This window comes from Burkholderia sp. Bp9015 (assembly GCF_003853505.1).
Taxonomy (GTDB): Bacteria; Pseudomonadota; Gammaproteobacteria; order Burkholderiales; family Burkholderiaceae; genus Burkholderia.
Genome location: NZ_QTPZ01000037.1, coordinates 1 through 56,365 on the forward strand (window position 1 = coordinate 1; position 56,365 = coordinate 56,365).

The following is a 56,365-nucleotide window of genomic DNA, read 5'->3' on the forward strand; positions in this document are numbered from 1 at the left end:
AACGTCGGCTACGGGATCATGAACGGCCAGAAGCCGGCCAACCCGATGATCCTGATCGAGCCGACGCTCGTCACGCGCGACAACGTGAAGGCTTACAAAGGCTGGAGCTCGCACTGACCCGTCCCAACGCATCCCAGGCCTGACACGACCATGACCTCACTGACCCAAACGCGCGCGTGGCGCGCGCTCGCCAGCCATCGGGACGCGTTGTCCGGCGTCTCGATTCGCGCACGATTCGACCGCGACCCGGCACGCGCATCGCGCTTCAGCCTCGAGGCGGCCGGGCTCTTCGTCGACTACTCGAAGAACCCCGTCGACGACGAAACCATCGCCCTGCTGGTCGCCCTCGCCCAGGACGCGGGCGTCGATGCGTATCGCGACGCGATGTTCGCCGGCGAGCGCATCAACCGCACGGAGAATCGCGCGGTGCTGCACGTCGCGTTGCGCGATCGTTCGGGTACGCCGCGTATCGTCGACGACGTCGACGTGTCGCGGCAGGTCAGCGACGTGCTGGCCCGGATGCGGCGCTTCTCCCACGCGGTTCGCTCCGGTGAGTGGCGCGGCCACACGGGCCGCGAGATCACCGACATCGTCAACATCGGCATCGGCGGCTCGGACCTGGGGCCGAAGATGGTGTGCGAGGCGCTCAAGCCTTACGCGCACGAACGGTTGACGATGCATTTCGTGTCGAACGTGGATGCAGCCGACATCGCCGAAGTGCTCAAGCGCGTGAACCCGGAGACGACGCTGTTCATCGTGTCGTCGAAGACGTTCACGACCCGCGAGACGCTCCTGAACGCCCATACCGCCCGCGCCTGGCTGCTCGACAGCGGTGCGCCGGACTCGGCGATCGCCCGCCACTTCGTCGCCGTTTCGACGAATGCCACGGCCGTTGCGGAATTCGGCATCGATACCGGCAACATGTTCGCGTTCTGGGACTGGGTGGGCGGACGCTACTCGTTGTGGTCCGCCATCGGGTTGCCGATCGCGATCATGGCCGGCATGGACGCGTTCGAGCAACTGCTCGACGGCGCGCACGCGATGGACCGTCACTTCGCGCAAGCGCCGCTGGCCCGCAACCTGCCCGTCCTGCTCGCCCTGATCGGCATCTGGCATCAGAACTTCCTCGGTACGACGAGCCAGCTGATCGCGCCATACGACAACTATCTGCACCGGTTGCCCGCATACCTGCAGCAGCTCGACATGGAAAGCAACGGCAAATCGGTGACGCTCGGCGGCGAGCGCGTCGATTACGCCACCGGCCCGGTCATCTGGGGCGAACCGGGTACGAACGGGCAACACGCGTTCTTCCAGCTCCTGCACCAGGGTACCGCGATCATCCCGACCGACTTCATCGTGTGCATGCGGCCGCATCACGCGTTCGATCATCACCATGCCGTCCTCGTCGCAAACTGTTTCGCGCAGTCGGAGGCCTTGATGAACGGATCGCGCTCGACGACCGAACCGCATCGCAATTTCGAAGGCGACCGGCCCACGAACACGATCTGCCTGGACACGCTCGATCCGGCATCCCTCGGCGCGCTGATCGCGTTGTACGAACACAAGGTATTCGTACAAGGCGTGGTATGGCGGATCAATTCGTTCGATCAATGGGGCGTCGAACTCGGCAAAAAGCTCGCGGTTGCGATCGAGGGCGAGTTGCTCACCCCCGCGCAGATTCACTCGCACGACGGCTCGACCAACCAACTGATCAACCGCTTCAAGACGCGGCGCCACGCTGCGGCCTGATCTCCCGAATCCCATCATGAAGCTACCGCGACTGGTCATCTTCGGCGAAGCCCTGACCGATTTCATTCGAGACGACACGAACCGCTGGCACAGCGTTGCCGGCGGCGCATGCTGGAACGTCGCGCGCGTCGGCGCGCGCCTCGGCACGCCGACCGGCTTTGCCGGTGCCGTGAGCGCCGACATATTCGGCGACGAGCTCATGCAAAAGAGCGCCGAAGCCGGCCTCGACATGCGCTTCACGCAGCAGGTCGACCGCCCGCCGCTGCTTGCGATGGTGGTCGAGACGCGGCCGCCGAAATATTTCTTCATCGGCGAGAACAGCGCCGACCTCGCGTTCGATCCCGCCGCGTTGCCTTCGGACTGGCTCGACGCCGCCGAGATCATTCATTTCGGCTGTCTCGGCCTGGTGCGCGAGCCCCTCGCCTCGCGTCTGATCGACATTGCGCTCGCGGCGCGCGCCGCCGGCAAGCGGATTTCGTTCGATCCCAACTTTCGCGCGCCGATGGCCGACCCGTCGTACCGCGACACCTTGCGCACGATGATCGGTCTATCGGACTACATCAAGGTGTCCGACGAGGATCTCGCCGGCCTGTTCCCGGAATTCGACGAGGCAGCCGCACTCGCGCAAATCCGTGCGTGGGCGCCGCAGGCTGCGGTGCTCGTCACGCGCGGCGCGGCCGGCATGGAACTCTTCGCCGGTGATGAAACGCTGGTTCAGCCGGGCTTCAAGGTCACGGTCGCCGACACGGTCGGCTGCGGCGACGCGTGCGTCGGCAGCTGGATGGCGAGCCTGCTGGCGCGCCCGGACGCGCCCGCGACGGAACATCTTCGGTTCGCCGCCGCCTGTGCGGCGCTCGTCGCGTCGCACGCCGGCGCCTATGCGCCGACGGCGGCCGAAGTACATGCGCTGATCGAATCGGCCAACGCAGCCACGAGCGAAACTCCATGAATGCGCACCTCCCGTTCTCCGATACCCAGGCTCCGTTCGAATTCGTGCTGTTCGGCGGCACCGGCGATCTCGCGATGCGCAAGATCCTGCCGGCGCTCTACTCCGCTCACCGCGATGGCCTGCTCGCCCCCGCGGGACGCATCATCGCGGTTGCGCAGAACGAACTCGATACCGCCGGCTACCTCGACTGGGTCGACGTGTCGGTGCGACCGCATCTGACGCAGGCCCGGTTCGATGAAAGCGCGTGGCGCGGCTTCCGCGAGCGGCTCTCGTACGTGGCGCTCGACGCAAGCCAGGCCGGCACGTTCTCGCGTCTGGCCGACGCGCTCTCGCCGGCGTCGTCGCGCCAGATCTTCTATCTGGCAACCGGGCCATCGCTGTTCGTGCCGATTTGCCGCGCGCTCGCGCAGGCAGGGCTCGCCCCGCCGACCTCGCGAATCGTGCTCGAAAAACCGTTGGGCTACGATCTCGCGTCGTCGACGGCGATCAACGATGCGGTCGGCCAGATTTTTTCCGAAGAGCAGATCTACCGGATCGATCATTACCTCGGCAAGGAAGCCGTGCAAAACCTGTTCGCGCTGCGGTTCGCCAACGTGATGTTCGAGCCTCTGTGGCGCCGCGAATGGATCGACAACATTCAGATCACGGTTGCCGAGGAACTCGGCGTCGGCGGGCGCGGCGGCTTTTACGACCAGACCGGCGCGCTGCGCGACATGGTGCAGAACCATCTGCTGCAGTTGCTTGCGATCGTCGCCATGGAACCGCCTCAGTCGATGGAAGCCGACGCCGTGCGCGACGAGAAGCTGCGCGTGCTGCGCGCGCTCAAGCCGCTCACCGAGGAAGCCTTGCATCAGAGCGTCGTGCGCGGACAGTATCGCGCGGGGGTGGTCCGCGGAGAGTCGGTACCGGGTTACCTCGACGAATCCGGGATCCGGGCCGACAGTCCGACCGAGACGTTCGTCGCGCTCAAGGCCGAGGTCGAGAACTGGCGCTGGGCCGGCGTGCCGTTCTTTCTGCGCACCGGCAAGCGGCTGGCGCGACGCGTGGCTGAAATCGTCGTCACGTTCAAGCGCCCGCCGCATTCGACGCTCGGTCCAACGGCGCTGCTGGCAGGCTCGAACCGGTTGACGATTCAGCTGCAACCGGACGAATCGATTCGCCTGAGCACGCTCGCGAAGCGGCCGGGGCTCGGCATGACCTTGCAAGGCGTCTACCTCGATCTCGCGTTCGACCGCTTCTTTCAGCAAGACCGGATGGAGGCGTATCAGCGCCTGTTGCTCGACGTGATCGCCGGCCGGCTCGCGCTGTTCGTGCGTCGCGACGAGCAGGAAGCCGCATGGCGTTGGGTCGCGCCGATTCTCGACCTGAAAACGGCGCCCAAACCCTATTCGGCCGGAAACTGGGGGCCTGCGCAGGCCAGCGCGTTGCTGGCGAGATACGGCACCTGCTGGAGCGAGGAAGAGAACTGATCCGCTCCGGCATGCCTCTTCCTATCGTAGAAGCGTTCTCTCCGACTACACGTGACGAAGCAATGAATACAGTCTGGCATCTCAAATGGGCGCACGGCGCGTTCGATCTCCATGCAGCAGGGGGTATGCTCGGCGGCGTTGCATTACAGCAAGGCGGCCGCACGATCCGTCCGTTTTACGAAGCGCCGTGGATCGGCCAGGCCGAGCCGCAACCCGCCGGGCTGCTGGGCGTCATGCGAAGCGAATTCCCGTGCGTGCCATTCGGTGTTCCCTACTCTCCCGACCGACTGCCCCCCGGCTGGCGGAAAGCCGCCGCAACGCCGATCGTCCCGGATGACGTCGCACTCGACACCAGCGACGACCTTCAGCATGGTTACGGCTGTACCGGCGTGTGGTCACTCGTGAGGCAAACCGCACACGAGATCGAAATTGAAATCGCGTACCCCGAGACATCGTCGATCGCACGACTGACTCGCATCGTGCGCGCCGATCCGGCTCGCGCTGCCTTCGACATCGTTCTCCGTATCGAAGCGCGCAAGTCGGCTCGCTGCCCCATCGGTCTGCACCCGAATCTCGCGCTGCCGACGCTCACCGGCGCATTCCGAATCGAGCCCGGCACGTACCGTTTCGGCATGGTGCACCCGGCAGGTCCGGAACCGCGCGTATCGAGCGCGCTTGCCGGCGCGACGTTCGAAACACTCGAGCGCGTACCGCTTGGCGAGGGCGGCTTCGGTGCATTCGACCAGCTACCGCTCGCGCAGCCCACGGAAGAAATCCTGCAGCTCTGCGGAATCGACGGTTCCGTCACGATGACCGACGCCGTCGCCGGCACACGCTATCGCCTGACCTGGGATGCCGATGCGCTGCCGTCACTGCTGTTGTGGATCAGCAACCGCGGACGTGCGTACGCGCCGTGGAACAGCCGCAACCTCTGCGTGGGCATCGAGCCGGTCGCGAGTGCATTCGAGCTTGGCCGTGCGGCTTCGCTCGCGGCCAATCCGATCAATTCCCGCGGGGTCCGGACGGCACTTGCATTGAACCCTGGCACGCAAACTGAAATCGCTTACCGATTCGAGGTGCTCGCCGCACGTTAGGCGTGCATTGTGGATCGGACTGATCGCGCTCCGGATCGTCGGCAAGGGGCGCCGGCCCAAGCCCGGCTTCATGAGCATCGGACGGTCCAGCATTTCATATATGAATAGTTGTACTACGTTACTCGCCCGTAGTTTCGCCCAACATTAATACCGACCAAGGAGATCTCTTCGTCCAGCTTGCCCGGCTGGACATGCCGCAAGCGAAGAACATTTCACTTTCCCTGTTGATACTCGATCCGTTTTTCACGACAGATAATTTCGTTTTACTTAATTTATTCAATAAAAGAACTGACCGGGTCTGTTGTGCCGCAGTAACACGTTTTTTCTTTCTGACAGGTTTGGAGACAATTATGAAAAAAGCAATACTCACCGCCACGTTGATGTCCGCAGGCATCGTCGCCCACGCACAAAGCAGTGTCACGCTCTACGGCCGCCTCGACGCCGGCATCGAGTACCTGAGCGGCATTGCCAACGGCAATGGCGGCACGACGAGCCGCTGGCGTGCCGAAAGCGGCGACTGGGGCACCAGCCTGTGGGGCTTGAAGGGCTCCGAGGATCTCGGCGGTGGAAACAAGGCGGTCTTCCACCTCGAAGGCTCGTTCAATGCGATGAACGGCAGCCTCGGCGGCACCGGCTCCATCTGGGATCGCTGGGCAACGGTCGGTTTTTCCAACGACGCTTACGGCACGCTACTGCTCGGCCGCGAGCTCTCGATTTCGAACGGGTTGTGGGACTTCGATCCGCTCGGCCAGACATCCTGGTCGTCCGGTTCGCTCGTGCGCGGGCGCAACTGGAACAAGACGAGCAACAACATTTCGTACCAGTCGCCGAGCTTCTACGGTTTCGACGTGTACGGCCAGTATTCGCTGTCGAACGCAACCAGCTGGAATGGTAACGGCACGACCGCACAAGGTCGTGCCGACGGCCTGCAACTGACCTACACGAATTCGTACTTCCAGGTGCGCGGCATCTACGACGAGGCGCGCGACGTCAACGGCAAGTTCTCGGACGTGTTCAACTATTCCCGGGAGTACTTCGCGGGCGTGAACGTATTCCTCGGCCAGTTCAAGCTGCAGGCGGCCTATCAGGCCTCGCACGCGAACGGCGCGCCGACCGCCAACAACGGGATTACGTCGACGCAGCAGGTCTGGGGCGGCGTCACGTGGCAGGCGACACCGGCTGCGGCCTTGACCGGTGCCGTCTATCACGTCAACGCAAACCACGGCGGCGGCAACGCCAACATCTATACGGTGGGCGGCACGTACAACATCTCGAAGCGCACGCTCTTCGACATGCAGATTGCTACCGTTCGCAACAGCAAGAACGCGAACTTCGGTCTGGAGTCGAACGCGGCGGGTGCCGGCGGCCCGATCGCCGGCGGCGGCTACAACGACAATCCGACACCCGGGCATAGCCAGACGGGTGTCTATGCGGGCATCCAGCATTTGTTCTGATTCGATCTCGCACACGGGTTGGAAGCGCCATGCCCTGCCGCTTCTGGCACCGCGTCCGGGTGCGATGCGCCGTCAGGCCATCGCACCGCACGCATCGACAGAATGCCAAGCCTGGAATCGATCCGAATGCGCGCCGGGCCAGCCGACCGGACGCATGACGCCACCCGCCGGGGCGACGCGGAAATCAGCCATGCAAGCGAAACGGAATACACGGGCAGGCTGGAAATGGCATGAAGAGGGAAAGCACGTTCACGACGACGTGGCCGACAGATCGCCCGGCTTGCCGCACACGCCGCTCAGCGAGCGCGCATGGCCGAGCCAGAGCACGAGCGAGCCCGTCGACACGGCGCCCAGCACGACGAATGCGGTCGGATAACCGAAGTGCTGTGCGAGCACGCCGCCCAGCGCCGGACTGAGCGCCGCGCCGATACCCTGCGCGGTCGCGACGGCGCCCTGCCCGACGTTCACGCGGCCGGAACCGTGCAGCAGGCGCACGACGAGCGCCGGCACGACGACGCTTTGCAGGCCGGCACCGATACCGTCGAGCACTTGCACCGGCCAGACGCCCGCCTCGCTCATCAGCATCGCGGCAAGCGCGCCGCGCACCGGCAACACCAGATAGGAGAGCAGCAGCACGCGCCAGTATCATTTCCTTTTTCAGTGGATCGGCCGGCGCCACGATTACTTGATCAACTGCATCCCTGCAACCTTGGAGGCCAGCACGTCGAAAGTAGCCGTGTACTCGCACTCCGCTACATGCCCAGAACGCTCGATCAGGCAGTCAGCGAAATCCGCCTTTGCGGATGCCGCGAAAACGCGAAGTGCCTTTCGTACCGTGTCAGCACTTTCGATAATCAGTTCTTTGGTGCCGATCATCGAGTCGATGATGTCCTTCATCTGCTCTCGTTCGACGCCGTAGCAGCGCCCGAGTACCCACACGACCTCGACCAATGCAACCTGCGAAACGTACCCCGGCCTCTCGGCCGACAGGGACTCCATCAGTAGCGTCGCCTTCTTCGCCTGAACCTCGTCGTCTTGCGCGAAGTAGCGGACCAGCACGTTTGTATCCAGTCCGATCATCGCGCCGACGCCCCCTGCTCAGCGATGGCCCGATTCATGTCATCAATCGACACCGGTTTCGCAGGCTTCTTCACAACGCCCTTGAGCGCTACGAGCGAGCGCGTTGCCGGATAGACCTCATACCGGCCTGTCGCCTCGTTGAAGCTGAATTCGATCCGGTCACCGGCCTCCAGGCCAAGTTGATTTCTTACGTCTACCGGAATTGTGACCTGACCCTTTGACGTGATGGTTGCCGTAGTCATAACGATACCCCCTTATTCCTTACTTTATGGTAAGGAGAGTCGAAAAGCAAGGGAGCCACGGACGCATCGCGCTGCCACGAGAACATCGAGTTCCAACGACACAATCCCGAGCAAATTGTCCGGACTATCGCCAAATACATCCCACTCGATTGTCAATCCAGTGGCTGGAGCCTTGTGGGAGCGGCGTTTCCGCGCAGTCATGCGGCGTCGACACCGTCAGCGATACCGAAAATCCCGCCCAGCACTTAACAGCTTTCGTCGAACAGCACCGGAGAACCCAAGCCCGCTCTTGTTTCAAAAATCACAGACACCGGTGTCTCCGGACGATTCGTTAGCGCGATACCGTCGCTGATACCGTCAGGCTTGTTCGAACGCGGTCCTCGATACCGTCACAACTGTAGTCCGGCGCAAAAAGGTGGAAGCGTCGATCGAGCAGCGCAAACAAGCTCCCTCGCGGCGGCATCTCGAAGCTGGATTTCCACCTGCGGAAACCCGCCCTGCTCAAGCGGGTTCGATTGAGGAGTGAGCCTGCCACTGCCCTATTCGGGCGATAGGCGTTTCATGAATATTCTATATAACTCTCCGTAATTCGGTAGCTCGTTGTGCCGAGATAGCCATTCGTCCGGCAGGCCGGCGATCGCGCGGAACCGCGGATAAAAATCACGCCGTCGATCGGGATCGAGCGTCGCAACCGCGTCTTTGGCTTGTCGAGAGAGGTGCCGCGGTGACCAAATCTCGCCGCGTTCGTTTATGACGACCACCAGCGATCGATGCGTAAAGGCACTGGTGTCCCCACTGCGTCCGCTCGACTTTCCCCACCATCCGGTTGCGCTGTTACATCCGGCGCACAACATTCCCAGGTCAACCAGACGCCTCCTGACGCTTACGCGTCGGGACCGGGCTTTCGCGCTGCGCGTCGAGCCGCGTACCGCGTTTCGGCCCTATCGGGCATCAACCCCAGGCGCAGCTGGCAACTTCGTTAGCTTCTACGCGGCGCCTCATGCCCGGTCACCCGAGGCATGGCATGCACCCGACTCCCAGGTTCCCGCCCTTGACCCGCGACCGTAGCCGATAGCGGGCAGGCATCAAGGGGCGAGGGACCGTGTTGCCCGCACCCCTCCCTCGCCTTTTTCCTTGACGCCTGCCCGCTATCGGCTCCTCCAGTCGCACGGGCGGGAACCCGGGAGCCTGGCGGCAGCAAAGCCAACCCCGAGTTCCACCGGGAGGTGTTCAGCCGCAACGGCAAGTCACATCCCTTCGCCCGGTTCAGGTCTTCAACCTTGACTGTGGAGATTGCCATGCAACTCGCTTCCTCTTTCCATTACGGCTCCCCAATGCTGCGCGCTGACTCACCCCTCTCGGACGATCAGATTCGCCGCGTTGCTCCCTCCATCTTCGCGGACGGCAAGCACGAAAGCCGCTCCGCGCGCTACACCTACATTCCCACCATCGAAGTGCTGCGCGGCCTCCGCAACGAAGGCTTTCAGCCGTTCATGATCTGCCAGACCCGCGTGCGCGATGAGGGTAAGCGCGAATCCACCAAGCACATGCTGCGGCTGCGCCATGCCGATCAGATCACCGGCGAGGAAGCCGATGAAATCGTGCTGTTGAACTCGCACGATGGCACGAGCAGTTATCAGATGCTCGCAGGCACATTCCGGTTTGTGTGCCAAAACGGCATGGTCGCCGGCGACAACATCGCCGATATCCGCGTGCAGCACAAAGGCAACATCGTTCAGAACGTGATCAACGGCGCGTTCGACGTGCTCGACGGCTTCGACTTGATCCGCGAGCAGAAGGACGGCATGCGCGCTGTGACGCTCGATCGCGACGAACAACATGCGTTCGCCCGCTCCGCCCTCGCGCTGCGCTATGACCCGAGTGGCGCCGAGGCACCCGCCCCGATCACCGACAGCCAACTGCTCGCCCCGCGCCGCTTCGAGGATCGCCGAGAAGACCTTTGGACCGTCTTCAACCGCGTGCAGGAAAACCTTACGAAGGGTGGGCTGCACGGACGCTCACGCTCGGGCCGCTCCATGTCCACGCGCCCCATCACCGGCATCGACCAGAACGTGAAGCTCATACGCGCAAGCCGGCAACGGTATCTCGCGGGGTGAGCTATTGGGCGCGCTGATCGAACGGGGAGAGCTGGGCGCCGCCGTCAATGCGTTTTTCGAGCGGCACGATCTCCTCATCTGCCCGGTGTATCCCGACGTGGCCCCCTCACTTACCGAAGTGAGTTTGAACGAAGCGTCGTTTCCGCATTTCACGGCTTGGTGCAATCAGCTGGGACTGCCGGCGGCAAGCCTCTATGCCGGTATGACCGCCACGCGCTTGCCCGTCGGCATCCAGATAGTAGGCAGTCGCCATGCCGATGCATTGGTGTTGTGGGCGAGCCATCTGCTCGAACGCACGTTTGGGCGCCCCCCGTTCGGTGAGCTGACACGCGAGCTCTCCGCCGCTGCGGCCGGAGCAACGCCTGCCTAACGAGCTAGGAGCAGAAGTGGACTGGATCTCACCTGGATGCTTTAGCCAGGGTCACGATCGGAGCTCAGGTCCAACTCCGAATCCAGCACCAGCTTCTGCTGCAGCGCAGCGTGCACTGTGCGCAGCTGCGCATACGCTTCGTCCATGTGCTCGGTCATGAGCTGCGCGACCGCGTCGGCATCCCGGCGTCGCGCGGCGTCCAGTATCGCGCGGTGCGCGGCAACCGTGTGCCGCCCGAATGCCTGATAGTCCTGCTGCGTCACGTTTCCCGCCACGATCACGAGCGTGTGCAGCATCTGATTGATGATCAGGCACAGGCTGCGCAGAAACGCATTCGGATGCGCAGCAGCCAGTACATCGTGGAAATGGATATCCTCGTGTCGCTGGTCGAGCGCCTCGGCGTGACGTGCCTCGAACGGCTCGCAGACGGACACACTGCGCTCGAGCGCATCGAAGTCCGCGTCGCTCAGATGGGGAACCGCACCCGCCGCCACCATAGGTTCCAGCGTGCGGCGTACCGCATAAATGTCCTCGAGCGTGACGCTCTCGAAAAACAGATAGTTCTGCAGCGACTGGAATGCTCGAGCCAGTGGCACGCGCGTAATCGTCGCCCCGCCATCCGGCCCGGTACTCAGGCTCACGAGCCCTTGCATCTCCAGCGCCTTGAGCGCATCGCGCATCGAGCCGCGGCTGACGTTGAACATCTGCTGAAGCTCGGCCTCCTTGTTCAAGCGCTTTCCTGGCCGTGCCTGCCCGTCGTTAATCCAACGCTTGATCTGCTCGGCCACTTGGTCGCCGCGCTTGATTGCGCGCGAGCCTCGCTTATCCGGCTGCGCCGGCGACATCTTCTTTTCGGTTGTCGGTTTTCGCCCTGCCATATCGGTCACGTCCGTCGTTGGCCATTCACTGCTGTATTCCGGCGCCATTATCGGGCATCCGCGCCCGATACGGACAAATTTCCGGTTCCATGCAAGCCTCCCTCCCAAGGTTAGGAGTAGCCGGGATAGTGACCAGGACCTACGCTGCAATCCGAACACCATACGCCGAGTACCCATCAATTCCCTGCATGTCGGTCACTCAATGTCGGTAGCCACCAGGAGAAATCCCTCATGTCACGGTCGGTGAAGTCGTCTCAGATGCAATCCACGCTTGCGACCATCCAGGCCAAGCTCTCGGCCGACGGGCTGGAACTGGATCAGCTTGCTGCACGCATGCGTTTGCACGGCCCGGAAGCCGACCGGACTCGGCAGATTCCAGACGCAGTTTGTCCACCCTCGGACGTACCTGTGCTGAACTTGAATCTCGTTCCGGCCGCGTATGGAGGTTGCGTGGACGTGCAATCCCTGATGTCGCGCACCACACTGATGGAATATCTCGGATATGCAGACGCGGCACTAGCACTCGCGCTGCCCGGCCCCGGCCTCGCAATGCCGCCCGTCCTCGCACTCGGCAGCGGCGAGCAACAGACCCGCTTCTTCGAACGATTTCGCAGCGACACCCCGCGCTGGGGTGCGTTTGCCATTACGGAACCCGACTGCGGCTCGGATGCGACCGCAATGCGGACCACCGCTCGCAAGACGGCGCGCGGCTGGGTGCTGAACGGCACCAAGTGCTTCATCACCAATGGCGCACGCGCGGACGATGTCATCACGTTCGCCACCATCAATCGGCACGCTGGTCGCTTCGGTGTTCGAGCATTCCATGTCGATCGCAATACCCCGGGTTTCTCCGTCGATCGCGTCGAGCAAATGGCGGGGCTGCGCGCCAGTCAACTCGCGGTTCTCTCCTACAACGACTGCGAAGTACCCGACGACGCACTTCTCAGACGCGGTGACGAAAAGCCTCTCAACGACGCGTTTTCGGGCGCACAACACGCATGGGACTACTTCCGCCCTCTACTTTCCGCGGTCATGGTCGGCGCATGTCAACGAGTACGCGACGATCTCGCGGCCTACTTCGACGCAGGCGGACATCCTGTGAATCAACGCCATCGCACTGCCGACGTGAACGACGCTCTGCTCGATATCGATCGGCAAATCACTACAGCCCAGTTGCTCTGCCGACACGCCGCGTGGAAAACAGATCAAGGAATGGCCACTTCGGAGGACGCGTCAATGGCCAAGGCGTACGCGTCACAAGTAGCCGCCCGCATCACCCGAGCTGCAATCGAACTCGCCGGCCTTGATGGTATCGCTGCCTTTCCGTCGCTTGAGCAAAGCTATCGCGATGCAAAGGCCTTCGACATCATGGAAGGTACCGGGGACCTGCAGCGACTCATGATTGCTCGCTCCACACTCCGCTCGGCTTCTCTTCCCTGGGAGGTCATCTCTCCCGCGCCGCACCGCTCTACAGAAGCGCACCCATCCTGAACCCATCCGAAACTTCGCACTGGAGATCGTTCATGGCAACCCATCCCGTTTCCCCCAGCTCCGCCAGCGTGTCCGAGACAGTGAAAGCTTGCTTGCTATCGGTACTTAGCAGCACCCTGAGCACCGAACTCATCGTAGACGACACCAACCTCTTCGATGTCGGTGTGGATTCGATGAATATGACGGACTTGCTGCTGCAACTCGAACAGCGCTTCGGTTTCACGCTGGCCCCCGAGGATCTATCCGCCGATCTGTTCCTGCGCTTCGGCAATCTCGTCTCTTTCGTCGAATCCCATGCGTCCTTCGACTAACTTCACTGGCGCCGAACCGCGCATTGTCGCCACGGCGCGATATATCCCACAGCACGATGTCCCGGCCGATGCACATTCCGAACCATTCATGGTTTCCGGTGGGTCCGCACGAGAGGACGTGATGCAAGCAGTGTATGCCGATACGCTGCGGTGGCGCGACGGTGGTGCCCCATTCGGCGTGGCCGGTATTCCGTTGCCGCAAGCATCACGGGCTACTGAAAACCGGGTCGCTGCGGAATCCGACCAGACATTGTCCGACATGGCACTTGCCACTGCGCGAACGCTGCTTGACTCGTCAGCTCAGGTCGAGGCGCTCACACTCGATCAAATCATCGTATGCACAACGAGCTTCGAGCATGATCTGGCATTGTCGTGCGCCTGCCGTCTCCACAGCGAACTTGGATCAAGCCGAGCACCGCTAGCGGTCGGCCAGCTTCAAGGCGTGTCGTTTCTGATGGCGTTGGAAATTGCCGTGGCGATGATGGCCGCTGACATCCGACTGAATACCGTCGTGATTGTCGCCGCGGAGCGCTGGCGCCGGCCATTCTCACGTCGGATGGGTGCACTGGTCGACATGGGCGACGGGGCCGCTGCCGTCCTGATCGCGAGACACCCCAGCCCCGGATGGCGGGTACGCGGGCTCACGGTACGGACGTCAGGAATCCCCCCCCTGGCAAGCGAGCGCGAACCCATCTACACATCGACCCTCACGGATGTCATTGGCGAGACGTGCGCAAGCGCGGGTTTTCAACCTGGCAATGTCGACTGGGTACTTCCGGCGCCAATCGACACTCATTTGGCTCACGAAATCCACACGCGCTGTGGATTGCGGCCCGAACGTGCCTGCCACATATGCATGGACGCGCCCGGCCATTTCTGCGCAGCCGACACGCCCGCGCGACTCGACGCGCTGCTGCAATCGATCAACCCTAACGAGGGGCAACATGCCCTCGTTTGGTCTGCCGGTTTCCAAGGGCAAGCCGGTTGCGCGCTCCTTGAATTTCGTCGAGGTCGATCATGATTGCGTCGCAACAAGCCGGCTCCCTTTCTCTATCTGGCATCGCGTTCAGCCTGCCAGATCGGACTGTGGATGCGTATCGCTGGGCGGAGCGCTGTGGTCAGCCGTCGACTCGTGCGCGTGCACTGATCGAAAACGGCGTAACGCAGTTCCACGACGCAGTTGGCGAATCGCCCGTGACACTTGCCGTCGACGCTATATCGTCCCTGCTGCGCAACACCAGAACAGCACCCGAAACGATCGATGCGTTCGTGTACACGCACACGATTCAGACCAGCGTTATCGCACCACCCGCGAGTACTACGCAACAGATCCAGTCCCAAATGAATCTGAACCGTGCGCTGGCATTTTCAATAATGCAACAGCACTGCGTCTCACCAATGGCCGCGATCCGTGTGTTGCAGGCACTCGCCTCGCGACAACTCACCATCCGGCGCGCGATTGTGGTCTGCGCCGACGTGATCGGTTCCCACTGCGATCGGCTGCGAGCAATCCAGGATCTTGCGCTCCATAGCGACGGTGCCTGTGCGCTGCTGCTAGAACGAGGCGGTCACCTAAACGCGATCGCGGGCTTGCACTTGTATACGGACGGACGATCCTTCCGCGGTACGGACGAGGATCTGCAGCCGGTTCCCGACGATCGATACTACTGGTCTGCGTTCACGACCATGCGTGCCGCCATTCAGCAAGCGGGCATTACGACACGCGAGATTACGCACGTACTGCCTCACCACGCCAATCTTCCGGGCTGGTCCAGGCTGATGGCAATGCTAGCCATCCCTCGCGAGCGGCTCTTCACGGCGAACTTCGCGCCGATCGGCCACGTCTTTGGCGCCGATCCCTTCATTAACTTCCAGACATGTTCGAACCGGGAACCGGGCGGTTACTCGCTGCTGTTCTCATGTGGCCTAGCAGGGTGCTTTGGTGCAATGGTGGTCCGCCACTGATCAGCCCATCGATTTCCTTTCAACGCTCGACATTCGATCCGGATACCGCCATGAGAAACATACTCGACCTCGTGGAAGCGGCTGCAAGCCGCACACCTGATGTGGAAGCGCTCGTCTGCGGTTCCGCCCGCATAAGCTACCAAGATCTGGCTCTGCGCGCGCGCGGTATGGGCGACGCCCTCCACGCACTTGGGTTCACGGCCGGCGCGCGCATTGCGATTTATCTGGACAAACGTGTCGAGACGGTCGTGTCGATGCTGGGTGCCGCCGCGGCGCAATGCGTGTTCGTTCCCATCAATCCGCTCCTCAAACCCCAGCAGGTCGCTCACATCCTGCTCGACTCCAGTGCCGATTGCCTGATTACCAGCGCGCTGCGCGCGCGGGTCCTTGACGAACATGGTCTTACCGGCGTTTCCTACACGATTATCGTGGACGATGCCGGCTCCGTAAGCCGACACCTCCGAACAACAACGCACGTTCAAAGCTGGCCCGAGTCCGCAAGCGGAGATCGCACGGAACGCGATGGTGACAATCCGCCACAATCACCGGCGTCGGCCAATGTCGACACGGATCTGGCTGCCATTCTCTACACATCAGGCTCGACCGGATTGCCGAAAGGCGTGATGCTGAGCCACCGCAACCTGCTCGAAGGTGCCTGGAGCGTTGCTCACTATCTGAACAACGTCTCATCCGATCGAATCCTCGCCGCCCTGCCGCTCAGTTTCGATGCTGGCCTGAGTCAGCTCACATCGACTTGGGCGTCGGGAGCCACCGCCGTGCTCATCAACTATCTGGCACCGCAAGACGTCATCGATGCCTGCGCGAGCGAACGCATTACGGCGATCACGGGCGTACCGCCCTTGTGGATGCAACTGGTCCGTGCGGCTTGGCCTGAAACGGCACGCCGGACGCTACGCTACTTCGCGAATACTGGCGGCCGACTTCCGGCGCCCGTCTTGCAGCAACTCCGGGCATTGTTTCCGCAGGCCAAACCCTATTTGATGTATGGCCTGACCGAGGCATTTCGGTCCACTTTTCTCGATCCCTCAGAGGTGGACCACCGCCCCGATTCCATTGGGAAAGCCGTACCTAACGCCCGAATTCTGGTCGTGCGCGATGATGGCTCGCCTTGCGGGCCGGACGAAACCGGAGAACTCGTCCATGTCGGAGCCTGCGTCACGCTCGGTTATTGGAATGACGCGACGCGGACAGCCCAGCGCTATCGACCTTCGCCCGAGCTGAAACCCGGTGGCGCGCCGCGGGATCGTGCTGTCTGGTCAGGCGATCTGGTACGGCGCGATGCAGAAGGATTCCTGTACTTCGTCGCACGCAACGACGCCCAAATCAAGAGTTCTGGTTATCGCATCAGCCCGGAAGAGATCGAAGAAGTCGTTCACGACAGTGGCCTTGTCATGGAGGCGGTTGCCTTCGGAATCCCTGACGATGAACTTGGGGAAGCGATCGTCCTGTTGGTTGTGCCGGTCGCCACGTGCTTCGATGCTCAAACGCTTCAGGCCTGGTGTGTGGAACATCTGCCGCGCTACATGGTGCCGCAGCGCATCGTGGTCCGCGAGACAGTTCCGCGCAACCCCAACGGGAAATTCGATCGGGCCGCATTGCGCGCCGCCTTCTCGAGCTCTGACGCCGCCTCCGAAGTGAGGCAGTCGTGAACGGGCTGTTTGGGGAGCACAACGGCGTCCTCACCATCGGCGGCGTCGGGATCAATCGCCTGGCCGATCGTGCAGGGCGTACGCCGTTCTTCGCCTATGATCGCGCAACGCTCGACGAGCGTGTATGCACGCTGCGCGATATGCTGCCAGCCGGTATCGACCTGCATTACTCGATTAAGGCGAACCCGATGCCCGCGGTAGTCCATCACCTTGCGCCACAGATGGATGGGTTCGACGTGGCATCGGCCAATGAGATGGCACTTGCGCTGAATGCCGGCATGCCCGCAGAACTGATCGGCTTCGCCGGGCCTGGCAAGAGCCGCGACGACTTACGTCGCGCCGTCGCAAGCGGTGTCAACATTCACCTCGAATCGACCACGCAGCTGCACCTCGTGACTGCGCTCGGCTGGGAGCTCGGCGTGCAGCCCAAGGTCGCCATTCGAGTCAACCCGGACTTTCGCGTCGATCACAGCGGCATGCGCATGGGTGGGGGGGCCACCCCTTTTGGGCTCGATGCGGGGCAGGTGCCCGAGCTACTGCGCGAGCTCGATGCAAGGGAAGTGGCACTGGCCGGCTTTCATATTTTCTGGGGGTCCCAGTGTCTACATGCCCCGACCGTCATCGAAGCTCAACGCAAGAGCGCGGATCTCGCCGTGAGATTGGCCGGCGGCCTGCCAGTCGCGCCGCAATACGTGAACTTCGGAGGCGGTTTCGGCATCCCCTATTTCGCGGGGGAAACACCACTTGACCTCGCTGCGGTCACCGATGCCATGCACGATTGGCTCGGCGTATTCCGCGGTCGCTTACCGGACACGCGCGCGATCTTGGAATTTGGGCGATATTTGGTCGGGGAAGCCGGCATCTATGTCTGCCGAGTGATCGATCGCAAGGTATCCCGAGACCGAACATTCTTGATCACCGATGGCGGCCTGCACCACCATCTAGCTGCATCGGGAAACTTCGGGCAGATCCTGCGCCGCAATTTTCCGGTCGCCATCGGGAATCGCCAAACACAAGCCCCTACGGAGCGTTGCCACATCGTCGGATGCCTGTGCACGCCGCTCGACCGGATCGCCGACGACGTGCTGCTTCCCGAGGCTCGCATTGGGGACTTTGTGGTCGTCTTCCAATCAGGTGCGTATGGACGCTCGGCCAGCCCTAGGGACTTTCTCGGCCACCCTGATGCGATCGAGATGCTCGTCTGACCACCCTCGTCCTTTGTGGAGGATTGTGATGTTCTCCCCCGACTCCTTCCCGCCAGGGCCCGCTCCGGCACCGTGGGCACTGACCGATGATCAACGCAACCTCTATATCGCGAGCCAACGCTTCGCGCGCAACCGACTGGAGCCTTTGCTTGCCGGTTCACCCAGCGTAGCAGCGTGGCAAGAAACCGTCAGACTCGCTGCCGCCACACTTGATCTTGGAGCAATGGTCCTACCCGAGGAACACGGCGGCCTCGGAATCGACCGTCACGGCCTGGCACTTGTTGTCGAAGCGCTCGCCGCCGGACCGCTTGAGCGTGCGTTGGAGTTGACGCTGACAGCACCCGCGCTCATGGTGCTCCGGACGCACAATGCACTCGGTCCAGTCCTGGCTCGGCCAGTTCAGGCGTATTTCGACGGCACAACAGCGATCGCGTTGTCCGTGCCCGGCATCGACAACGCAACAATATGGCAACTCGGTCCACTGGGCGACGCTGTGACCCTCGCCATGCGGATAGATGACAAGCGGCGCCTCCTCCTCACCGAGCGCCCACGTGATCAGCGACCTTCGAGATCGACAGGCATCGCGACGCTCGGCACCCTCGTTTTGGAGCAATTGCATTCGGACAAAGCCGCGGCCGAAACGCCCCTCGCCGTGATTGCGCGAGCCGACAGCGATAGCGTTCCTCCCGCGCAAACGTACATGACGGAAATCGGCCTCTATCTCGCTGCGCTCTTGACGGGCGCCATGCAACATAGCGTCCGGTTCGCGTTCGATTACGCGACGACTCGGCAAGCGTTCCGAAAGCCGTTAGCAAGCCACCAGCTCGTCGCGGCGCGATTATCCGACATGCTGATCGTCACCCATGGCACTCACCTGTTTTTGCAGGCAGTAAGGACGGCTCGCCCGTCGGCGCCGGTCCCGTTAGTCCGTCAGTTACTGCGACACGTCGCGGCCGAGTCGGTCAACGTCAGTCGTGAATTCGTGCAGCTTTGCGGTGGGCACGGCTATGTTGAAGGTCTCCCGCCGGCAGCCCGCTTCCAGAGCAGCCACTGGGTTGCCCAGCTCCTGCTGCGCATCGACACAGCGCTCGGCTGGCTCGCGGAACCGCGGATCGAAAATGGGGAGGTAGACGTATGAATGGTAACGCCCCTACGGATGGCGCGCTTCAGCCCTCAATGGGCAACGCTGCAACGCATGTAACGTCATCCACGTGCTGGTTACGCAAACCAGGGCCGAATGACATCGACGATATCGTCGCATGGCTCGCTCAGCCGACCATCGGTCGGTGGTTCGACTTCGGGCTCGGCCGCCAAACCCTACCCGCATTGGCGGTGCAAGCAATGGTTCATAGCAGGCAGCATCGAATACGTGTGTTCGGTCCAGCTGGCTATGCAGTGCCGAGCGGTATGGTCGCCGTCAGTGATGTCACGCATCGCTTCGCGACGGGCACATTCTGGATCCTCCGCGACCGGTTGCGGCCAACTTGCGTCAATATGGCTTTCAACGCAGCGACATACCTCCTTCACGAAGCGTTCGTCCGTGATCGGCTGCGGTGCATCACTGCATGGGCTGTCGACTGCAATGTGCCGTCGCAACGTCTGCTCGCGCGCCTGGGTTTTCGTCTGATCGGACTGCAACGAGACTGTCATCTCATCGATAGCACGCGCGTCGGGCGGCTCCTTTATGACCTGCTGCCCGACGACCTCGCGCTACCACGTGCACGATGAATACACCTGTGATCACGGCACTTGCCAGCTATGTGCCGCACACAGTCGCTGTACAGCGTGAGCGCGGAATCGAGCCGACGCTCGGTGCTCCGATGCGGTCCGGTTGGCACGCTTGGGTCGTGTCGTGGCAAGCGGATTACGCCCGTCACCCCACAAAGAAGGCGGCTTCAACCGGAAGCGCTGCAATCAGCGCAGCGCCGGACGAATTTCGTTGTGTCCCTGTTGAGCGCGATACCGATCTATCCGGGCTCGCCGCGAAAATGGCGCAGACAATATGTGCTGCGCGGCCAGCCAATGCAGCGCCGATCGATATTGCAATGTTCTGCCACAGTAGCCTCAACGAGCATGTGTCCACAACGACCGCTGGACGCTTGCGTGCAGTAATCGGCACGCCCTGCTTCCCGTTCTCCATCTCCCAACAGCAGGGGGCCTCCACGTTCACGGCCCTCCAGCTGGCGAGTGATCTGCTGATTGCGGAGCCCGAAATCCACACCATCTTGATCGTCGCTGCAGAAAAGTGGTGTCCGCCGTTCTCGCGATGGACCGACCAAGGAATTGTGCAGGGCGATGCAGCCGGTGCCATCCTCGTGGAACGCTCCAGACCCGCGTCTTGCGGACTGGTGGTGATCGACGCACGCACCAGCCGCCTCCACCGGTTCGCGCCACCCGCCCCGCTCTCAAGCCTAGACATCCGCACCGATTGGGTTCCGGCGCTGCAATCGACGATCGACGCGATACTGCTCCGACACGCGCTTCAGCCGAACGACCTCGGCACCGTCGTAGGAGCAGGAATAGATCCGCAACTTGATGAAGCTATTTGCCGACATCTCAGTCGCCGTGTCGTTGAATTTTCCGACCGCCGCCGCGCCCATCTGGGCGCAGCCGAACCTATCGTGCGGCTCGCCAACACACTCGAATCTCACGACCTGTCAGTGTGCGACCGAATCCTGACGTGGGGCGTCGGCCTGGGCGGTTTCGTCGGTTGCGCACTGTTCGAATCGCATGGCAGACCGCACTTATATTTCAACCCGTCATGAGCGCTTCTATTGGTATCGTCCATACCGCTTACTATCTGCCTGAGCCGGCCGAAGATGTCCGCAGTTGGGCCCAACGAACCAAGCAGTCCGTCGAGACCGTCAAACGCCTCGAAGAAGCGGGAGTGCGCTCGTTCTATGACGCTCGGGGACAGACTGCGCTTTCGCTTGCCGCGAACGCCATCCAATCGCTCGTTCGTGCGACCCATTTTGCTCCCGACACGATCGACTTTCTCGTCTACGTTCATACGCTTCAGGGCAGCGTCGTCCCTCCGCCGCTATCCCTGCCACGCCTGCTATGCGAACACTTTGGTTTCGAGCAGGCAGAGGCATTCTCGTTTGCGCAACAGCATTGCGCCTCATCACTGGGCGCGCTACGGATCATTCGCGCGATGTTTTCCGCCCGTCCAGCTATCAACCGCGGCCTGCTGGTCGGCGCAGACGTCATGCCCCTCGCAAGCGATCGGTCAATAGCCGGGGCGGGATTGCTCAGCGACGGCGCATGTGCGGTGCTCGTCGAACGCGATACCTCGATCAATCGATTGGTCTCGCTGGCGTTTCACGCGAGTGGAGAAGGTTGGCTAGGCACACTGGGAGAAGATGAATCGCGTATCGCAGCTCAGTACTTCTTTGCCGCGCGTCGACTCGCGACGCAAACGAGCGCTGAGGCGAATGTGCCCCAAGCTGAAATTCAGCGCATCTTGCCTTCCCATCTTGATCTGCCAACCTTGCGCCGAACTACCGCATCGCTCGGTCTTCCAGCACGATGCCTGTTTACTGACAACTTTGCTCGCGTCGCGCATGTGACGGTCAGCGATCCATTCATCAATCTCGCCGACTGCGACGATCTGGTTCCCGGTAAGCCTTTCCTGCTATGCGCCCGCGGAGTGGGAGGATTTTCCGCAGCGGCACTCTTCGTTCGTTAACAGGATCGTTGAATTCAGGAAATTTCGCCGACGGTGCGCCACACGATCGCTAAATACGTCGCAATATCGTTCCCGATCCGGGCGGCGACTTTAAGAAAATCGCGTATCAAACTATTACAATCTATTGGATGACGTTCCGATTCAATCCATTAGACTCCACACTAGCTACGCATCCAACGTCCATCTCGACGTAACCTCCGGCGTCGGCCCTAGCATAGCGGGTGCGCGTACATTCAGCGCCCCACTACCATAATTTTTGTCCGAGTTGCTGCCAGAGTGTCGGCGCCTTGCTCCAGAATTTCTCTTGAATGCCACTAGGCAATAAGCGAGGTAGGAGTCATGAGAACGCGATTTCGGCATCGCACAAGCAACAAAGCATCCAAGCCACCACCATGGAATGTCACATTGGCTACCCGAATGGCGCCAATCCTGTCTCTCTTTACCGATGCAAAGGATATTTCTTCGCTTTCTGACTTGCTTGGCAATGCGGTGCTTCCCTTGGGTTTTCCATGTTATGCCGTCACACGAATCTCCCTGACTTGCGTTCGCTCTAGACCCAGCATGTCTATGGAGGCAATCTGCTCGCATTATCCCAACAACTGGGTGCAGCACTATCTACAGCACAACTATGGCTCCGTTGATCCCGTACATCGAGCGGCTTTTACTTCCTCAGGACCTTATCGCTGGGGCGATATTACCGACTTGAACCATGCTGAGCGACATGTGCTCGTGGAAGCATGCGACGCCGGACTCAAAAACGGGTTGAGCATTCCAATTCGTGAGGTCGGGGGCAGTGTTTTGCTCATCAATCTGTCAGGTCCATCATCCCGTATCAATGCAGGGACGAGCCGGCAGCTCGCGAGCGTAATCAGCAATCTATTTCGTTTGGAGCTGGATCGGTTCGCTCCTCCCCATCCAAAGGCGTTCATTCAGCTTTCCCCGCGTCAGCGCCAATGTCTTTCATGGGTCGCGCAAGGTAAAACATCGTCGGATATCTGCATGATTCTCGAAATATCCCGCCATACCGTCGAATATCATATCACTGAAGCAATGAAGGTCCTGAACGTGAATAGCAGGATAGCAGCCGCCGTCATTGCCTCCAATTTCGGCCTACTTGATTAGCTCTCTTATTTTCAGTCGAAGTTTTCCGAATAATTTGTGAGCACGTCGCTGGCATGATTTAACCATGACGCCGCACCTCTCGAATCCCATATATTGAATAACCCGGGATCAGCCAGAGATCTTCAATCTCGCACGGATTATGCACGGCCAATATTCATTTGCGCCTCCTCCCTACCTAACTAGTTCCTGTTGTTGTTTCGACTTGATACGGTGGCGCCCATCGACAAACGATGGAGAACGCAAATGCCACTCATTATCGCGGGTAGGTTGAGCGACTTGCCGCTTGAATTTCGTGATGGACTCGGCGCGTTCCGGTACGACGTGTTCGTGCGCCGCCTCGGCTGGCCGCTACCTGATGTTAAGGAAAATGAAACCATAGAATGGGATCACTTCGATGGCGAAAACACCATTCAGATTGTTGAACTTACTCCCGAAGGGCAGATATGTGGTTGCGCACGCCTGATGCCAACTACCGCCCCATACCTGCTCCAAGAACTACTTCCTCGATCGTCGGACCTCGACTTTCCCTCGTCACCCACCGTATGGGAGCTATCGCGGTTCGCCGGCTCGGGCATGCAACTCTTTCCCTATGTTATGGCCGTCGCGGCATCCCTCGGCGCGACCCGCATCATTGGTGTCGTCACCCAGGCCATCGCACGACTGTATCGCCGCTTTGGCCTCGATCTTCAGTATGTGGGACCTCATCCGGAGACCGCTAGCTCTCCGTTCGTCGTCTGTGCCATTGATCTCACGTCCGCCGCGTTCGCCAAACTTGGATCCGATCTCGATAGTCTTCGCTCTTCAATCACGTGGCATCGTCCGCTCACGCCGAATGTTCGTGGCTCTGTGGTGGAGACGGCACCACGCGCTGCTCGTTGCGCGGCAGACGTGCAATAGGCCCCCTCCCGGAGACGACCGTCGCGCTTCGCCGAAATTAGTGGGCTCGACTTCCACGACTACAACTAGGATGTGGATCGCCGGTGGTGATGCCGGTTATCCGCATCCTTTACCCAATCCGGCCGGATGGCGGATGCGTAGGCCTGACCGGTGCGTGAACCTTCGCCGCTTGCCTGTGCCCTCAGTCCGAGACGTTCATCAATCGCATGAGCGACAGTCGAAGATTTTGGCAGACGACCGTCATCGCAGTCCGTCCAGAACACATGCATCGCGTCGAACAAAACTGAGAGGATCGCGGTCAAGTAAGGCAGGCGAACGACTACACCGCCTCCCATCGAAGTGCCATCAACAGGACCGTAGTGATCGCTCGGCACGTCGGCCGGCAGGTCTATCCGCAACGCGTCAAGTTCACGCTGCAATCGCTCTTCAACGCAGTAGTGTGCGGTCGCCGAGTTCGCCAGGACCTTGCCAAGCTCACACAGCTTCTCGTCTTTCAGTTGAACGCATCTTGTGAGACGACGAATCTGCGTTTCGGCCCTTCGCAAACGGATCTGTAAGGTCGCGCAATCGCACGCTGGTGCCGAGCATGCGCTTGTATCACTCAATCGCGAAACACTATCGCGTTGCTCCATAGCAGGCCTCGCCTCGAACGTGGCGATATGTACTCCACACACCGCGAGAAATCGGACCGATGATGCACCGACCTTGCCGGACTCATCGCGCCGGCGCAAATCGGTTCATCTTTTTTCGTTCCTTCACGCAGCAATGTCAACTGTGAGGATTGGGGGGTACCGATCAGCGCATCTGCGAAGTTGAACGATATGGAAAAACGAAACGTCCCACCACAACATCGGCGCAGAATTGGTCTGTCAATTGCACGAGATCACGCACGCCCCGAAAAAAAGAAGCGGCTTGTCTGAAGTTTCACGCTTTAGCAGAGCCGGCGAGAACACAGTAGGCCTCCTCATTGCTCCTCCAACGCAGCCTGATGGAGACGGTCTCAACAGGCACCGGAAGATCAGTGCGGTTGAGCGCATATCGGCGCACAGCGGGCGACCACCCAACAATCTGATGATGAGCGTCGACAATTTGCGTATCCAACCGCAATAGTTCAATGTCCGGATGTCGATTGCTCCACCAGATTTACGGCCTCGGAGACGATAAATGATCGACTCCGGGTCCAAACGATGAGAAAATCGCGCAATCGTTACAATAGCCCTGCTGACAATAGAACGTCGCAGACCCGATGCGTCGCTCCGAATTGGACTCTACGAAGCGATCATTTCAATACTGTTCCTTTTAGCCACGTGGAGTGAAGAATGGCCACCTATCAAGAGTTGAAAGCCAAGGCTGATGCGCTGCTCGTGCAAGCGGAAGAAGCTAGGCAGGCCGAACTAGCGACCGTGCTCGAAGAAGTTCGTGCGCGTATTCAAGAGTATGGCCTCACGCCGGAACAGCTCTTCGGCCGTAAGCGCGCACGTGGCGCGAATGGCAGCCAAACCCCGACGGCGAAGTATCAGGATCCGAAAACGGGAAAGACGTGGAGCGGGCGCGGCCGCGAACCGTCATGGATTAAGGGTAAGAAACGTGATCGCTTCTTGATCGCCGAATGATCACCGTAGCGTAGCGATCGGTCGCCCTACGGACGCTCTCTGGGCCCGCAGCTTCATGCCGAAGGCCCGGTTGACTCTGTATCAAGCCGTTCCGGCTCAAGCGATTCCGATCCGTCTCAGTTGCCCCAACGCTGAAGACTCCTCCGCAGTCTTCGGGAATCCATGCCGTTCGTCTCGGCGGCGACTCTATTTCATACATAGCAGCGATACCGCCAGATATCGGTGAATTCAGCCTCCATTGCATCGGAATCAAGCGACATACTGACGACACAGCCTCGCACTCGCGATACCCGGCGAGTGCGAACCTGCCCGGCCCGCAGCACCGTTTCTAGAATAGAAGCAGCGTCGATTCAGGCAGCGAACGTTTGCGGCATGACCGGCGCCATTGACGCTTCGAGCATACGTCCGCTTGAACAATATACCCCCCAGTCCTCCATCATGAGCCGCCGTCTTTCGAGTTGATCGCGACGCCGATAAGCTGCTATCGTCTGCGAAGTAATGATGTGCGCCAACGCTTCCTCTGCCAAAGAATCCGGATAGTCGGTGCATTCGGCGACCCAGTCACGAAATGTCGACCGGAAACCGTGCACGGTGATGCCGGAGTACGACATGCGTTTCAGCAGTGACAGCATCGCCATGTTCGACAGTGGGCGCCCTTCCGTGCAACCGGGAAACAGATATCCATACTTCGCCTTCGGTAGCGCACTGCGTACGATCTCGACGGCCCGCTTGCAAAGTGGCACGCGCAGCGGCCGACCGCTCTTCGTGCGATCTCCCGGGATACTCCGGACACGATTGTCGAGATCAAACTCCTCAACCCGCGCAAACCGCACCTCGTTCGTGCGAGTCGCCGTGAGGATAAGCAGGTGCAGCACCCGTGCCGCGCGTCGGGGACGAAGCTCCAGGTCCCGGATAAACGTCGGAAGGTCTTCCCAAGGCAACGCCGGATGATGCTTTACCTGCGAGCGTTTCTTTGACCGTGGTAACACCAGTTGGAGATGGTCTACGTAACGAGCAGGGTTACCACCGGCGCGGTGGCCCATCACGGTCTCCGCGTCCAGGATCGCCTTAATGCGCCCCCGCACACGGCGCGCCGTCTCCGCCTTTTTGGTCCAGAGTGGCTGAAGGCAGCCAACGCCAACCATCGCTCGCACAATCTGCCGGGTAAGACTCCCTCAATCGCAGATAGGCTCCTACCCACTATCCTACCCATATTGGCCGTAGCGCCAATCCAAGATCGGCCGCAACGCCCTGATGGCAAAGGGACGCCGAGCAGCTTCCCGCCCAAATGCCCCAAAAGTTGCCTTGGCGGGCTCGGTTGCGTTCGGGATGCTCCCTACAGGCACGCCCCCGATACTGGCATGCAGGGACACATGGTCCGCCGAGAGTGTTAATTATGTCAAATTGATCGAATATTCGTTCTCCTGGGTCGGATACCGGGCGACCCCGCACGCCATCCCGCCCGCCTGATATCTCTATTATCATGCTCGCCGCGCAGGCGCACCTGCTTGCAACTGCGCTGATCATACGTCTGAAGTTTTGGAGCGAGCATGCGAGACATCATCGATGGTTTTTTGCGTTTTCAACGCGACATCTACCCGCAACGTGAGGCGCTTTTCAAGCAACTCGCCACGTATTCGTCACGTGCTCCGACAGCCGTGTCGTACCTGAGCTGCTCACTCAGCGTGAGCCGGGCGAACTGTTCGTGATCCGCAATGCGGGCAATATCGTGCCGTCGTACGGCCCGGAACCCGGCGGCGTTTCCGCCACCGTGGAATACGCGGTCGCCGTTCTCGGCGTTCGGGATATCGTGATCTGCGGCCACTCCGATTGCGGCGCGATGGGCGCGATTTCGCGCTGCACCTGCCTCGACCATCTGCCGGCCGTCGCGAACTGGCTGCGTCATGCCGATTCCGCGCGAGTCATCAACGCCGCGCACGAATACGACACGCCGCGCGCAAAACTCGACGGGCTCGTGCGCGAAAACGTCATCGCGCAACTGGCGAACCTGCGCACCCACCCTTCAGTCGCGCTTGCACTGGAGCAAGGACGCCTAAACCTGCACGGCTGGGTCTACGACATCGAGACGGGCGGCATCGATGCGCTGGACGGCACCACCCGACGTTTCGTCCCGCTGGCCGAATCGCCCACGGTGGTCGCCGTGAACTCGCGCGACCGCGCTCAGATCTAGTCCACCGACTGTTCGCGCCCGATGCCTGGCATCGGGCGTGCACAACGATCCGCCTCTCGGAGCGAGAGCGGGAGCGCGCACGCCGGTTTGTATCGCCCCACCCCACGCGCGAGTCTAACGGCGTCAATGCAGACGCCTTCCACGTTGACGGGCATCGACACCATCACGTGTACTCAATCGGCGATATCCCGCCTTTCGCCGTCGCCATCGGCCACGGCTGCGGGCATACGCGGAGCTCGGCGTTGTTCCCGGCCCGATGGCGCCGTGCACGCGTGTTGTGTGCGGTCGCCCTAATGCGCAGTGCGCCGCAACATCGTCGTGTCGTAACCGAGCGTCCGAACCCGTTCGACAAGCGCCGCGGCCTGTTCAGCGGAGGGCTTCGCATCGCGCGTCAGGATCCACAGGAACCGACCCGACGGTTCACCGACGATCGACCATGAGTAGTCGTCGGCGCGATCGAGCACCCAGTAATCGCCGAAGAAGAACGGCCCGAAGAACGACACTTTCAGCTTTGCGCCGCCGCTGTCGGCCACGATCTTTGCGCGCCCGTCGGAGCTTCGCGCGCGGCCGTCCGGCCCGCCTTTGTGGCAGGTATTGCGCACGCCGATGAGACCGTCTTCCCGCTTCGCATACTCGGCCGTCACGCCGTCGCATCCGCGCTCGAAGCGGTTTTCATACCGCGCGAACTCGTACCATCTGCCGACGTAGCGATCGAGATCGACGGATTTCGCGGGTTGCGGAACGTGTGCATTCCCGCTGGGCCCGCCGGCGAGGCCTGCACATCCCGCCAGCACCAGGGCGGCGCCCGCCACGATCACTCCCGCCGCCCACACCGGTCGGCCAACGATACTTCGCTTCATTGAATGACTCTCCAGACACGAAACCCGGTCATTGTGCACGCAACCGACGGTAGTCGGCCGCATTCGCCGCACGTTGCGGCTGCCTGCATCCGCGCGGACGCGTCGCTCGTATCTGGTTGAAGAGATCACAGCGGGCGTTGCGCTGCACAACGTGCAGCGGGCGTGCCACCGATCGTTCAATCACATGCATCCGAGAGTGCTATATTTCGCTCGACATTCACATCATGGCGGTCCGCGCCATCCACTTTGCATGAGCGACACGCCAAGCGGTGCCAGCGGCTTCGATCAGACAGCCCCTTCGCGCGATGCCGATGCGGATGTCGCGCGCCGCGAACATCTGAACCGGGTGATGCTTCAGGCAGCAACCGGCGACCAGGCGGCTTTCGCGGAGCTGTACCGACTGACCGCGTCGCGGGTGTTCGGGACAATCGTGCGCATGCTTCACGATCATGGGGAAGCCGAGGATCTCCTCCAGGAGGTCTACACGACCGCATGGCGACGCATCGACGCGTTCGACCCGGCGCGCGGCGGCGCGATGACGTGGCTAATCACGCTAGCGCGCAACAAGACGATCGACCGCTTGCGGCAGCATCGCGACGCGCAACTCGACGACGAACAGGCGCTGGAGCTTCCCGCCGAAGATCCGACGCCCGCCGCGCTGGCGGAGGCCTCGCAGGAGCGCCTGCGCCTCGAGCGATGCCTCGCGCAACTCGATTCGCAGCAGGGCCGCGCGGTGCGCGAGGCCTTCTTCAGCGGCGCGACCTACAGTGAGCTGGCAGCGCGACTGCGTGTGCCGCTCGGAACCATGAAGAGCTGGATCCGGCGCAGCCTGATGCAGCTGAAGGTGTGCCTGGAGCAATGAATACGCCGGCCGATCACAATCCCGAATTGCGCTGCGCGGAATACGCGCTCGGCGTGCTCGACGCAGACGCGCGCCGCGAGCTGGAGCAGGCCGCCGCGCGCGACCCGGCGTTGCAAGCCACACTCGAGCGCTGGCAGCGCCACCTCGCCCCGCTCGCGGACGACGTCACGCCCGTCGACCCGCCCGCGCGAACCTGGACGAGGATCCAGCACCAACTGGGCTTCATTCCGCCGCCGCGCCCGCGCAGCGCTGCGCCATCCGACGGATGGTGGAACAGCCTGCGACTGTGGCGCTGGGTCGGCATGGGCGCGAGCGTGGCGGCGCTCGGACTGCTCACGGTCAACGTGATCCGGGTGGGCGAAGCGCCGCCGCGCCCCGCTGCCGAAGACAGCCACTACATGGCGGCCACGCTGGCACAAGCGGATGGCGTCGCACGGTGGACCGCCACGGTCGACTTGCAGCGTGCCCGGATGGTCGTGGTGCCCGCGAACACGCCACCGATCGCCGCTGACCGCTCGACGGAGCTCTGGCTGATTCCGCCAAATGCGAAGCCGATCTCGCTCGGCGTATTCGCGTCGAACGCACCGGCGTCGATGACGCTGCCGCAAGCGATCGTCGCGCGACTCGATGCACGCGCGGTGCTCGCCGTATCGCTCGAGCCTCGCGGCGGCTCGCCGAGCGGCCAACCCACCGGGCCGGTGCTCGCCACCGGCGCGATGCACACCACTTGACGCGCGCAACGCGCGCTCAACCCGCAAACGTAAAGGGAGGCGGCGTGCCGCCCGCTGCCGTCTCTCTCGACGAGATCGCGCATCTCGTCGCATCCGTCTGCATCCGATCGGTCGACCGCTCCGTATAAAGGGATATCGCGCCCTCGGAGCCCGTATGCCCGCCGTCGTCGTTGCCCTCCTCGCCTTCGTCGGACTGATCCTGTCCTTCACGGCGGTGTGGATTGCCCAATTGCATTCCCGGAACGCCGGGATGATCGATCCTGTCTGGGCCGCGACGCTCGGCGGCGTAGCCGTGTTCGTCGCCGTGCTGGCTACCGGCCCGGAATTGAATCGTGCGCTCGTCGCCGCCGGCGGCGGCATCTGGGGGCTGCGACTCGCGCGACACCTGTGGCGGCGCAATCGCGGGCAGCCGGAGGACCCGCGCTATCGACAGTTCCGCCTGCAGTGGGGCGACGCCGCGCCGCGCAACATGTTCTGGCTGTTCCAGTTGCAGGCGCTGATCTCGATGCTGCTGTCGATCGCGTTCTTCATCCCCGCATACAGCGCGGCAGCCCCGTCCCGGTTCGCGATCGCCGCGGCAGTAGCGATCTGGATCGCCGCCGTCGCCGGAGAGACTGCGTCCGACCGGCAACTCAAGCGGCTTCTCGCGGATCCCGACCACGGCGGCCAGGTCTGTCGCGCCGGCTGGTGGAGCTATTCGCGGCACCCCAACTATTTTTTCGAGTGCGTGCACTGGCTCGCCTACACGGCGCTGGCGATCGGCATGCCGTGGGGCTGGCTGACGCTGTTCCCGCCACTCCTGATGGCATGGCTGCTGCTCAAGGTATCCGGCTTGCCGCTGCTCGAAGCGCGTCTGGTGCAAAGCCGGCCGGGCTACCGCGAGTACATGCGCACGACCAGCGCCATCGTTCCGTGGCCTCCGAGGCCGGCGCCCGGCCCTTCCCCCACTCGATCCGATCACCCTGAAGACCGGAGCACGCGATCATGACCGCTACCACCTCGCAACCGTCGCCGGCCTCGGCGGCGGCACCCAACGACGCCTGGCTGATCCGCTGCTGCGAGCGCGGCTGGCTGCCGGACCGGCTGATCCGGGCCGGCATGCGCTCGCTCATGCGGCAACGCCTGCGCGACGAACATGCGTATGACGGCGAACGGCGCGCGGCGGCCTACGACACGCTGGTGCGTGAACTGGGCGCGAGCCCGATCGCAATCGAAACGCTCGCGGCGAACACGCAGCATTACGAAGTGCCCGGCAGCTTCTTCGAGGCCCATCTCGGCCCGCGGCTCAAATATTCGTGCGGCTATTACCCGCGCGGCGACGAAACGCTGTCGCAAGCAGAAGAAGCCATGCTGGCGTTGTACGCGCAGCGCGCCAGGCTGGAGGATGGCCAGCGCATTCTCGACCTCGGATGCGGCTGGGGTTCGCTGTCGCTCTGGCTCGCCGAGCGCTACCCGGCCGCGCAGATCGTCGGCCTGTCGAATTCGCACGGTCAACGCCACTTCATCGAGCGGTGCGCGGCGCAGCGCGGGCTGACGAATCTGCGCATCGTGACCGGCAACGTGGTGGAGTTCGACTTCGATCCCGAGGATGCCGGTTTCGACCGCGTGCTCTCGATCGAGATGTTCGAGCACATGAAGAACTACGGGCAACTGCTCGCCAAAATCGCGCGCTGGATGCACGACGACGGCAAGCTCTTCGTGCACATCTTCGCGCACAAGCTGCTCGCCTATCACTTCGCGGTGCACGACGACACCGACTGGATGTCGCGCTATTTCTTCACGGGCGGGACGATGCCGTCGGCCGACCTGCTGCTGCGGTTCCAGGACGACGTGCGCATCGCCCGCCAATGGTGGCTCGACGGGACTCACTACGCCCGCACGGCCAATCAGTGGCTCGCGTCGCTCGATGCGGCGCGCCCCCGGGTCATGCCGATTTTCGAGACGGTCTACGGCGCCGACGCCCGCATCTGGTTCCAGCGCTGGCGGATGTTCTACATGGCGGTCGCCGAGCTGTTCGGCTATGCCGACGGGCAGGAATGGGGCGTCGCCCACTATCTGTTCGACAAGCGCCGGGTTCTCGCATGACGGCCGCGATCGCGTACCGGGTTCTCCGCCGTGCCGCCGTCACGGTCGTGACGGCGCTCGCGATCGGGGCCGCCGGGTGCTCGGGCAGTCCGCCGAACCCGAATCCGCGCGCCGCCGTTCCGCTGTCGACCGTACCCGTCGACCTGCCGCGCTACATGGGCCGCTGGTACGTGATCGCGAACATCCCGTATTTCGCGGAACGCCGCTTCGTCGGCAGCCGGGCCGAGTGGCGCCTGCGTGACGACGGCCGGATCGACGACGCATTCGTCGGCCGCAAAGGCGGCTTCGACCAGCCCGAGAAGCACTACCGGTTCGTCGACGCCGTCAAGCCTGGCAGCGGCGGCGGCGAATGGCGCGTGCGGCTGTTCTGGCCGGTGTATGTCACGCAACTGACGCTCTACGTCGATCCCGACTACCGGTACACGATACTCGGCTACCCGGGCAAGACGCTCGGCTGGATCTTCTCGCGCGAGCCGACGATGGACGAGGCCACCTATCGCTCGCTGCTCGCCCGGCTCGATGCGATGGGTTACGACACGTCGCGCTTCAGGCGGGTGCCGCAAACACCCGACCAGATCGGCAAGCCGGGCTTCGCGTCGCCCGGCGATCGCGAATGACCACCGCACCTGCATCCGCCGCGTGCGGTGCGACGTATATGTGCACATGTGATTCCCGAACCTGCACTTGTGACTGACGGAGACCATTCGCGATGCACCCGGAACTTTCAATGTCGCTGCCCGGCCGGCGGATTGCCGTCGTCGGCGCCGGCATCGCGGGCCTGGCCAGCGCGTACTTGCTGGCCCGCCGTCACCGTGTGACGCTGTTCGAGGCCGCCGACTACCTCGGCGGTCACACGCACACGGTCGACGTCGAACTCGACGGCGCACGCCACCCCGTCGACACGGGATTCCTCGTGTTCAACGACCGGACCTATCCGAACCTGATCGCGCTGTTCGACGAACTGGGCGTGGCCGCCCATTCGACCGACATGTCGTTTTCGGTTTCGGTCGACGGCGGCCGGCTCGAATGGGCCGGCAGCAACCTGAACACGGTGTTCGCGCAACGCCGCAACCTGTTCTCGCCGACCTTTCTCGGGATGTTGCGCGACATCCTGCGCTTCAACGCGTCCGCGCAAGATCACCTCGAATCGGCGAGCCGCGAGCGTCTTTCGGTCGGGGAACTGCTCACGGCCGGCGGCTACGGCGCATCGTTCCAGCATCACTACCTGCTGCCGATGGCGGCCGCGATCTGGTCGAGTGCGGCCAACGACATCCTGCGGTTTCCGGCGGCGACGTTCCTGCGCTTCTGCCTGAATCACGCGTTACTGCAGGTCAACAACCGGCCGGCCTGGCGCACCGTCGCGGGCGGCGCGCGGCAGTACGTCGAGCGCATCGCCGCGACGCTCGACGACGTGCGCGTGAATACGCCGGTCCGCGCGATACGGCGCGACGACGCGGGCGTGACGGTGGCGACCGATACAGCCGGTCACGAGCGGTTCGACGCGGTCGTGCTCGCGTGCCATGCGCCGACCAGCCTGCGGCTGCTCGCGGATGCCAGCAAGGCCGAGCGCGACGTGCTCGGCGCCGTGCGCTACCAGCACAACGTCGCGGTGCTTCATACCGATACCGCGTTGCTGCCGCGCCGGCGGCGCGTGTGGTCGGCGTGGAACTACCTGGGCGGCCGGCCGAGGCGCACGGGCGGCGAATCGCCGGTGTGCGTGAGCTACCTGCTCAACCAGTTGCAGCCGCTGCCGTTCCGCTCGCCGGTCGTCGTCACGTTGAATCCGGTCGACGAGCCCGCGCCCGACACCCAGCTCGGCCGCTACGATTACGAGCATCCGCTGCTCGATCTCACGGCCGTGGATGCGCAGCATCGCCTGCCGATGCTGCAAGGGCGGCGCAATACCTGGTTTGCGGGAGCGTGGACGGGCTACGGCTTTCACGAGGACGGGCTGAAGTCCGCGTTGCGCGTCGCCCGCGACTTCGGTGTCGCTCCGGCCTGGGCCAAGCCATGAGCGCACCCTTTGCCCGCGACGGCACGGCCGCCCGGCTTCTCGTCGGCAACGTGATGCATGAACGGCTGCGGCCCGTGCGCCATGCGTTCACGTATCCGGTCTTCCAGGTCTGCTGCGACGTCGAACGGCTGGGAGAAATCGATGGCAGCTGGTTCGGTATCGATCGCTGGCGCCCGCTCGGACTCGCGTTGCGTGACTACGGCCCGCGCGACGGCCGCGCGCTCGGCCCGTGGATGCGCGATGTCCTCGCACACGCCGGCATTCCAGCCGACGGCCCGATCTGGCTGCAGACGATTCCGCGCATCTTCGGCTACGCGTTCAACCCGGTGAGCTTCTGGTACTGCTACGACCGCGCGGGCCGGCTTCGCGCGCTGTACGCCGATGTGCGCAACACGTTCGGTGCGCACCACGGCTACCTGATGAGTGCGATGCGCCACGCGCCGATCGGAGCTGACACCGTGCTCGTCTGCCGCAAGACGTTTCATGTCTCGCCGTTTTGCGACATCGTCGGGGATTACGCGTTTCGCGTGCGTCAGTGCGGCGATCACCTGAGCATGGCGATCGACTATCGCGACGACGACGGCCTGCTGCTGCGCACGGCAATCGCCACGCGGTCCGCGCCGCTGACGGCGGCACGCGCGTGGCGCGCGCTGGCCCGGCAGCCGCTTAACGCGATCAACGTCGTGATCCGCATCCATTGGCATGCGTTGCGGCTGTGGCTCGCGCGCGTGCCGTTTTACGGCAAGACGCCACCCGCGTATTCGGCGTCCGCCGACGCATCCCAGCCCCGTTCGCCGGACGCATCGTCACAATGCCGCTCCGCGATGTCCGATCATGAGGTTCGCCCATGACCCTGCTGCGCCTGTTCTCGTCCGCATCGCAACCGGCGATGCCGCTGTCGGCCCGGTTGTTCCTCGCGCTGCTGAGGCGGATCCGCGACGGCCATCTGACGCTCGTGACACCCGAAGGCGCGCAACAGGTGTTCGGCGATCCGCGCAGCCAGCCGGCCGCGACGCTGCAGATCCGCGACTGGCGAGCGTGCCGCGCGATCCTGCGTGCCGGCGACATCGGCTTTGCCGACGCGTATCGCGCAGGGCAGGTCGAGACGCCCGATCTTGTCAGTCTTCTGCGCGTCGCGATACGCAACGAACCTGCGGTCTCGCAAAGCGTAACGGGCGGCCGCTTCGCGCGTCTCTGGTACGCGTTGCGCCATCGGCTTCGGATGAACACGCGTGCCGGCAGCCGCCGCAACATTCATGCTCACTACGATCTGGGCAACGACTTTTACGGGCTGTGGCTCGACGACACGTGGACGTATTCGAGCGCCTGCTTCGACGGCGACGAGCGGCGGTCGCTAGCAGATGCGCAGGCGGCAAAGTACCAACGCATCATCGATTCGCTGAGCCTGCGCGCCGGCATGAACGTGCTCGAGATCGGGTGCGGCTGGGGCGGCTTCGCCGTGCATGCCGCACGGCAAGGCATACGCGTGCATGGCGTCACCATCTCGCAGGCGCAATACACACTGGCCCGCGAGCGCATCGCGCGCGCCGGGCTGTCCGATCGGGTCACGCTCGAATTGCGCGACTATCGCGACGTCGACGGCCAATACGATGCGATCGTGTCGATCGAGATGTTCGAGGCCGTGGGCGAAACGTTCTGGCCGGTGTATTTCGACACGCTCAGGCAGCGCCTGAAGCCCGGTGCTCGCGCGCTGATTCAATCGATCACGATCGTCGAGTCGCAATTCGAGGCCTACCGCGCGTCGAGCGACTTCATCCGCGAGTTCATCTTTCCCGGCGGGATGCTGCCGAGCCCGGAGCGCTTCGTCGATGCCGCGCGGCGGGCTGGCCTGGCTGCTGAGCCGGTGCTTGCGTTCGGCGACGACTACGCACGTACGCTGCGCGCATGGCGGGCCAGATTCGACGCGCGCCTCGACTCGGTGCGCGCGCAACGGTTCGACGAGACGTTCATTCGCACCTGGCGCCTCTATCTCGCCTATTGCGAAGCGGGATTTGCCGAGCGGCGAACCGACGTGATGCATTTCATCGTGTCGTCGGGCGGCTGACATGCGGCGCCGGCTTGCGATGCTCGCCGCAGTCGCGGCCGCGGCGCTGGCTGCCCCCTTGTTCGCCGGCGCGAGCTGTGTCGACGACATCGCATCGGCGCGACTGATCGGATCCGGCCGGTTCTGCATACTGGGCATCTGCTTGTACGACGCCCAGCTGTGGGCGCCCCGGCCCCCCGGCGCGTTCGACACGCCGTTTGCGTTGTCGCTGGCCTACCGTCACGACGTGAAAGGCGAGCGGCTCGTCTCGACGGGCATGGACGAAATCGAGAGACTCGCACCCGCGCCGTTGCCGCCGACGACGCTCGATGCTTGGCGCCGCGATATCGAACGGGCTTTCACCGACGTATCGCGCGGCGACGTGCTGTGCGGCGTGTATGTGCCCGAGCGCGGTGCACGCTTCTACACCAACGGCCGCCTCACGGCCGACGTGACCGACCCGGCGTTCGCGCGCGCATTCTTCTCGATCTGGCTCGACCCACGCACGCGGGCAAAGTCGTTGCGCCGTCAGTTGCTGGGCGACGATGCGCGCTGATTCGACGGTGAGCGGCGATGGTCCGATGTATCGACGTATCGACGCCGGCAGCGCTGCTCGACCGGACAGTTCGCCAGGATCCTTCTCGACGCGTGATTCGCCATGGTCAACAAGATGCACTTGCCTGAGAAGACATGCGAGACCTGCGGCTTGCCTTTCAGCTGGAGAAAGAAATGGAAAGCCGCGTGGGACGAAGTCCGATATTGCTCCGAGCGTTGCCGTCGGAATCGGCGGCCGCGTTCCAGCATGAAAACAAACGCTGCACGTCGGTGACTTCGCGTTGATGAGCCGGTCGCGAGCAGCGCGCGGGCCTGGATAGCGCTTCGCTTGAGCCGAGACGGAATGCTCGCCCCTGTTTCGGGCAACCGGGATCGATCGGCACCGGTGCGCGCAGGCGCGCTCGCGAGAGCGCCCCCCTTCCTCGCGGCCGTCTGGATTGCTGCATGCCCGGTTGCCTTCAGACTATTCACTCCGGCCTGTCCCCGTTGCCCGACGCTTGCGTGAACGCCCGGTCATGTTCGTTGGCGCGAGCGGCCGCAGGCCGGATCACGTAGTATCGACTCACAAATGTGAGACACGATCGATTCTTGCATCGAAATCGCTTGCCTTCCTGCGTACTTCCTGGTCCATCTTGACCAATCTTGGTCAGCATCCCATTGACCCCGAAAGTCGTTTCGCATGCACTACAGACACGCAATACGCTTATAAAAATGAGCGTTCACGTGGTGAAAACGCAATTTCCCGATGCTGACGTGGGACCTAACGCACAAACTCTCGGTACAAATTATTTAATGAATCACTTTTCCGCTTCACTTTCCGGAAAATTTGCATACAATCCAGCTGTGACGCATGAATCGACCGAGGGAGGCCCCGTGCCAACACGCAATCACGACATCAAGCCGCGCCGGCTTCCGGCGTGTCCGGCTTCAATGGTGGTGCGCGTGTCCGTCGCCCCGGCACGCAGACCGTCACACTACGCCGGTGCGGCGCCCGACCGGCCGATTGCAGCGCGCTTGCGAGTCGCTGCGCTGCAGCGCGGCCAACGCTGCCGGCACCGCTCGCCACAGGTGACCGACCGGTGCGCAAGCGCCAGCCCGAATGGCGCACTGCCCGAACGGCAATCGAACCCCGTCGCGGCTCGTGCATGTCCGACGCTGCTCGTCACCGGCGGCCTGACCGCCTCCGACGAAACGATCGAGCAAGCCGGCCTGCACGTCAGCGAGCGCGTCGAATCGGTGTCGCGGGCGCTACGACAGCCCGGCCAGGCCGTCGACGCGCTGATCGCGGAGGTTTCGTCGTTGCAGATGACTCTGGCAATTCAATTCGTGTCGCTGGCCCAGGCGCGCCGTGTCCGCGCGGCCGCGATCATCTATGAGTACGGCAGCGTGCAGGCCCTCGCGTTGATCCGCCTTGCAGGGTTCCACCTGTTTCACTCGGTCGGCGGCCGCATCGACCACACATTCGTCCTGACCACGTTGCAACAATCCGCCGCCGTCATGCTCGCAGCCACGCCGACAGCGAACGACCCCGTGGTGCGGTTCCGCCGGGACGTTGGCGGCTGGGCCCCGGCAACGCCAGTGGGTCAGTCGTGCGGGATCCGGGCCGGATGTCCGGTGACGTTGCCGGACCGCCATGCACGCCCGCGCACGCGCCGGTGAGCGTCATCCGGTCGGCGCGTCGCCGAAATAGCGGCGGCGTTCGCCCGATTTTTACGCAACGAATACAGGCAAACCATCGCATCGCCTCAGTCGCGATCCATCGCATCCCCCTAACCTCGAGAAACGAACCGAAATGGGCAATCTGATCGACGCTCCCGAGCACACCTTGACTGCGATCGACGAGGGCATTCCTCTGTCGCACATCATCCGTCGTCGGCTCGAGAACGCGGGCGTGCGCTTCCATGCAAACGACAACATCGCCGCGCACCTGCGCGACGGCGAACTGGAGGCGTTGCAGAACGAAGTTGCGCAGGGAATGGAAGCGGTGCTTCGCTCGCTTGTGATCGACGTCGACAACGACCACAACACCCGGGAAACCTCGCGGCGCGTCGCGAAGATGTTCATCCGCGAGGTGTTCGCGGGCCGCTACGACGCGGCGCCGTCGGTCACCGAATTTCCGAACGTCGAGCGGCTGGACGAGCTGCTGATCGTCGGGCCGCTGCGCGTGCGCAGCGCCTGCTCGCATCATCTCTGCCCGATCATGGGCCGCATCTGGATCGGCGTGCTGCCGAGCGCCGCGTCGAATCTGATCGGCCTGTCGAAGTACGGAAGGCTCGTGAACTGGGTCATGACGCGCCCGCAGATCCAGGAAGAAGCGGTCAAGCAGATCGCCGATCTCCTCGAATCGCGCATCTCGCCCGACGGGCTTGCCGTCGTACTCGAGGCCGAGCACTTCTGCATGCATTGGCGCGGCACCAAGGACGACCAGGCAAGAATGACCAACAGCGTGATGCGCGGGAAATTTCTCGCGGACGCATCGCTTCGCCGAGAGTTTCTCGCCTTGTTGTCCGGAAAGAATGCGTAATGCGCGCGACAGGCATTCGCGACGAATGCGACGGCACCGTGCCCGGCCATGAGCCGCGCCTGCTCGTCACCGCGGGCGCGCAACAGCAGGAAGCGCAAAGCCATACGGAGTTCCCGATGAACTGCTCGCACGATTCGCTCCGCCCGTCGTCCGGCCAGGGTCGATCGACGAAGCCGCATTCAGGCAGGCAGCAACGCCGGGACGCGTCCCGCGCGAGGTCGCGCCCGGGCGGCAGAACCGAATTCACCGCCGATGCGGTCGTTCAGCCCGACGAAGCACCTGACGCGCATGCGGAACTCGACCAATTGCTGTCTCGCGTCGCCGCCGGCGACGAGCACGCGTTCGCGCAGCTGTATCGATTGACGGCGGCGCGGCTGTACGGCGTGATCGTCCGGATGATCCGCGACGGCCACGAAGCGGAAGACCTGCTTCAGGACGTGTTCACGACGGCGTGGCGTCGCGCCGATTCATTCGACGCCGGACGCGGCACGGCAATGACATGGCTGATGACGCTCGCACGCAATCGGACCATCGACCGGATCAGGCAACACCGCGAGCTTCCGCTCGACGACGAACTGGCGCTGTCGATCCCCGACGAAAACCCGACACCCGACCTCGGCGCTCAGGCGAGCCAGGAGCGCCTGCGTCTGGAGCGCGGGCTCGCGCATCTGGGCGAACGGCAGGCGTATGTGCTGCGGGAAGCGTTTCATGGCGGCGCGTCGTATGCGGAGCTGGCCGAACGCATGCAGGTGCCGCTCGGCACGATGAAGAGCTGGATTCGCCGCAGCCTGATGCGACTCAGGATGTATCTCGAGCAATGAGCACGCGAATCGCTTCGCGGTTCGAGCAGAGATCATTGGCGATCCGAAGCGAAGGGTGCATCCACACCGCACATGCATGCTTCGCACGCTCCGTTTTCGACGGCGGCGGCAGATGACGGAACTGCCTACAGCGATTCGATATTCCGCACCACGCTGTCCGCCTGCATGCGAATCGCTTCGAGCGCCTCGTCATCAAAGCGCGCGAGCTGCCGATAGACCATTCCAATCCGATTGTTGTGCTGCAGCGCGCCGCGGTGCCGGTCGAAAAAGTCCCAGTACAGCGCGTTGAACGGGCATGCGCGCGCGCCGGTTCGAGCATTGCGGTCGTACGCGCAGCCCTTGCAGTAATTGCTCATCCGATGGATGTACGCGGCGCTGGAAACGCAGGGCTTGGTCGCCATTGCCCCGCCGTCGGCGTATTGACTCATGCCGAGCGTGTTCGGCATCTCGACCCATTCGAACGCATCGATATAGACACCGAGGTACCACTCATGCACGTCGTGCGGATCCAGCCCGGCCAGCAGCGCAAAGTTGCCGATCACCATCAGCCGCAGGATGTGATGCGCATGCGCGTCTTCGAGCGACTGCCGCAGCGCATGCGACATGCAGGCCATTCGCGTGCGGCCATCCCAGAACCAATGCGGCAACGGGCGGCGATGACCGAACGCATTGCTGTTTTCATAGCCCGGCATGCGTGCCCAGTACACGCCTCGCACGAACTCGCGCCAGCCCAGTATCTGCCGGATGAATCCTTCGACCGCGGCAAGCGGCGCCGCGCCGCTGTGATACGCGTGCTCGGCCCGCGCGACGACCTCGCGCGGATTCAACATTTTCACATTGAGCGCGAACGACAGCATCGAGTGGAACAGGCGCCGCGCGCTCCCGTGCATCGCGTCCTGGAACTGCCCGAAAAACGGCAGTGCGTGCCGGATGAAGGCGTCGAGGCACGCGAGCGCTTCGGCTCGATCGACGGGCCAGCGAAAGTCGCCGGCCGACGGCTCCCCGAAGCTGCGCACGCCCGCCGCAACGATCTGTTGCCACAGCACGCGATGATCGTGATGCGGACGCCAGTCGGCCGGTTCCGCGGGCGAGCCGGACCATGCCTGGCGGTTTTCGGCATCGTAGTTCCACTGCCCGCCCGCCGGCCGCCCTTCCCCGTCGAGCAATACGCGGTGCCGCACGCGCATGCTCCGGTAGAAGCGATCCATGATCCATGATCGGCCCGTTCCGAGCACATGCCCGACCTCGTCTCGCGTCGTATGGAAATGACCGGTATCGACCGCGCGAACCGGCACGCTCGCCGATGCCGCATAGGCGTTCAGCTGCTGGTCGACACGCCATTCGTCGGGCAGCAGATACTCGATGCACGCTGCGCCGTGAAGCTCGGCGACGCTGTCCAGGTTGGCGGGAATGGCCTGACGATTGAGCGGGTCGTCGATCTCGATGTAGTGCACGCGATGGCCCGCATCGCGCAACAGCGTCGCGAAGCGACGCATCGCCGCAAAGATCGCAATCAGCTTCTGAGCATGATGGAGCGTGTAGTCGGTTTCCTGCCGAACTTCCATCAGCACGTAGATCGTTTCGGCCCGGACATCGGAAAACCAATGATGATTCGGGTCCAGCTGATCCCCGAGGACAAGCCTTAAAGTCTTCATGGAACGCTTCGCGATTGACGATCGCCGCCTGGGTTGTCGAGACACCTGCGCGTCGAACGAAACACCTTGCCCCTCCGTACGCGCGGCACCGCGCACGCCTGACCAACCTCGCGACACCGAGCGGTACCGCTTCGAAGCATTCTAGCCGGCTCGCGCTTCGCGAACCACCTTTCCTGACGGAAATCCGCATGTTGAATCACTTTCCTGCTTCGTATTTCACGCAAACTGCGTACAATCCTGAGACAACAGTACGTCGACTTCAGGAGAGCAACGATGCCCCCTCGTAAGGATCGCGATACGCCCCATCGCTATCGCAGCGGCGAGGCCGCGCGCCTGGCGCGCATGCCGGCAGCCACGCTGAGAATCTGGGAAAGGCGCTATGGCGTGGTTGCGCCGCCCAAAACGCCGTCCGGACAACGGCTGTACTCGGACGACGACGTCCAGCGAATTCGATTGCTGAAAACGCTCGTCAATCAGGGCCACGCGATCGGCTCGATCGCCAGCCTGAGCCGCGAGGAACTCGAGGCGTTGTCGTTGACGAATACGCGTGACCCGGCGTTTCACGAGGCAAGTGTGAGCCTCGCGGTCGTCGGCGCGCTTTCGATTCCGGAATCCGCGATAGAGCGAATGGGAATCCGGATCGCCGCGCGAATCGACTCGCTCGACGACACGAGCGCGCATGCGGGTACGTCAGTCGATGCCCTCATCGCGACGACCACGTCGCTCCATGAGGATGTCGTTTCGCAGCTCGCTGCCGTGGCGCAACAGCTCAACGCGCACGCCGTGGCCGTCGTATACGGGTTCGGCACGGCAGAGGCGGTCGAGCTGGCGCGTCTGTCGGGGTTCGAGCTGTTCCGGTCGACGGAAGGCCAGACCAACCCGATATCGATCATTTCGAAACTGGCGCAAGCCGTCGTCAAGTCGCGCCAATCGAATGACGCGGATCGCGGGCTCTGGCTGCGCACGCGGCGACGCTTCGACGAGGCGACGCTCGCGTCGCTCAGCGGCCTGTCCACCACCGTCAAATGCGAGTGTCCGCGTCATCTCTCCGAATTGATCATGCAGCTCAGTGCGTTCGAGCGATACAGCGACGAATGCGTGTCGCGATCGCCGGCCGATGCGCTGCTGCACCGCCACCTTGGAGACGCAGCGAACCGGGCAGCCGAATTGCTCGAAACGGCGCTTGCCGTCATTCTTCGCGAAGAGGGATTGGGCGGGTCGACGCCGGAACTGAAGGCGCTGTAGCGCGGCACACGCCGCCGGCTGTTCCGACCTGCCCACGACGGCAGGTGGCGATGCTCTTTCGCGTGCAATGCAGGGCTTGCATCGATCACTGAGCCGAAACCGAAGAACGAGGCGCTGCGGCAGGCGACGTCGGCGGCCTGCCCGTGGTTCCACCATTGGACGCCTTCGCGACGCCATCCACGAACGCGGAGAGATCGTCGAGCACTGACGCCATCCCTCGCAACGGCGCGCCCAGAACACCGACGATCGATGCATGGCTCACGTTCCCGTAACGCATGACCACGACGGTGTCGCCCATCTCTTGCAATGCTCGCGCGAAGCGGGTCGTGTTGCCGGGCTCGACCACGGTGTCGTTCTCCGCGGTGGCCAGCCACATCGGCGGCTCCGTACCCTGAATGAACCGAATTGGCTGGCTCACGGCACGCACTTCCTGCGGGAATATCCTTTCAAGCGTGGTATCGCGCAGCGGCAGGAAATCATAAGCCCCGGCCAGGCCAATCACGCCGGCGATATCGCTCTTCCGCATCGCCTGTGCCGCCAGATAGCGGCCGTCGGTCGCAAGCAATGCGGCAATCTGCGCACCCGCGGAATGCCCCATCAGAAACAGGCGACGTGGATCGCCGCCGAACGCAACCGCGTGCTCGCGTGCCCACGCGACCGCCTGCGCCGCATCGTCGACGAAACCGGGAAAGGTAGTCGCCGGATACGTCCTGTAGTCGGGTAAGACGGCAACAAAACCCCTCGACGCGAGCGCCTCGCCCACGAACAGATAGTCCTTGCGCTCGCCGGACTGCCAGCTTCCGCCGTAAAGGAACACGACCACAGGGGCGCCCGCGCTCGCATCGGCCGGCCAGTGATGCAAGACGCGCGTGGGCAAGTAGACGTCGAGCACCTGGCGTTCGCCGGATCCGTACGGGATACCTGCGAAAAGACTGAACGTGTAGCTCGGCGTCAGCGCATTCAGGAGCCGCACCGGGCTGCACGCGGAGAGGAGACCGGCCGCGAGCAGCACCGACAGGACGACGAGTCCGGCTTTCATGTTCATGGAGATCCCCATACCTGACGATTCCGGCCGCATCCGCCGCCTGGTGTGTGGTTTACGGCGCTTGCGCGCAAGCGGATGCATGCATCGCATGGCAGCCGCTCCCCCTTAACGGCATCCAGGTCTTCCGTACGCAAGTGCATCCGTCCGCAACGGAGAGTCGTATGTGGAAGGGAGTTGTGAACAACGCGGAATGCCGACCACCGATCGCTGCCAAGCAAACGTCCGGTGGCGAGTCCGCTAGTCGACGATAGTGAGAGCCGTCTGCCATGAACGTTCTACCTTCCACTTACCCCGAGATGCAACGTCGACATGGCGGCGCGGCGAGCATGCCGTTACCGATCCCGCGCGAGCGATCATGAGAAGCGCGCCGAATCAACTGACGTCGAGCACGCGAAAGTCCGGTACCGCTCGCGTGTACGTCTATCTCGCGACGACCCAGACAGGATGGCTGGTATGCGTGATGACTGCCGCATCGCATCACGCGGCGTGGGGCGTCACCTACGCGCTGATCGCGACAGCCGGCCATCTTCTCTTCGCGCGTCGGCCAGCATCCGAGGCGCGGATTGTCATCACGGTCACGGTGTCCGGATGGTTATGGGACAGCACCGTTGCACATTCCGGCCTGCTCGTGTACCCGAACGGCGTTCTTCTCAAAGGCACAGCGCCGTACTGGCTCGCGGGGCTGTGGGCGCTGTTCGCGATTCAACTCAATACCTTGCTGCACTGGCTTCGGGCGCGACCGCTCATCTCGGCGCTCGTCGGTGCATTCGCAGGCCCCGCATCCTTTCGCGCAGGTGCGGCGCTGGGGGCCGTTCATTTCACCGATCCGGCTGCAGCGCTCGCCGTTCTCGCAACCGGCTGGGCGTTCATCTTGCCGGCCGCGCTTGCGATTGCAAGCCATTGGGATGGCGTAACGCCCCCTTCTCCTCCGCCAATCGGCGCAGGCGACATGAATGACGCCCGCGCCGGATAGAGCCGGAAGCGTCGCAAGCCAGCTTTATCTCCGATCCCGTTCAAATTGCCAACGTACCTTCTCGGGCACCACACATGACAAGCTCCGAACTGCCTTATGAATCCCGCCCCGTTATCGTATGGTTTCGGGATGACCAACGACTCAGCGACAATCCCGCACTCTCTCATGCGGTCAGCACCGGCCATCCTGTTGTTTGCGTCTACGTCTACGACCCTGCCCCGACGCTCGGGCGTCCCATGGGAGGCGCGCAAAAGTGGTGGCTGCACGAGTCGTTGAAAAAACTCGACGGCTCGCTTTCCGCTCTCGGCGGCTCGCTGCTCGTGCTTCGCGGTAACGAACACGAAGCCATCAGGCACCTCGCCGTCGAAACCCGGGCGGCAATGGTTTGCTGGAATCGCCGCTACTCGAAAGCGCAAACGGAAATGGATGCATCGATCAAGAAAGACCTGATCGCGCGCGGCATCGACGTGTCGACATTCAATGGCCACCTTTTGCGGGAACCCTGGACAGTGGCCACGCGCGAAGGCTTGCCGTTCCAGGTATTCAGCGCTTACTGGAAAGCCGCTCGCCGCGACAATTTTTTCCCGCCGTGCCCGCTGTCGGCGCCCGCTCGGGTCACGTTCTTTCCCGTCTCCAAGAACATCAGCGCACACGTCCGTACGCTTCCTGAACTTGCACTGCAGCCCTCGACGCCAGACTGGGCGGAGGGTCTGCGTGCGACCTGGCGATGCGGCGAGGAAGCGGCCGGGCATCAACTCGAGGCCTTCATTGAAAACTCGTTTTCCGATTATGCCGGCGCTCGAGATTTTCCGGCCGCTCGAGCGACGAGCCGGCTTTCTCCCTATCTTCGCTTTGGAAATATCTCGGCCCGGCAGGTGTGGTACGCAACGTTATCAGCGGTAGACACCCTGCGAAGCAGGCGAGTTGTTCGCATTGACGATGCCAAAAATGAGTCGTTGAGCAAGTTCTTCAGTGAACTCGGATGGAGAGAATTCTCGTATTACCTGCTCTATCACTGCAAACCCCTTCATCAGTTCAATTTTCGGCGTCAGTTTGACGCCATGCCGTGGCGCACCGATGCCAAGGCGCTTCGCGCGTGGCAAACGGGGAAAACAGGATATCCGCTGGTAGACGCCGGCATGCGCGAGCTTTGGTACACGGGCTGGATGCACAACCGCGTGCGCATGGTGACAGCGTCATTTCTCACCAAGCACTTGCTGATCGACTGGCGCGAGGGCGAAGCATGGTTCTGGGATACGCTGGTTGATGCGGACGAGGCAAGCAATCCCGCCGGGTGGCAATGGGTGTCAGGAAGCGGCGCCGACGCAGCCCCGTATTTTCGAATCTTCAATCCTGTTTTGCAGGGGAAAAAGTTCGACCCGAGAGGCGAATACACGCGGCGGTGGGTGCCCGAACTATCTGCACTCCCCGCCGAAACGGTCCACAGCCCATGGACCGCTTCCGCTGAAGCGCTGCAAGAAGCATCCATCGCACTCGGCGCAAGTTATCCCTTTCCGATCGTGGATCACCAGGATGCACGCGCGCGAGCCCTCAGTTCGGTAGATATCCTGAATACACAGAACCAAATGAAGTGACCCTCGATTGCCATCCGGAATCGAATCACGAATCGCCGATTGAAACGTTCGGGCTCGACCGTGCGACGGGGGCGCCCCGACGACATACCGAGAACGACGTGACGTGCGAGCGCGCCCGGCCTGCTTCCGCACATCACGCCTTCCTCCAGGTACAGGCTGAAGTATCAGGGCATCAGCACGGAGTCGACCACGTGAATCACGCCATTGGACTGCATGACATCGCCGATCGTGACGTGCGCGACATTGCCCTTGTCGTCGGTGACGGCTAGTCCGTTCGGGCCATGGCTGACGATCAGGGAATCGCCTTCGACCGTCTTCAGCGTTGCCTTGCCGCCGCCTTGCTCGACCGCCCTGGCAAGGTCGAATGCCGTGAGTCGTCCGGATACAACGTGATACGTCAACACCTTGACGAGCACAGCCTTGTTCTCCCGCTTCAATAACGTCTGCACCGTGCCGGCCGGCAACGCGGCGAATGCTTCGTTGGTCGGTGCAAATACCGTGAAGGGCCCCTTGCTCGACAATGTGTCGACCAGCCCACCCGCCTTGACCGCTGCGACCAGCGTCGTGTGGTCATGAGAATTCATCGCGTTTTCGACGATGTTCCTCGACGGGTACATCGCGGCGCCACCCACCTCGACCGTCTGCTCCATCGACATGGATCCTGCCTCGGTGGCCGGCGCGTACATGCACGTTGCGAATGCAAGGGCGAGCGCCACGCCACCCAGTTTTGCTTTGCTGAAAGATTTCATTTTAGTACTCCGCAAAATTGCCGCCGTGGTTGGAAGCAATCGGAGATACGAGTCGAGCCGCGCAGCGGATGCAAGGTCGAACACTTCATCGCGGACAGATCTGCGATCCAGGGCATCTCAAGGGTGTCGAAAACCTTGCCCATCTTCAATCGCCACTGCATCCGTTCTCGCTCGGCCACCGTATCTGCGTATGTCATCCAGCCAAGGTGCTCGGTGTCCCACCTCGGGAAATGGCGTCGCGATGGCATTCAGAGGAGACAACTCATGAAGCTTTTCATCGGTATCGTCGTTGCCGCAGCGGCGCCGTTCGCGCTCAGCGCTTGCGGAGGCGGAGATGACATTGCTCCCGTGGCAGCACAACATCCGGAGAATCTGGCCATCTGGACCGCGCTCGGCGGTGATTCGGCTGCCCCCGGCGTAGTGGCCGGCGTGGTCAATGCGGCTGTCGCAGGCCTTTTGGCGGACCCGGTCGAAGCGCCCTATTTTGCGGCCGTATCAGGTAATGCGAGCCACAGCAGTGCAGCCCATGACACCCCCGCACGGCTTGAAGCATGTCTCACGTTGCAGTTTGAATCGCTCCTCGGCGGTCCGTACACCTACCCTGGCCCCGTCAAGGTCGCCGGAGACATCGACTCCCAACCGGAGATGTGCCAAGACATGACGACTGCCCATAACGACGTCGGCGTTCCAGGCTGCGTGTTCGACCAGTTCATGGTGGATCTCGTCGCGACGCTGCAAAGCAAGCTCTCGGCCGCGGACTTTGCCGCACTGACGTCGACGACGAATGGAACGTACACGCTTACCGAGAAAAACTCAGCCGGCATCCCGGTCGGCACAAAATTCCAGTTCAGTGCGGTACCCACCCTCTTCAACCTGCGTAATACCATCATCAGCGCCACACCCGGCGGCCCCGTGTATCTTCCCCCGACGGTTGCATCATCATGTACGGGCTGACGGCGGTGCGAAGGACCCCAGTGATCGCGTGGGTCGCTGCGGCACTCTCCGTGAGTGTTGCCGGGATCGGCTGGTTGCACACGACGCAAGGGCGACGGCTCCTCACCGAGCTTGGCGTGAAGTGTCCAGTTGATTCCGTCGATTCCCGAACGGTGCTGTCGATTCGCAACAAAGCGATTTTGCAGGAGAGAGGTGTATCAGCGGCCGCCCACCGTCCTGCGTTTGGCCTGCAGCTCGATCGCAGTACGGAAGCAGAAGTGCTGGAAAGAATGTCGCGATACAAGGCGCAGTGCCTCGAATTGTCCCGAGGCTTGCGCTACCTGCGCTGTCGAGGCGTGCCTGCAGAAACGCTCGGCTCGAATGGACCACCCGTGAGCGAAATATGGTTCAGTTTCGCGCCGGATCACACGTTGATGGCCATCAATGTGTACCGTCGCGACATGTCCGCAGATGAAACACGACGGAGCTGGCAGATCGCCGTCCGGAATCTGCACAATGTGCTCGGAGCGCCAACATCTGTGTCTGGAGATACGACGCTGGAAACGCTTATAGGCAAACCCGTGGCGGTTGCACGGGTGAGCTACGCCTATTCGGATTACGTAGCGACGGTCACCGCATCCCACCTGCCATACGGGGGACTGGCAGTCCGCGAACAGTATATGTCTACCGCGGTCAAGCAAGAAGGGTAAACATTCGGACGAGATGCTCGACCGAGGTCCGGCATCTCGCGAACCGCACCGTTGATGAAGGTCTCCAGGAGTCGGCAAAAGTATCAGTCCGCTTTCCAGCTACGACGACGTCCTAGTTCAGCATCCGCTCGTTAGGAACGTCAATAACGTCGCCTGCGTAAAACGCGGCCCGACGACAAAACGACTCAACTGCTGCGGTTGCTTGTTCGGCCGACTAACCCGCGCTCGCGCGCCCAGACGATCGCCTCGCCGCGGCTGTACACGTCGAGCTTCGCGTAGATCGTCGCGACGTGATTGCGCACGGTGTTCGGCGCGAGCCCGAGACGGCCGGCGATTTCCTTGTTGGTCAGGCCATGGCACAGCAGGTCGAACACGTCGCGCTCGCGCGCGGTCAGGTCCGACGGCTGGGCGCCCGCATCCGGCGCATTCGCGCGCCGCACGTTCGCCAGCTTCTCGATCAGCGTGCGGCTGAACCAGGACGCATCCTGCATCGCCGTTTCGATCGCGTAGACGAGCTCCATCTCGGTACGCTTGCGGTCGCTGATGTCGAGCAGCGCGACGAGCAGGCAGTCGCGCCCGTGAATCGCGACGGGGTCGGACGACACGACGCAATCGCGCACGTCGCCTTCACGCGTGCGGATCCGCACATCGGCGTTGCGCACGTTGCCGTCGCGCGCCAGCCGGTCTTCGATGCGCTGCCACGCGGCGCGTTCGGCCCACAGCCCGATCTCCTCCGCGAATTTGCCGAGCAGGTCGTCCTGCGGATGGCCCGTCATCGCGGCGAACGCGCCGTTCACGTCGAGCAACGGCCGTGACGATCGCGGTGGGGACCGGTGCCATCTGGAACGCCGTCGCGGAGCGTTCCTCGCTCTGCCGCAGTGCACGCTCGGCCTGCTTGCGCGGCTCGAGATCCATGAACGTGAACAGCATGCATGCCTCGTCGTTCATGTCGATCGGCTGCCCGGCGACGACCACGGCCTTCGCGCTGCCGTCCGCCAGTTTCAGCACGGCCTCCATCTGCGGGATCGTCGCGCCTTCGCCGAGCCGCTCGATCGCGAGTTCGCGCCGCTCGGCCTGGTCGAGCACGTCGACCTCGTATACCGAGCGGCCGAGCACGTCTTCATGCACGTGGCCGGTCATGTCGAGAAAGCCCTGGTTGACCTTCACGTAGCACAGGTCGTCGAGCCGGCAGATCACGGCCGGCGCCGGGTTCGCGTTGAAGATGCGCTCGAAGCGCTCCTCGGCGCTCGCCCATTCGGTTGCGTCGTGCACCACGAGCGCGAGGCAGTTCGGTTCGCCGGCGGCGTTCGTCAGCACGAGGCTGCGGATGCGGTGGACCTAGCTCACGCTTTCGTCGGAGGCCGATTCGATTTCGACCGGCACGTCGCTGAACTCCTCGCCCGCGATCACGCGATCCATCGGATTTCCCAGGGCGGTTCAGGTGCAACTGGCGGCGGTCGGGATACGACTTCAGCGCCTGTTCGTTGTCCAGTTCGTTCATCGGTTCCTTGTCTATTTCGTCCCGTCATCTTGATGGCTTGATCCACCATCTTCGATGTGGCCATGTCAGAAGACGCTCTTTTGTTCGGCAACGAAAGGTAGATACTAACCCATTGTTTTATATGAATAGTTATTTGGGGCCGCAAGGCAAGGTCTTGTCAGGCTTAAAGGCGTCCAACTGGAAAAACGCGCGGGAATCAAAGGCACCCCCGCTTGCGCGGCATCGTCGACGAAACCGGGAAAGGTGGTTGCCGGATACGTGCGGTAGTCGGGCAGCACCGCGACGAAGCCCCTCGACGCCAGCGCCTCACCCACGAACAGGTAGTCCTTGCGCTCGCCGGACTGCCAGCTTCCTCCGTAAAAGAACACGACGACCGGTACGCCCGCATCCGCATCGGCCGGCCAGTCGTCCATGACGCGCGTCGGCACGTACACGTCGAGCACGTGGCGCTCGCCGGAATCGTACGGAATATCCGCGAACAAACTGAACGTGTATCGCGGCGACAGCCCGTTCAGCAGCCGCGACGGCCGGCACGCGGCGAGCAGTACGACCGCGAGCAGCACCGTCAGCACGGCCAGTCCCACTCTGATGCTCATGCCAATCTCCGTATCCGAAGCTGTCGGGCAAATACGGCCCCTGGTACGAAGCTTTACGGAACATCCGCGAAAGCGGATGCATGCGCGGCGCTGCAGCGGAGCGTCGTGGGTGCGTCGGCGCCACGCCCCAACGTCCGTCCCGCAGGTTACCGGCGCGACGCTGGTGGGTCGCGTCGGTCGAACGCCGCGCGCGCCCGCTTCATCCTTCTGTGGCCTGCATCCGCCGGCAATCCAGCGCCGTATAAAGGATTGGACACAAAAACGCACCCCGGATGCCGACCATCGCTCCCCGCAATGCCATCGCCAGTCAATGGACGGCCGTTTCGGTGATACAGGGCCGTCGGCCATGGACGTAGGGCCCACCGCTGCTCGCGCGGTACGACACGCGCTGCGCGCCGCGACCGGTTTCGTACGCGGTCGAGCGTGCCGCGGCATTGCGCCTGACGTGTGCACAACTACCGACGATGCAGGCGGCCGGCCGGATCAGCATCGCGATATCGAGGGCTCGCTAACGATCATGACCCGTAAGCCAAATCGAGGACCGTCGAGCATGCGTACACCGGGCTCCGCTCGAATGTACGTATATCTCGCGACGACCCAACTGGGCTGGCTGGTCTGCGTGATGGCGGCCGCATCGCACCGCGCCGCGTGGGGCTTCGCGTATGCGCTGTTCGCGACGGCGGGTCATCTGCTGTACGCGGGTCGACCGTCACGCGAGGCGCGGCTCGTGATCGTGGTCACGGTATCCGGATGGTTGTGGGACAGCGCCGTTGCCCATTCCGGCCTGCTCGCGTACCCGAATGGCGTGCTGCTGCCGGGTACGGCGCCGTACTGGCTTGCCGGATTGTGGGCGCTCTTCGCGATCCAGCTGAATACGCTGCTGCGCTGGCTCAAGCATCGACCGCTCGTCGCGATACTCGTCGGCGCTCTGGCTGGCCCGGCGTCGTTTCGCGCGGGTGCGGCGCTCGGTGCCGTTCATTTCAGGGATCCGGTCGCGGCGCTCGTTGTCCTCGCAACTGGGTGGGCGGTCATCCTGCCCGCCGCCCTTGCACTCGCACGGCGCTGGGACGGCGTGACCGCCGGGCCTGCAGCAGCAAGCGACCGGCACGCGATGCACGACGCACGTTGCGGCTAGATGCAGCAAGCATTCGATTCGAACCGTACGCGACACGCCCGCATCGCCTTCGACTCCGCTCCGGGTCAACTCATGCAATTTCTGACGCAAAGCCCATGACACGCTCCGTACTGCCGCATCAATCCCGCCCCGTCGTCGTATGGTTCCGCGACGATCAACGCCTCGGCGATAACCCCGCGCTGACTCATGCGGTCGGCACCGGTCATCCCGTCGTCTGTGTGTATGTGCACGACCCTGCGCCGAAGTCCGGGCGTGCGATGGGTGGCGCGCAACGGTGGTGGCTGCACGAGTCGCTGAGCAAGCTCGACGATGCACTGTCCGCGCTCGGCGGTTCGCTGATCGTGCTGCGCGGCAACGCGCAGGAAGCCATCACGAATTTCGCCCTCGCGATCCAGGCCGCCAGAGTCGTGTGGAATCGCCGTTACTCGAAAGCGCACACCGACATCGATGCATCCATCAAGAAAAGCCTGAGCGAGCGCGGAATCGTCGTGTCGACGTTCAATGGCCACCTGTTGCGCGAACCCTGGACGGTGACCACTCGCGAGGGCTTGCCGTTTCAGGTGTTCAGTGCGTACTGGCGCGCCGCGTGTCGCGACGAAGCGTGTCCGCCGGCTCCGCTGGCGGCCCCGTCGCAGATCGCGTTTTTCCCGGTTCCCGAACGCGTCACGCCACATGTCAGCTCGCTTCGCGAGCTCGCGCTGCAAGCGACGGCGCCCGACTGGGCGGGCGGGCTGCGTCTGACCTGGCGCTGCGGTGAGCAAGCCGCGCGACAGCGGCTCGACGCGTTCCTGGAAGAAGCACTTCGCGACTACGCCGACATGCGTGATTTCCCGGCCGCTCACGCGACGAGCCGGCTCTCGCCCTATCTGCGCTTCGGCAACATATCGGTTCGGCAGGTCTGGTATGCGGCGCAATTGACGGCAAACACGAAGTACGGCACGCGCACGCCCCTCACCAAATTCCTCAGCGAGATCGGATGGCGGGAATTCTCGTATCACCTGCTCTATCACTTCCCGCCGCTGCACCAGGTCAATTTCCGGCGTCAGTTCGATTCGATGCCGTGGCGCGACGACCCGCAGGCGCTGCGCAAATGGCAAACGGGGCACACGGGCCGGAATTTTCCAACTAAGGCCGGGACGGAAATTGGGCCAGCCTCACCCGTCGCTTCTCGACACAGCCAATGCAGACTGTGCCGTTAGCCAGCCCATGAAGCTCCTTATTTCCGGATTTGCCACGCTTTCCTCACGGCAAAGGCAGTGATAGTTGCGTGCCGAAGCAACTTTCAGCGAAACGGGCTGTACTAGGCGACCGTCGTCGAGATCTCGGGCTGAGATGACTTCGTCGCTCAATGCGATCCCATATCCGTCGCGCGCAGCCTGGAGCACGATACCAAAGTCGTCGAAGTAGACATCGGATTCTGCTGGGTAGGAAACGCCCGCAGCCAACAGCCATTGTCGCCATTGCGTCCCATCATCTTCATGTAGTAAACGATGGTGAACTATATCCGAAGGCTTGCGGATCGCATGTGGCCCTCGCAAGAGCTGCGGACTGCATACCGGTGTCATCTCTACCCCATGCATCGGTTGGGACCAGAAACCGCGCCAGGGCGGATTGCCATACACCACGGCTACGTCAGTCCGGCGCCAGTCGACAACATTCGGCGCGCGGATCGTCAGCACATGAAGCTTGATGTGCCGATTCTCCGCCATGAATTCAAATAGGCGCGTTGCCAGCCAACACACTCCAAATGTGGGTGGAATCGAGATGGTCAGGCTTACTGCGGGCGGGCTTTCTCCCGATGCCTGGGCGACCTGTCGAACCCCCTCGGCAATGCCGTCCATTGCAGCTGACACGGCACGATGCAACACGGCGCCATTTGCAGTCAGCGAGAGCCGGCGGCCTCGCCTCTCGAAAAGCTCCGCGCCGATTGCGACCTGAACGTTTCTCAACTGCTGACTTATTGCGCCCGGTGTGACATGCAATTCGGCAGCCGCAGCTCCGACATGCCCAAGGCGGGCAACCGCCTCGAATGCACGAAGTGCGTGAAGTGGCAACGTTGCAGCCGACACGGCGCCTCCAATCGTTTAGTTTGGTTATCGATAATACCGACAAAACTAATGCCTTGTTTAGGAAATTTGACGCGCACATCATGTGCACGACCGACCATCCACCCGCCAGCATACTAGCCGGAGACATCGCGATGAAACACAGCCACAACTCATTTTTACGCCGTACCGCAAGGTGCAGCAGCCTTGCACTTGGAATCGTCTGCGGAATCTCGCAGGCCAGTGCGACTACTGCGCCATCGTTCGTCGACGGGAATACCCTCAACGTCTGTACCGCCGGGGAATTCCCTCCGATGGAGTACTACGCGAAGCCTGGTGACACGACGATGGTTGGCTTTGAAGTAGATGTTGTTACTGAACTTGCCAAGCTCTGGGGCGTAAAACCTAAATTCGTCGTGGTCGACTTCAAGGGGCTTCTCCCATCTCTCGACGCCCACCGGTGCGGCCTCGTCGCCAGCGGTATCATGATCACGCCGGAGCGGACGAAACGGTACGACGGCACAGCGTATTTCAAATCTTCGGTCGTCATGGTCACCGCATCGAACTCGTCGCTCAAGACCCCCGACGATCTCAGTGGACATCTGGTTGCGATTGAGGCTGGAACGACCTACGAAAAGGTTATCGCGGACCTCAATGCTGGATTTGCCAAAAAGGGGCTTCCGCCTGTCTCGATGCAGACCTATCCGTCTTCTTCAGCAGTTATTCAGCAGGTCCTCGTCGGTCGAGCTGCCGCCACGATCACGCAAGACACTTCGGCCGCGTTCCGACTGATGCAGGTCCCGGGCCGCCTGAGCATGCCGTACACCTATCCGCAGGGCGAGTACTACGGCCTCTACATGCGACGGCAGGCCAACGACGTGCAGATGGTCAAGGCGGGCCTTGCCTCGCTTCAGCGGTCCGGCGTGATGCGCACGCTTCTCCGGAAATGGAACCTTCCTGAGGACGCAACCAGCACGTTGAATTCAAACCAGTAAATTGGGGCAGCGTCGTGTTCGATTTCAATCTGTTTACTCAAGCCGTCCTGGGAAAGCCGCTCGCGATCGGCGCGGTCATCACGATCCTGTTGTCGCTCGCGGTCGGTGGGGTGTCGCTGGTGATATCGCTGGGGATGGGTGCTCTCGCTACATCTCACCGCCGAAGCGTGCGCTGGACGATTTCCTCGTACGTGTGGTTCTTTCGCGGAACGCCAGGGTTGCTGGTTTTGCTCGTGATCTGGAACGGGCTGCCTCAACTCATCCCTGCATTTCGTGCGACATGGTTCTCACCGTTTCTTGCCGCATTCATTGCACTCACACTAATCGAGATCGCGTACTTGTCGGAAATTCTACGGAGTGCGTATTCGGCGATCGATCCCGGGCAGCGGGAAGGCGCCGCGGCGCTTGGCATGTCTCGCTCACAGACGTTCCTTCTCGTGATTCTGCCGCAGGCTTTCCGAGTAGCCGTCCCGAATCTAATCAATGAGTTCATCTCATTGGTCAAGTCTACGTCGCTTGCCACGATCATCTCATTGAAGGAGTTGATGACTGTCACCCAGTTCGCCATTGCCACCAGCTTCCAGTTCCTTGAATGGTATGGCGCAGCATTGGTGTACTACCTCGTGATCGTCTCCGCCCTGACTGTGCTACAGCACCGCATCGAACGGCGGCTCTCTCGCGGCATCGCGTCCTCCAAGTCGCCTACGACTGGGCGGCCGGAACCAGTTCCAGGCACGCAGCCGCTCTGAAAACCGGACTACAGACATGACTAAAAATCAGCAAACCGCACCAATTGTCGAACTCCAGAAGGTGTCCAAGTGGTTCGGCGGGGCGCAGGTGCTTCATGACGTCGACCTCTCCGTCGCGGACGGCGAAAAAGTGGTGATATGCGGTCCGTCGGGCTCGGGAAAGTCGACGCTGATTCGTTGCATCAACCATCTCGAGCATCATCAGCAAGGTAGGATTCTTGTGGATGGGGTCGAACTGACTGACCAGACCCGACGCATCGACACCGTCAGACGAGAAGTCGGCATGGTATTCCAGCACTTCAACCTCTTTCCGCACCTCACCGTGCTGGAGAACTGCACGCTGGCAATGCGCTGGGTCAGGGGAATGAGCCGCACTGATGCGGACGAG

53 protein-coding genes and 5 pseudogenes (1 of these 58 cut by a window edge) are annotated in these 56,365 nt (G+C 62.6%); 45 read left to right on the forward strand and 13 right to left on the reverse strand.

Annotated features, from left to right (window positions below):
• From DIE12_RS30125 to DIE12_RS30150, 6 genes and pseudogenes are all read left to right on the forward strand, one after another.
• Positions 1 to 117 (forward strand): annotated as a pseudogene (locus DIE12_RS30125) (ABC transporter); the annotation flags it as partial.
• A gap of 33 nt (positions 118 to 150) precedes the next feature.
• On the forward strand, positions 151 to 1,749 hold the full coding sequence (gene pgi, locus DIE12_RS30130; RefSeq protein WP_124524072.1) for a glucose-6-phosphate isomerase: 1,599 nt from the start codon (positions 151 to 153) through the stop codon (positions 1,747 to 1,749).
• A gap of 16 nt (positions 1,750 to 1,765) precedes the next feature.
• Positions 1,766 to 2,698, forward strand: coding sequence for a carbohydrate kinase (locus DIE12_RS30135; protein WP_124524074.1), 933 nt, complete (start codon positions 1,766 to 1,768; stop codon positions 2,696 to 2,698).
• Positions 2,695 to 4,167, forward strand: coding sequence for a glucose-6-phosphate dehydrogenase (gene zwf / locus DIE12_RS30140; protein WP_124524076.1), 1,473 nt, complete (start codon positions 2,695 to 2,697; stop codon positions 4,165 to 4,167). Before DIE12_RS30135 ends, zwf begins: the two co-directional genes overlap by 4 nt.
• 62 nt (positions 4,168 to 4,229) lie before the next feature.
• Positions 4,230 to 5,261 (forward strand): hypothetical protein, encoded by a 1,032-nt coding sequence (locus DIE12_RS30145; protein WP_124524078.1) that lies wholly within the window; start codon positions 4,230 to 4,232, stop codon positions 5,259 to 5,261.
• A gap of 350 nt (positions 5,262 to 5,611) precedes the next feature.
• Complete coding sequence (locus DIE12_RS30150; protein WP_124524080.1) at positions 5,612 to 6,715, forward strand: porin; 1,104 nt, start codon at positions 5,612 to 5,614, stop codon at positions 6,713 to 6,715.
• A gap of 249 nt (positions 6,716 to 6,964) precedes the next feature.
• On the opposite strand, the pseudogene DIE12_RS30155 reads toward DIE12_RS30150, so the two are convergent.
• The 3 genes and pseudogenes from DIE12_RS30155 to DIE12_RS30165 form a co-directional block, all read right to left on the reverse strand.
• A pseudogene (locus DIE12_RS30155) lies at positions 6,965 to 7,360 on the reverse strand (MFS transporter); the annotation flags it as partial.
• Positions 7,361 to 7,396: 36 nt separating this feature from the next.
• Positions 7,397 to 7,795, reverse strand: a complete 399-nt coding sequence (locus DIE12_RS30160) for a PIN domain-containing protein (protein WP_124489704.1) — start codon at positions 7,793 to 7,795, stop codon at positions 7,397 to 7,399.
• Positions 7,792 to 8,037, reverse strand: coding sequence for an AbrB/MazE/SpoVT family DNA-binding domain-containing protein (locus tag DIE12_RS30165; RefSeq protein WP_124489703.1), 246 nt, complete (start codon positions 8,035 to 8,037; stop codon positions 7,792 to 7,794). Before DIE12_RS30165 ends, DIE12_RS30160 begins: the two co-directional genes overlap by 4 nt.
• A 1,298-nt stretch (positions 8,038 to 9,335) precedes the next feature.
• Here DIE12_RS30165 and DIE12_RS30170 point away from each other — a divergent pair.
• A complete protein-coding gene (locus DIE12_RS30170) occupies positions 9,336 to 10,154 on the forward strand; it encodes a DUF932 domain-containing protein (RefSeq protein ID WP_124524082.1) in 819 nt (272 codons plus the stop codon).
• A 4-nt stretch (positions 10,155 to 10,158) separates the two neighbouring features.
• Positions 10,159 to 10,524, forward strand: coding sequence for an amidase family protein (locus DIE12_RS30175; protein ID WP_260429049.1), 366 nt, complete (start codon positions 10,159 to 10,161; stop codon positions 10,522 to 10,524).
• 41 nt (positions 10,525 to 10,565) lie between these two features.
• On the opposite strand, the gene DIE12_RS30180 is transcribed toward DIE12_RS30175, so the two are convergent.
• Complete coding sequence (locus DIE12_RS30180; protein WP_124551442.1) at positions 10,566 to 11,402, reverse strand: FadR/GntR family transcriptional regulator; 837 nt, start codon at positions 11,400 to 11,402, stop codon at positions 10,566 to 10,568.
• Between the two features lie 231 nt (positions 11,403 to 11,633).
• Here DIE12_RS30180 and DIE12_RS30185 point away from each other — a divergent pair, with 231 nt between their 5' ends.
• The 12 genes from DIE12_RS30185 (at position 11,634) to DIE12_RS30240 (ending at position 23,751) form a co-directional block, all read left to right on the forward strand.
• On the forward strand, positions 11,634 to 12,893 hold the full coding sequence (locus tag DIE12_RS30185) for an acyl-CoA dehydrogenase family protein (RefSeq protein ID WP_124523437.1): 1,260 nt from the start codon (positions 11,634 to 11,636) through the stop codon (positions 12,891 to 12,893).
• A 32-nt stretch (positions 12,894 to 12,925) separates the two neighbouring features.
• A complete protein-coding gene (locus DIE12_RS30190; RefSeq protein ID WP_059493792.1) occupies positions 12,926 to 13,204 on the forward strand; it encodes an acyl carrier protein in 279 nt (92 codons plus the stop codon).
• A 121-nt stretch (positions 13,205 to 13,325) separates the two neighbouring features.
• The gene (locus tag DIE12_RS30195; protein WP_260429050.1) at positions 13,326 to 14,225 is read left to right on the forward strand and encodes a 3-oxoacyl-[acyl-carrier-protein] synthase III C-terminal domain-containing protein; all 900 of its coding nucleotides are present in this window, start codon (positions 13,326 to 13,328) and stop codon (positions 14,223 to 14,225) included.
• Entirely contained in the window at positions 14,222 to 15,169 is a 948-nt protein-coding gene (locus DIE12_RS30200) for a 3-oxoacyl-[acyl-carrier-protein] synthase III C-terminal domain-containing protein (RefSeq protein ID WP_124523441.1), read from the forward strand. The genes DIE12_RS30195 and DIE12_RS30200 overlap by 4 nt, the downstream gene beginning before the upstream one ends.
• A 50-nt stretch (positions 15,170 to 15,219) precedes the next feature.
• Positions 15,220 to 16,839 (forward strand): acyl-CoA ligase (AMP-forming), exosortase A system-associated, encoded by a 1,620-nt coding sequence (locus DIE12_RS30205; protein WP_124523443.1) that lies wholly within the window; start codon positions 15,220 to 15,222, stop codon positions 16,837 to 16,839.
• Positions 16,836 to 18,044 (forward strand): pyridoxal-dependent decarboxylase, exosortase A system-associated, encoded by a 1,209-nt coding sequence (locus tag DIE12_RS30210; protein ID WP_124523445.1) that lies wholly within the window; start codon positions 16,836 to 16,838, stop codon positions 18,042 to 18,044. The genes DIE12_RS30205 and DIE12_RS30210 overlap by 4 nt, the downstream gene beginning before the upstream one ends.
• Before the next feature lie 28 nt (positions 18,045 to 18,072).
• Entirely contained in the window at positions 18,073 to 19,182 is a 1,110-nt protein-coding gene (locus tag DIE12_RS30215) for an acyl-CoA dehydrogenase family protein (protein WP_124523447.1), read from the forward strand.
• Positions 19,179 to 19,772: a GNAT family N-acetyltransferase gene (locus DIE12_RS30220; RefSeq protein WP_124523449.1), complete on the forward strand. Its 594-nt coding sequence runs from the start codon at positions 19,179 to 19,181 to the stop codon at positions 19,770 to 19,772. Before DIE12_RS30215 ends, DIE12_RS30220 begins: the two co-directional genes overlap by 4 nt.
• Positions 19,769 to 20,809, forward strand: coding sequence for a 3-oxoacyl-ACP synthase (locus tag DIE12_RS30225; protein ID WP_124523451.1), 1,041 nt, complete (start codon positions 19,769 to 19,771; stop codon positions 20,807 to 20,809). The genes DIE12_RS30220 and DIE12_RS30225 overlap by 4 nt, the downstream gene beginning before the upstream one ends.
• Entirely contained in the window at positions 20,806 to 21,732 is a 927-nt protein-coding gene (locus tag DIE12_RS30230; RefSeq protein WP_124523453.1) for a 3-oxoacyl-ACP synthase, read from the forward strand. The genes DIE12_RS30225 and DIE12_RS30230 overlap by 4 nt, the downstream gene beginning before the upstream one ends.
• Before the next feature lie 417 nt (positions 21,733 to 22,149).
• Entirely contained in the window at positions 22,150 to 22,854 is a 705-nt protein-coding gene (locus DIE12_RS30235) for an autoinducer binding domain-containing protein (RefSeq protein ID WP_260429051.1), read from the forward strand.
• Between the two features lie 243 nt (positions 22,855 to 23,097).
• Positions 23,098 to 23,751, forward strand: coding sequence for an acyl-homoserine-lactone synthase (locus tag DIE12_RS30240; protein WP_185641024.1), 654 nt, complete (start codon positions 23,098 to 23,100; stop codon positions 23,749 to 23,751).
• A gap of 65 nt (positions 23,752 to 23,816) precedes the next feature.
• Here the strand turns inward: DIE12_RS30240 and DIE12_RS30245 are convergent, their stop codons facing one another.
• A complete protein-coding gene (locus DIE12_RS30245) occupies positions 23,817 to 24,383 on the reverse strand; it encodes a hypothetical protein (protein ID WP_185641025.1) in 567 nt (188 codons plus the stop codon).
• A gap of 687 nt (positions 24,384 to 25,070) precedes the next feature.
• On the opposite strand from DIE12_RS30245, the gene DIE12_RS30250 reads away from it, so the two are divergent.
• Entirely contained in the window at positions 25,071 to 25,364 is a 294-nt protein-coding gene (locus DIE12_RS30250; RefSeq protein ID WP_059491930.1) for an H-NS family nucleoid-associated regulatory protein, read from the forward strand.
• A gap of 350 nt (positions 25,365 to 25,714) precedes the next feature.
• Here the strand turns inward: DIE12_RS30250 and DIE12_RS30255 are convergent, their stop codons facing one another.
• Complete coding sequence (locus DIE12_RS30255; RefSeq protein ID WP_260429052.1) at positions 25,715 to 26,407, reverse strand: site-specific integrase; 693 nt, start codon at positions 26,405 to 26,407, stop codon at positions 25,715 to 25,717.
• A gap of 507 nt (positions 26,408 to 26,914) precedes the next feature.
• On the opposite strand from DIE12_RS30255, the pseudogene DIE12_RS30260 reads away from it, so the two are divergent.
• Positions 26,915 to 27,555: pseudogene (locus DIE12_RS30260) on the forward strand (carbonic anhydrase).
• A gap of 290 nt (positions 27,556 to 27,845) precedes the next feature.
• On the opposite strand, the gene DIE12_RS30265 reads toward DIE12_RS30260, so the two are convergent.
• Positions 27,846 to 28,415, reverse strand: coding sequence for a lipocalin family protein (locus DIE12_RS30265; protein ID WP_124523508.1), 570 nt, complete (start codon positions 28,413 to 28,415; stop codon positions 27,846 to 27,848).
• A 250-nt stretch (positions 28,416 to 28,665) separates the two neighbouring features.
• Between DIE12_RS30265 and DIE12_RS30270 the strand changes: the two genes are divergently transcribed.
• The 13 genes from DIE12_RS30270 (at position 28,666) to DIE12_RS30330 (ending at position 40,051) form a co-directional block, all read left to right on the forward strand.
• Positions 28,666 to 29,277 carry a sigma-70 family RNA polymerase sigma factor gene (locus DIE12_RS30270; RefSeq protein ID WP_062911597.1) on the forward strand — a complete coding sequence of 204 codons (612 nt, stop codon included), beginning with the start codon at positions 28,666 to 28,668 and terminating at the stop codon, positions 29,275 to 29,277.
• Positions 29,274 to 30,008 carry an anti-sigma factor domain-containing protein gene (locus tag DIE12_RS30275; protein WP_124523457.1) on the forward strand — a complete coding sequence of 245 codons (735 nt, stop codon included), beginning with the start codon at positions 29,274 to 29,276 and terminating at the stop codon, positions 30,006 to 30,008. The genes DIE12_RS30270 and DIE12_RS30275 overlap by 4 nt, the downstream gene beginning before the upstream one ends.
• Before the next feature lie 154 nt (positions 30,009 to 30,162).
• Positions 30,163 to 30,996: a DUF1295 domain-containing protein gene (locus DIE12_RS30280; RefSeq protein WP_124523458.1), complete on the forward strand. Its 834-nt coding sequence runs from the start codon at positions 30,163 to 30,165 to the stop codon at positions 30,994 to 30,996.
• Positions 30,993 to 32,093, forward strand: a complete 1,101-nt coding sequence (locus tag DIE12_RS30285) for a cyclopropane-fatty-acyl-phospholipid synthase family protein (protein WP_124523460.1) — start codon at positions 30,993 to 30,995, stop codon at positions 32,091 to 32,093. Before DIE12_RS30280 ends, DIE12_RS30285 begins: the two co-directional genes overlap by 4 nt.
• Positions 32,090 to 32,710: a lipocalin family protein gene (locus DIE12_RS30290; protein WP_021157771.1), complete on the forward strand. Its 621-nt coding sequence runs from the start codon at positions 32,090 to 32,092 to the stop codon at positions 32,708 to 32,710. The genes DIE12_RS30285 and DIE12_RS30290 overlap by 4 nt, the downstream gene beginning before the upstream one ends.
• 92 nt (positions 32,711 to 32,802) lie before the next feature.
• Entirely contained in the window at positions 32,803 to 34,107 is a 1,305-nt protein-coding gene (locus DIE12_RS30295) for an NAD(P)/FAD-dependent oxidoreductase (protein ID WP_124523462.1), read from the forward strand.
• Entirely contained in the window at positions 34,104 to 34,958 is an 855-nt protein-coding gene (locus DIE12_RS30300) for a DUF1365 domain-containing protein (RefSeq protein ID WP_124523464.1), read from the forward strand. The genes DIE12_RS30295 and DIE12_RS30300 overlap by 4 nt, the downstream gene beginning before the upstream one ends.
• Positions 34,955 to 36,172 (forward strand): cyclopropane-fatty-acyl-phospholipid synthase family protein, encoded by a 1,218-nt coding sequence (locus DIE12_RS30305; RefSeq protein ID WP_124523465.1) that lies wholly within the window; start codon positions 34,955 to 34,957, stop codon positions 36,170 to 36,172. The genes DIE12_RS30300 and DIE12_RS30305 overlap by 4 nt, the downstream gene beginning before the upstream one ends.
• Before the next feature lies 1 nt (position 36,173).
• Positions 36,174 to 36,707: a chalcone isomerase family protein gene (locus tag DIE12_RS30310; RefSeq protein ID WP_021157775.1), complete on the forward strand. Its 534-nt coding sequence runs from the start codon at positions 36,174 to 36,176 to the stop codon at positions 36,705 to 36,707.
• 114 nt (positions 36,708 to 36,821) lie between these two features.
• Positions 36,822 to 36,980 carry a DUF2256 domain-containing protein gene (locus DIE12_RS30315; protein ID WP_407056673.1) on the forward strand — a complete coding sequence of 53 codons (159 nt, stop codon included), beginning with the start codon at positions 36,822 to 36,824 and terminating at the stop codon, positions 36,978 to 36,980.
• A 518-nt stretch (positions 36,981 to 37,498) separates the two neighbouring features.
• Positions 37,499 to 38,365: a hypothetical protein gene (locus DIE12_RS30320; protein WP_260429053.1), complete on the forward strand. Its 867-nt coding sequence runs from the start codon at positions 37,499 to 37,501 to the stop codon at positions 38,363 to 38,365.
• Positions 38,366 to 38,498: 133 nt separating this feature from the next.
• A complete protein-coding gene (gene folE / locus DIE12_RS30325) occupies positions 38,499 to 39,230 on the forward strand; it encodes a GTP cyclohydrolase I (protein WP_021157777.1) in 732 nt (243 codons plus the stop codon).
• 116 nt (positions 39,231 to 39,346) lie between these two features.
• Positions 39,347 to 40,051, forward strand: a complete 705-nt coding sequence (locus tag DIE12_RS30330; RefSeq protein ID WP_124523512.1) for a sigma-70 family RNA polymerase sigma factor — start codon at positions 39,347 to 39,349, stop codon at positions 40,049 to 40,051.
• Between the two features lie 125 nt (positions 40,052 to 40,176).
• On the opposite strand, the gene DIE12_RS30335 is transcribed toward DIE12_RS30330, so the two are convergent.
• Positions 40,177 to 41,706 (reverse strand): cryptochrome/photolyase family protein, encoded by a 1,530-nt coding sequence (locus tag DIE12_RS30335; RefSeq protein ID WP_124523467.1) that lies wholly within the window; start codon positions 41,704 to 41,706, stop codon positions 40,177 to 40,179.
• A 273-nt stretch (positions 41,707 to 41,979) separates the two neighbouring features.
• Between DIE12_RS30335 and DIE12_RS30340 the strand changes: the two genes are divergently transcribed.
• A complete protein-coding gene (locus DIE12_RS30340) occupies positions 41,980 to 42,951 on the forward strand; it encodes a MerR family transcriptional regulator (protein WP_124523469.1) in 972 nt (323 codons plus the stop codon).
• Between the two features lie 85 nt (positions 42,952 to 43,036).
• Here DIE12_RS30340 and DIE12_RS30345 read toward each other — a convergent pair whose 3' ends face one another.
• Positions 43,037 to 43,996: an alpha/beta hydrolase gene (locus DIE12_RS30345; protein ID WP_042973677.1), complete on the reverse strand. Its 960-nt coding sequence runs from the start codon at positions 43,994 to 43,996 to the stop codon at positions 43,037 to 43,039.
• A gap of 412 nt (positions 43,997 to 44,408) precedes the next feature.
• On the opposite strand from DIE12_RS30345, the gene DIE12_RS30350 reads away from it, so the two are divergent.
• Positions 44,409 to 44,969, forward strand: a complete 561-nt coding sequence (locus DIE12_RS30350) for a DUF2878 domain-containing protein (protein ID WP_063625718.1) — start codon at positions 44,409 to 44,411, stop codon at positions 44,967 to 44,969.
• A 74-nt stretch (positions 44,970 to 45,043) separates the two neighbouring features.
• The gene (locus DIE12_RS30355; protein ID WP_062885745.1) at positions 45,044 to 46,564 is read left to right on the forward strand and encodes a deoxyribodipyrimidine photo-lyase; all 1,521 of its coding nucleotides are present in this window, start codon (positions 45,044 to 45,046) and stop codon (positions 46,562 to 46,564) included.
• Between the two features lie 164 nt (positions 46,565 to 46,728).
• Here DIE12_RS30355 and DIE12_RS30360 read toward each other — a convergent pair whose 3' ends face one another.
• A complete protein-coding gene (locus DIE12_RS30360) occupies positions 46,729 to 47,250 on the reverse strand; it encodes a fasciclin domain-containing protein (protein ID WP_409364391.1) in 522 nt (173 codons plus the stop codon).
• 327 nt (positions 47,251 to 47,577) lie between these two features.
• Between DIE12_RS30360 and DIE12_RS30365 the strand changes: the two genes are divergently transcribed.
• Both DIE12_RS30365 and DIE12_RS30370 read left to right on the forward strand, forming a co-directional pair.
• Entirely contained in the window at positions 47,578 to 48,267 is a 690-nt protein-coding gene (locus DIE12_RS30365) for a hypothetical protein (protein ID WP_062885747.1), read from the forward strand.
• Complete coding sequence (locus tag DIE12_RS30370) at positions 48,255 to 48,956, forward strand: hypothetical protein (RefSeq protein WP_124523472.1); 702 nt, start codon at positions 48,255 to 48,257, stop codon at positions 48,954 to 48,956. Before DIE12_RS30365 ends, DIE12_RS30370 begins: the two co-directional genes overlap by 13 nt.
• 185 nt (positions 48,957 to 49,141) lie before the next feature.
• On the opposite strand, the pseudogene DIE12_RS38970 reads toward DIE12_RS30370, so the two are convergent.
• Positions 49,142 to 50,378: pseudogene (locus tag DIE12_RS38970) on the reverse strand (PAS domain S-box protein); the annotation flags it as partial.
• 183 nt (positions 50,379 to 50,561) lie between these two features.
• Positions 50,562 to 51,053, reverse strand: coding sequence for an alpha/beta hydrolase (locus tag DIE12_RS30380; RefSeq protein ID WP_409364390.1), 492 nt, complete (start codon positions 51,051 to 51,053; stop codon positions 50,562 to 50,564).
• Positions 51,054 to 51,603: 550 nt separating this feature from the next.
• Between DIE12_RS30380 and DIE12_RS30385 the strand changes: the two genes are divergently transcribed.
• The gene (locus DIE12_RS30385) at positions 51,604 to 52,188 is read left to right on the forward strand and encodes a DUF2878 domain-containing protein (RefSeq protein WP_260429054.1); all 585 of its coding nucleotides are present in this window, start codon (positions 51,604 to 51,606) and stop codon (positions 52,186 to 52,188) included.
• Between the two features lie 95 nt (positions 52,189 to 52,283).
• Positions 52,284 to 53,300: pseudogene (locus DIE12_RS30390) on the forward strand (cryptochrome/photolyase family protein); the annotation flags it as partial.
• A 42-nt stretch (positions 53,301 to 53,342) separates the two neighbouring features.
• On the opposite strand, the gene DIE12_RS30395 reads toward DIE12_RS30390, so the two are convergent.
• The gene (locus tag DIE12_RS30395) at positions 53,343 to 54,257 is read right to left on the reverse strand and encodes a LysR substrate-binding domain-containing protein (RefSeq protein ID WP_221623856.1); all 915 of its coding nucleotides are present in this window, start codon (positions 54,255 to 54,257) and stop codon (positions 53,343 to 53,345) included.
• Positions 54,258 to 54,388: 131 nt separating this feature from the next.
• Here DIE12_RS30395 and DIE12_RS30400 point away from each other — a divergent pair, with 131 nt between their 5' ends.
• The 3 genes in view from DIE12_RS30400 to DIE12_RS30410 are tightly spaced (at most 16 nt apart) and all read left to right on the forward strand, a layout consistent with a single transcriptional unit that may run on beyond the window.
• Positions 54,389 to 55,228 carry a transporter substrate-binding domain-containing protein gene (locus DIE12_RS30400; RefSeq protein WP_124523476.1) on the forward strand — a complete coding sequence of 280 codons (840 nt, stop codon included), beginning with the start codon at positions 54,389 to 54,391 and terminating at the stop codon, positions 55,226 to 55,228.
• 14 nt (positions 55,229 to 55,242) lie between these two features.
• Positions 55,243 to 55,977: an amino acid ABC transporter permease gene (locus DIE12_RS30405; RefSeq protein ID WP_124523478.1), complete on the forward strand. Its 735-nt coding sequence runs from the start codon at positions 55,243 to 55,245 to the stop codon at positions 55,975 to 55,977.
• Between the two features lie 16 nt (positions 55,978 to 55,993).
• A protein-coding gene (locus DIE12_RS30410; RefSeq protein WP_124523479.1) for an amino acid ABC transporter ATP-binding protein crosses the window boundary here: on the forward strand, positions 55,994 to 56,365 show its 5' end (the start). 381 nt of this gene lie beyond the right edge of the window; 372 of the gene's 753 nt are visible here — the first part of the coding sequence; its start codon is at positions 55,994 to 55,996; its stop codon lies off the right edge, out of view.

What these genes read in the sequence shown, in the direction of transcription:
- pgi (WP_124524072.1), top strand. Translation starts at nt 151, where the DNA reads ATGACCTCACTGACCCAAACGCGCGCGTGGCGCGCGCTCGCCAGCCAT.
- DIE12_RS30135 (WP_124524074.1), top strand. Translation starts at nt 1,766, where the DNA reads ATGAAGCTACCGCGACTGGTCATCTTCGGCGAAGCCCTGACCGATTTC.
- zwf (WP_124524076.1), top strand. Translation starts at nt 2,695, where the DNA reads ATGAATGCGCACCTCCCGTTCTCCGATACCCAGGCTCCGTTCGAATTC.
- DIE12_RS30145 (WP_124524078.1), top strand. Translation starts at nt 4,230, where the DNA reads ATGAATACAGTCTGGCATCTCAAATGGGCGCACGGCGCGTTCGATCTC.
- DIE12_RS30150 (WP_124524080.1), top strand. Translation starts at nt 5,612, where the DNA reads ATGAAAAAAGCAATACTCACCGCCACGTTGATGTCCGCAGGCATCGTC.
- DIE12_RS30160 (WP_124489704.1), bottom strand. Translation starts at nt 7,795, where the DNA reads ATGATCGGACTGGATACAAACGTGCTGGTCCGCTACTTCGCGCAAGAC.
- DIE12_RS30165 (WP_124489703.1), bottom strand. Translation starts at nt 8,037, where the DNA reads ATGACTACGGCAACCATCACGTCAAAGGGTCAGGTCACAATTCCGGTA.
- DIE12_RS30170 (WP_124524082.1), top strand. Translation starts at nt 9,336, where the DNA reads ATGCAACTCGCTTCCTCTTTCCATTACGGCTCCCCAATGCTGCGCGCT.
- DIE12_RS30180 (WP_124551442.1), bottom strand. Translation starts at nt 11,402, where the DNA reads ATGGCAGGGCGAAAACCGACAACCGAAAAGAAGATGTCGCCGGCGCAG.
- DIE12_RS30185 (WP_124523437.1), top strand. Translation starts at nt 11,634, where the DNA reads ATGTCACGGTCGGTGAAGTCGTCTCAGATGCAATCCACGCTTGCGACC.
- DIE12_RS30190 (WP_059493792.1), top strand. Translation starts at nt 12,926, where the DNA reads ATGGCAACCCATCCCGTTTCCCCCAGCTCCGCCAGCGTGTCCGAGACA.
- DIE12_RS30195 (WP_260429050.1), top strand. Translation starts at nt 13,326, where the DNA reads ATGCAAGCAGTGTATGCCGATACGCTGCGGTGGCGCGACGGTGGTGCC.
- DIE12_RS30200 (WP_124523441.1), top strand. Translation starts at nt 14,222, where the DNA reads ATGATTGCGTCGCAACAAGCCGGCTCCCTTTCTCTATCTGGCATCGCG.
- DIE12_RS30205 (WP_124523443.1), top strand. Translation starts at nt 15,220, where the DNA reads ATGAGAAACATACTCGACCTCGTGGAAGCGGCTGCAAGCCGCACACCT.
- DIE12_RS30215 (WP_124523447.1), top strand. Translation starts at nt 18,073, where the DNA reads ATGTTCTCCCCCGACTCCTTCCCGCCAGGGCCCGCTCCGGCACCGTGG.
- DIE12_RS30220 (WP_124523449.1), top strand. Translation starts at nt 19,179, where the DNA reads ATGAATGGTAACGCCCCTACGGATGGCGCGCTTCAGCCCTCAATGGGC.
- DIE12_RS30225 (WP_124523451.1), top strand. Translation starts at nt 19,769, where the DNA reads ATGAATACACCTGTGATCACGGCACTTGCCAGCTATGTGCCGCACACA.
- DIE12_RS30230 (WP_124523453.1), top strand. Translation starts at nt 20,806, where the DNA reads ATGAGCGCTTCTATTGGTATCGTCCATACCGCTTACTATCTGCCTGAG.
- DIE12_RS30235 (WP_260429051.1), top strand. Translation starts at nt 22,150, where the DNA reads ATGGCGCCAATCCTGTCTCTCTTTACCGATGCAAAGGATATTTCTTCG.
- DIE12_RS30240 (WP_185641024.1), top strand. Translation starts at nt 23,098, where the DNA reads ATGCCACTCATTATCGCGGGTAGGTTGAGCGACTTGCCGCTTGAATTT.
- DIE12_RS30245 (WP_185641025.1), bottom strand. Translation starts at nt 24,383, where the DNA reads ATGGAGCAACGCGATAGTGTTTCGCGATTGAGTGATACAAGCGCATGC.
- DIE12_RS30250 (WP_059491930.1), top strand. Translation starts at nt 25,071, where the DNA reads ATGGCCACCTATCAAGAGTTGAAAGCCAAGGCTGATGCGCTGCTCGTG.
- DIE12_RS30255 (WP_260429052.1), bottom strand. Translation starts at nt 26,407, where the DNA reads ATGGGCCACCGCGCCGGTGGTAACCCTGCTCGTTACGTAGACCATCTC.
- DIE12_RS30265 (WP_124523508.1), bottom strand. Translation starts at nt 28,415, where the DNA reads ATGAAGCGAAGTATCGTTGGCCGACCGGTGTGGGCGGCGGGAGTGATC.
- DIE12_RS30270 (WP_062911597.1), top strand. Translation starts at nt 28,666, where the DNA reads ATGAGCGACACGCCAAGCGGTGCCAGCGGCTTCGATCAGACAGCCCCT.
- DIE12_RS30275 (WP_124523457.1), top strand. Translation starts at nt 29,274, where the DNA reads ATGAATACGCCGGCCGATCACAATCCCGAATTGCGCTGCGCGGAATAC.
- DIE12_RS30280 (WP_124523458.1), top strand. Translation starts at nt 30,163, where the DNA reads ATGCCCGCCGTCGTCGTTGCCCTCCTCGCCTTCGTCGGACTGATCCTG.
- DIE12_RS30285 (WP_124523460.1), top strand. Translation starts at nt 30,993, where the DNA reads ATGACCGCTACCACCTCGCAACCGTCGCCGGCCTCGGCGGCGGCACCC.
- DIE12_RS30290 (WP_021157771.1), top strand. Translation starts at nt 32,090, where the DNA reads ATGACGGCCGCGATCGCGTACCGGGTTCTCCGCCGTGCCGCCGTCACG.
- DIE12_RS30295 (WP_124523462.1), top strand. Translation starts at nt 32,803, where the DNA reads ATGCACCCGGAACTTTCAATGTCGCTGCCCGGCCGGCGGATTGCCGTC.
- DIE12_RS30300 (WP_124523464.1), top strand. Translation starts at nt 34,104, where the DNA reads ATGAGCGCACCCTTTGCCCGCGACGGCACGGCCGCCCGGCTTCTCGTC.
- DIE12_RS30305 (WP_124523465.1), top strand. Translation starts at nt 34,955, where the DNA reads ATGACCCTGCTGCGCCTGTTCTCGTCCGCATCGCAACCGGCGATGCCG.
- DIE12_RS30310 (WP_021157775.1), top strand. Translation starts at nt 36,174, where the DNA reads ATGCGGCGCCGGCTTGCGATGCTCGCCGCAGTCGCGGCCGCGGCGCTG.
- DIE12_RS30315 (WP_407056673.1), top strand. Translation starts at nt 36,822, where the DNA reads ATGCACTTGCCTGAGAAGACATGCGAGACCTGCGGCTTGCCTTTCAGC.
- DIE12_RS30320 (WP_260429053.1), top strand. Translation starts at nt 37,499, where the DNA reads ATGAATCACTTTTCCGCTTCACTTTCCGGAAAATTTGCATACAATCCA.
- folE (WP_021157777.1), top strand. Translation starts at nt 38,499, where the DNA reads ATGGGCAATCTGATCGACGCTCCCGAGCACACCTTGACTGCGATCGAC.
- DIE12_RS30330 (WP_124523512.1), top strand. Translation starts at nt 39,347, where the DNA reads ATGAACTGCTCGCACGATTCGCTCCGCCCGTCGTCCGGCCAGGGTCGA.
- DIE12_RS30335 (WP_124523467.1), bottom strand. Translation starts at nt 41,706, where the DNA reads ATGAAGACTTTAAGGCTTGTCCTCGGGGATCAGCTGGACCCGAATCAT.
- DIE12_RS30340 (WP_124523469.1), top strand. Translation starts at nt 41,980, where the DNA reads ATGCCCCCTCGTAAGGATCGCGATACGCCCCATCGCTATCGCAGCGGC.
- DIE12_RS30345 (WP_042973677.1), bottom strand. Translation starts at nt 43,996, where the DNA reads ATGAACATGAAAGCCGGACTCGTCGTCCTGTCGGTGCTGCTCGCGGCC.
- DIE12_RS30355 (WP_062885745.1), top strand. Translation starts at nt 45,044, where the DNA reads ATGACAAGCTCCGAACTGCCTTATGAATCCCGCCCCGTTATCGTATGG.
- DIE12_RS30360 (WP_409364391.1), bottom strand. Translation starts at nt 47,250, where the DNA reads ATGTACGCGCCGGCCACCGAGGCAGGATCCATGTCGATGGAGCAGACG.
- DIE12_RS30365 (WP_062885747.1), top strand. Translation starts at nt 47,578, where the DNA reads ATGAAGCTTTTCATCGGTATCGTCGTTGCCGCAGCGGCGCCGTTCGCG.
- DIE12_RS30370 (WP_124523472.1), top strand. Translation starts at nt 48,255, where the DNA reads ATGTACGGGCTGACGGCGGTGCGAAGGACCCCAGTGATCGCGTGGGTC.
- DIE12_RS30380 (WP_409364390.1), bottom strand. Translation starts at nt 51,053, where the DNA reads ATGAGCATCAGAGTGGGACTGGCCGTGCTGACGGTGCTGCTCGCGGTC.
- DIE12_RS30385 (WP_260429054.1), top strand. Translation starts at nt 51,604, where the DNA reads ATGCGTACACCGGGCTCCGCTCGAATGTACGTATATCTCGCGACGACC.
- DIE12_RS30400 (WP_124523476.1), top strand. Translation starts at nt 54,389, where the DNA reads ATGAAACACAGCCACAACTCATTTTTACGCCGTACCGCAAGGTGCAGC.